Origin of the sequence: Streptomyces himastatinicus ATCC 53653, from assembly GCF_000158915.1 — a bacterium.
GTDB lineage: Bacteria > Actinomycetota > Actinomycetes > Streptomycetales > Streptomycetaceae > Streptomyces > Streptomyces himastatinicus.
Genome location: NZ_GG657754.1, coordinates 2030140 through 2078749 on the forward strand (window position 1 = coordinate 2030140; position 48610 = coordinate 2078749).

General features: G+C 70.3%; 63 protein-coding genes and 3 tRNA genes. 54 read left to right on the plus strand and 12 right to left on the minus strand.

Annotated features, from left to right (window positions below; genetic code table 11):
• Positions 1 to 140: 140 nt before the first annotated feature.
• Positions 141 to 707 (plus strand): CGNR zinc finger domain-containing protein, encoded by a 567-nt coding sequence (locus tag SSOG_RS07860; protein WP_009713677.1) that lies wholly within the window; start codon positions 141 to 143, stop codon positions 705 to 707.
• A 50-nt stretch (positions 708 to 757) separates the two neighbouring features.
• Here SSOG_RS07860 and SSOG_RS52250 read toward each other — a convergent pair whose 3' ends face one another.
• Together SSOG_RS52250 and SSOG_RS07865 are read right to left on the minus strand one after the other, a co-directional pair.
• Positions 758 to 943, minus strand: coding sequence for a hypothetical protein (locus SSOG_RS52250; protein WP_009713678.1), 186 nt, complete (start codon positions 941 to 943; stop codon positions 758 to 760).
• A gap of 54 nt (positions 944 to 997) precedes the next feature.
• On the minus strand, positions 998 to 1459 hold the full coding sequence (locus SSOG_RS07865; RefSeq protein ID WP_039936874.1) for a hypothetical protein: 462 nt from the start codon (positions 1457 to 1459) through the stop codon (positions 998 to 1000).
• A gap of 131 nt (positions 1460 to 1590) precedes the next feature.
• Here SSOG_RS07865 and SSOG_RS07870 point away from each other — a divergent pair, with 131 nt between their 5' ends.
• Positions 1591 to 2103, plus strand: a complete 513-nt coding sequence (locus SSOG_RS07870) for a DsbA family protein (RefSeq protein ID WP_039936876.1) — start codon at positions 1591 to 1593, stop codon at positions 2101 to 2103.
• Positions 2104 to 2121: 18 nt separating this feature from the next.
• Here SSOG_RS07870 and SSOG_RS07875 read toward each other — a convergent pair whose 3' ends face one another.
• The 3 genes from SSOG_RS07875 to SSOG_RS07885 form a co-directional block, all read right to left on the minus strand.
• Entirely contained in the window at positions 2122 to 2967 is an 846-nt protein-coding gene (locus SSOG_RS07875; protein WP_039940792.1) for a GNAT family N-acetyltransferase, read from the minus strand.
• An 85-nt stretch (positions 2968 to 3052) separates the two neighbouring features.
• A complete protein-coding gene (locus SSOG_RS07880; RefSeq protein ID WP_009713682.1) occupies positions 3053 to 3874 on the minus strand; it encodes an aminotransferase class IV in 822 nt (273 codons plus the stop codon).
• A complete protein-coding gene (locus SSOG_RS07885; RefSeq protein WP_039936880.1) occupies positions 3871 to 4941 on the minus strand; it encodes a chorismate-binding protein in 1071 nt (356 codons plus the stop codon). Before SSOG_RS07885 ends, SSOG_RS07880 begins: the two co-directional genes overlap by 4 nt.
• Before the next feature lie 170 nt (positions 4942 to 5111).
• Between SSOG_RS07885 and SSOG_RS07890 the strand changes: the two genes are divergently transcribed.
• The 3 genes from SSOG_RS07890 to SSOG_RS07900 all read left to right on the plus strand — a co-directional run bounded on the left by SSOG_RS07890 (position 5112) and on the right by SSOG_RS07900 (position 5357).
• Positions 5112 to 5184, plus strand: a tRNA-Gly gene (locus SSOG_RS07890).
• Between the two features lie 28 nt (positions 5185 to 5212).
• Positions 5213 to 5283: transfer RNA gene (locus SSOG_RS07895), tRNA-Cys, on the plus strand.
• 1 nt (position 5284) lies between these two features.
• A tRNA-Val gene (locus tag SSOG_RS07900) sits at positions 5285 to 5357 on the plus strand.
• Positions 5358 to 5510: 153 nt separating this feature from the next.
• Here SSOG_RS07900 and SSOG_RS07905 read toward each other — a convergent pair.
• The 4 genes from SSOG_RS07905 to SSOG_RS53355 all read right to left on the minus strand — a co-directional run bounded on the left by SSOG_RS07905 (position 5511) and on the right by SSOG_RS53355 (position 8635).
• Positions 5511 to 7163, minus strand: a complete 1653-nt coding sequence (locus tag SSOG_RS07905) for a recombinase family protein (protein WP_009713684.1) — start codon at positions 7161 to 7163, stop codon at positions 5511 to 5513.
• Positions 7160 to 7510, minus strand: a complete 351-nt coding sequence (locus SSOG_RS07910; protein ID WP_039936881.1) for a hypothetical protein — start codon at positions 7508 to 7510, stop codon at positions 7160 to 7162. The genes SSOG_RS07905 and SSOG_RS07910 overlap by 4 nt, the downstream gene beginning before the upstream one ends.
• 32 nt (positions 7511 to 7542) lie before the next feature.
• Entirely contained in the window at positions 7543 to 7992 is a 450-nt protein-coding gene (locus tag SSOG_RS07915) for a helix-turn-helix domain-containing protein (RefSeq protein WP_009713686.1), read from the minus strand.
• Positions 7993 to 8434: 442 nt separating this feature from the next.
• Complete coding sequence (locus SSOG_RS53355) at positions 8435 to 8635, minus strand: hypothetical protein (protein ID WP_009713687.1); 201 nt, start codon at positions 8633 to 8635, stop codon at positions 8435 to 8437.
• A gap of 84 nt (positions 8636 to 8719) precedes the next feature.
• Here SSOG_RS53355 and SSOG_RS07925 point away from each other — a divergent pair, with 84 nt between their 5' ends.
• The 21 genes from SSOG_RS07925 to SSOG_RS08025 all read left to right on the plus strand — a co-directional run bounded on the left by SSOG_RS07925 (position 8720) and on the right by SSOG_RS08025 (position 24857).
• The gene (locus SSOG_RS07925; RefSeq protein ID WP_009713688.1) at positions 8720 to 9118 is read left to right on the plus strand and encodes a hypothetical protein; all 399 of its coding nucleotides are present in this window, start codon (positions 8720 to 8722) and stop codon (positions 9116 to 9118) included.
• Positions 9115 to 9492, plus strand: a complete 378-nt coding sequence (locus tag SSOG_RS07930; protein ID WP_009713689.1) for a hypothetical protein — start codon at positions 9115 to 9117, stop codon at positions 9490 to 9492. Before SSOG_RS07925 ends, SSOG_RS07930 begins: the two co-directional genes overlap by 4 nt.
• Positions 9489 to 10547 (plus strand): ERF family protein, encoded by a 1059-nt coding sequence (locus SSOG_RS07935; protein ID WP_009713690.1) that lies wholly within the window; start codon positions 9489 to 9491, stop codon positions 10545 to 10547. The genes SSOG_RS07930 and SSOG_RS07935 overlap by 4 nt, the downstream gene beginning before the upstream one ends.
• On the plus strand, positions 10544 to 11110 hold the full coding sequence (locus SSOG_RS07940) for a hypothetical protein (RefSeq protein WP_009713691.1): 567 nt from the start codon (positions 10544 to 10546) through the stop codon (positions 11108 to 11110). Before SSOG_RS07935 ends, SSOG_RS07940 begins: the two co-directional genes overlap by 4 nt.
• Positions 11107 to 11736, plus strand: coding sequence for a hypothetical protein (locus tag SSOG_RS07945; RefSeq protein ID WP_245606242.1), 630 nt, complete (start codon positions 11107 to 11109; stop codon positions 11734 to 11736). The genes SSOG_RS07940 and SSOG_RS07945 overlap by 4 nt, the downstream gene beginning before the upstream one ends.
• 74 nt (positions 11737 to 11810) lie before the next feature.
• Positions 11811 to 12767, plus strand: coding sequence for a hypothetical protein (locus SSOG_RS07950; RefSeq protein ID WP_039936885.1), 957 nt, complete (start codon positions 11811 to 11813; stop codon positions 12765 to 12767).
• Positions 12764 to 13459 (plus strand): zinc finger domain-containing protein, encoded by a 696-nt coding sequence (locus SSOG_RS07955; protein WP_009713694.1) that lies wholly within the window; start codon positions 12764 to 12766, stop codon positions 13457 to 13459. Before SSOG_RS07950 ends, SSOG_RS07955 begins: the two co-directional genes overlap by 4 nt.
• A complete protein-coding gene (locus SSOG_RS07960) occupies positions 13456 to 13935 on the plus strand; it encodes a hypothetical protein (RefSeq protein ID WP_009713695.1) in 480 nt (159 codons plus the stop codon). Before SSOG_RS07955 ends, SSOG_RS07960 begins: the two co-directional genes overlap by 4 nt.
• Complete coding sequence (locus SSOG_RS53360; protein ID WP_167542473.1) at positions 13932 to 14102, plus strand: hypothetical protein; 171 nt, start codon at positions 13932 to 13934, stop codon at positions 14100 to 14102. The genes SSOG_RS07960 and SSOG_RS53360 overlap by 4 nt, the downstream gene beginning before the upstream one ends.
• Before the next feature lie 128 nt (positions 14103 to 14230).
• A complete protein-coding gene (locus SSOG_RS07970) occupies positions 14231 to 14743 on the plus strand; it encodes an HNH endonuclease signature motif containing protein (RefSeq protein ID WP_009713697.1) in 513 nt (170 codons plus the stop codon).
• 3 nt (positions 14744 to 14746) lie between these two features.
• Entirely contained in the window at positions 14747 to 15220 is a 474-nt protein-coding gene (locus tag SSOG_RS07975) for a single-stranded DNA-binding protein (protein WP_009713698.1), read from the plus strand.
• A 119-nt stretch (positions 15221 to 15339) separates the two neighbouring features.
• A complete protein-coding gene (locus SSOG_RS07980; protein WP_039936887.1) occupies positions 15340 to 15957 on the plus strand; it encodes a hypothetical protein in 618 nt (205 codons plus the stop codon).
• Positions 15954 to 16400, plus strand: coding sequence for a hypothetical protein (locus SSOG_RS07985; protein ID WP_009713700.1), 447 nt, complete (start codon positions 15954 to 15956; stop codon positions 16398 to 16400). Before SSOG_RS07980 ends, SSOG_RS07985 begins: the two co-directional genes overlap by 4 nt.
• Positions 16397 to 16651, plus strand: coding sequence for a hypothetical protein (locus SSOG_RS07990; protein WP_009713701.1), 255 nt, complete (start codon positions 16397 to 16399; stop codon positions 16649 to 16651). The genes SSOG_RS07985 and SSOG_RS07990 overlap by 4 nt, the downstream gene beginning before the upstream one ends.
• 19 nt (positions 16652 to 16670) lie before the next feature.
• Positions 16671 to 17516 (plus strand): hypothetical protein, encoded by an 846-nt coding sequence (locus tag SSOG_RS07995; protein ID WP_009713702.1) that lies wholly within the window; start codon positions 16671 to 16673, stop codon positions 17514 to 17516.
• 692 nt (positions 17517 to 18208) lie between these two features.
• Positions 18209 to 19474 carry a hypothetical protein gene (locus SSOG_RS54750; RefSeq protein ID WP_009713703.1) on the plus strand — a complete coding sequence of 422 codons (1266 nt, stop codon included), beginning with the start codon at positions 18209 to 18211 and terminating at the stop codon, positions 19472 to 19474.
• 62 nt (positions 19475 to 19536) lie between these two features.
• Entirely contained in the window at positions 19537 to 20001 is a 465-nt protein-coding gene (locus SSOG_RS08005; RefSeq protein ID WP_009713704.1) for a hypothetical protein, read from the plus strand.
• 82 nt (positions 20002 to 20083) lie between these two features.
• Entirely contained in the window at positions 20084 to 20368 is a 285-nt protein-coding gene (locus tag SSOG_RS08010) for a hypothetical protein (RefSeq protein WP_009713705.1), read from the plus strand.
• 655 nt (positions 20369 to 21023) lie between these two features.
• On the plus strand, positions 21024 to 21548 hold the full coding sequence (locus SSOG_RS08015) for a helix-turn-helix domain-containing protein (RefSeq protein ID WP_009713707.1): 525 nt from the start codon (positions 21024 to 21026) through the stop codon (positions 21546 to 21548).
• A 4-nt stretch (positions 21549 to 21552) separates the two neighbouring features.
• A complete protein-coding gene (locus tag SSOG_RS08020; protein ID WP_050799810.1) occupies positions 21553 to 22818 on the plus strand; it encodes a PBSX family phage terminase large subunit in 1266 nt (421 codons plus the stop codon).
• 566 nt (positions 22819 to 23384) lie between these two features.
• The gene (locus SSOG_RS08025) at positions 23385 to 24857 is read left to right on the plus strand and encodes a phage portal protein (RefSeq protein ID WP_009713709.1); all 1473 of its coding nucleotides are present in this window, start codon (positions 23385 to 23387) and stop codon (positions 24855 to 24857) included.
• Here the strand turns inward: SSOG_RS08025 and SSOG_RS52255 are convergent.
• A complete protein-coding gene (locus SSOG_RS52255) occupies positions 24850 to 25380 on the minus strand; it encodes an SCO5717 family growth-regulating ATPase (protein WP_154685905.1) in 531 nt (176 codons plus the stop codon). The two genes, SSOG_RS08025 and SSOG_RS52255, sit on opposite strands and share 8 nt — an antisense overlap.
• 82 nt (positions 25381 to 25462) lie before the next feature.
• Between SSOG_RS52255 and SSOG_RS08030 the strand changes: the two genes are divergently transcribed.
• The 27 genes from SSOG_RS08030 (at position 25463) to SSOG_RS08150 (ending at position 46584) form a co-directional block, all read left to right on the plus strand.
• Positions 25463 to 27670 (plus strand): phage minor capsid protein, encoded by a 2208-nt coding sequence (locus SSOG_RS08030; protein WP_039936890.1) that lies wholly within the window; start codon positions 25463 to 25465, stop codon positions 27668 to 27670.
• Positions 27671 to 27680: 10 nt separating this feature from the next.
• Positions 27681 to 27854: an Rmf/CrpP fold protein gene (locus SSOG_RS53365; RefSeq protein WP_167542474.1), complete on the plus strand. Its 174-nt coding sequence runs from the start codon at positions 27681 to 27683 to the stop codon at positions 27852 to 27854.
• 118 nt (positions 27855 to 27972) lie between these two features.
• Positions 27973 to 28671 (plus strand): hypothetical protein, encoded by a 699-nt coding sequence (locus tag SSOG_RS57405; RefSeq protein WP_009713711.1) that lies wholly within the window; start codon positions 27973 to 27975, stop codon positions 28669 to 28671.
• A 65-nt stretch (positions 28672 to 28736) separates the two neighbouring features.
• Entirely contained in the window at positions 28737 to 29594 is an 858-nt protein-coding gene (locus SSOG_RS08040) for a N4-gp56 family major capsid protein (RefSeq protein WP_009713712.1), read from the plus strand.
• Positions 29595 to 29614: 20 nt separating this feature from the next.
• Positions 29615 to 29755, plus strand: a complete 141-nt coding sequence (locus SSOG_RS52260; protein ID WP_009713713.1) for a hypothetical protein — start codon at positions 29615 to 29617, stop codon at positions 29753 to 29755.
• 3 nt (positions 29756 to 29758) lie between these two features.
• Positions 29759 to 30151, plus strand: a complete 393-nt coding sequence (locus SSOG_RS08045) for a head-tail connector protein (protein ID WP_039936891.1) — start codon at positions 29759 to 29761, stop codon at positions 30149 to 30151.
• A complete protein-coding gene (locus SSOG_RS08050) occupies positions 30148 to 30465 on the plus strand; it encodes a hypothetical protein (RefSeq protein WP_050799811.1) in 318 nt (105 codons plus the stop codon). Before SSOG_RS08045 ends, SSOG_RS08050 begins: the two co-directional genes overlap by 4 nt.
• Positions 30462 to 30815 carry a minor capsid protein gene (locus tag SSOG_RS08055; protein ID WP_009713715.1) on the plus strand — a complete coding sequence of 118 codons (354 nt, stop codon included), beginning with the start codon at positions 30462 to 30464 and terminating at the stop codon, positions 30813 to 30815. Before SSOG_RS08050 ends, SSOG_RS08055 begins: the two co-directional genes overlap by 4 nt.
• Positions 30808 to 31236, plus strand: coding sequence for a minor capsid protein (locus SSOG_RS08060; RefSeq protein WP_009713716.1), 429 nt, complete (start codon positions 30808 to 30810; stop codon positions 31234 to 31236). The genes SSOG_RS08055 and SSOG_RS08060 overlap by 8 nt, the downstream gene beginning before the upstream one ends.
• Before the next feature lie 511 nt (positions 31237 to 31747).
• A complete protein-coding gene (locus tag SSOG_RS08065; RefSeq protein WP_009713717.1) occupies positions 31748 to 32203 on the plus strand; it encodes a phage tail tube protein in 456 nt (151 codons plus the stop codon).
• Complete coding sequence (locus tag SSOG_RS08070) at positions 32200 to 32670, plus strand: hypothetical protein (RefSeq protein WP_154685906.1); 471 nt, start codon at positions 32200 to 32202, stop codon at positions 32668 to 32670. The genes SSOG_RS08065 and SSOG_RS08070 overlap by 4 nt, the downstream gene beginning before the upstream one ends.
• A 244-nt stretch (positions 32671 to 32914) precedes the next feature.
• Complete coding sequence (locus SSOG_RS08075; RefSeq protein ID WP_009713719.1) at positions 32915 to 35143, plus strand: phage tail protein; 2229 nt, start codon at positions 32915 to 32917, stop codon at positions 35141 to 35143.
• A gap of 2 nt (positions 35144 to 35145) precedes the next feature.
• On the plus strand, positions 35146 to 36024 hold the full coding sequence (locus SSOG_RS08080) for a phage distal tail protein (RefSeq protein WP_039936893.1): 879 nt from the start codon (positions 35146 to 35148) through the stop codon (positions 36022 to 36024).
• 14 nt (positions 36025 to 36038) lie between these two features.
• Positions 36039 to 37055 carry a hypothetical protein gene (locus SSOG_RS46660; RefSeq protein WP_050799813.1) on the plus strand — a complete coding sequence of 339 codons (1017 nt, stop codon included), beginning with the start codon at positions 36039 to 36041 and terminating at the stop codon, positions 37053 to 37055.
• Positions 37056 to 37064: 9 nt separating this feature from the next.
• Positions 37065 to 38165, plus strand: coding sequence for a hypothetical protein (locus tag SSOG_RS08090; protein WP_009713722.1), 1101 nt, complete (start codon positions 37065 to 37067; stop codon positions 38163 to 38165).
• 411 nt (positions 38166 to 38576) lie between these two features.
• A complete protein-coding gene (locus tag SSOG_RS08095; protein WP_009713723.1) occupies positions 38577 to 38882 on the plus strand; it encodes a hypothetical protein in 306 nt (101 codons plus the stop codon).
• A gap of 31 nt (positions 38883 to 38913) precedes the next feature.
• A complete protein-coding gene (locus SSOG_RS08100; RefSeq protein ID WP_009713724.1) occupies positions 38914 to 39951 on the plus strand; it encodes a LigA protein in 1038 nt (345 codons plus the stop codon).
• Positions 39941 to 40345, plus strand: coding sequence for a hypothetical protein (locus tag SSOG_RS46665; RefSeq protein WP_050799814.1), 405 nt, complete (start codon positions 39941 to 39943; stop codon positions 40343 to 40345). The genes SSOG_RS08100 and SSOG_RS46665 overlap by 11 nt, the downstream gene beginning before the upstream one ends.
• An 81-nt stretch (positions 40346 to 40426) precedes the next feature.
• Positions 40427 to 41341: a glycoside hydrolase family 25 protein gene (locus SSOG_RS08105; protein WP_009713726.1), complete on the plus strand. Its 915-nt coding sequence runs from the start codon at positions 40427 to 40429 to the stop codon at positions 41339 to 41341.
• Between the two features lie 72 nt (positions 41342 to 41413).
• Positions 41414 to 41662, plus strand: coding sequence for a hypothetical protein (locus tag SSOG_RS08110; RefSeq protein ID WP_009713727.1), 249 nt, complete (start codon positions 41414 to 41416; stop codon positions 41660 to 41662).
• The gene (locus SSOG_RS08115) at positions 41659 to 42000 is read left to right on the plus strand and encodes a hypothetical protein (protein WP_009713728.1); all 342 of its coding nucleotides are present in this window, start codon (positions 41659 to 41661) and stop codon (positions 41998 to 42000) included. The genes SSOG_RS08110 and SSOG_RS08115 overlap by 4 nt, the downstream gene beginning before the upstream one ends.
• Positions 42001 to 42141: 141 nt before the next feature.
• Positions 42142 to 43374: a helix-turn-helix domain-containing protein gene (locus SSOG_RS08120; RefSeq protein ID WP_106516608.1), complete on the plus strand. Its 1233-nt coding sequence runs from the start codon at positions 42142 to 42144 to the stop codon at positions 43372 to 43374.
• A gap of 75 nt (positions 43375 to 43449) precedes the next feature.
• Complete coding sequence (locus SSOG_RS08125) at positions 43450 to 43728, plus strand: hypothetical protein (RefSeq protein WP_167542475.1); 279 nt, start codon at positions 43450 to 43452, stop codon at positions 43726 to 43728.
• Positions 43729 to 44047: 319 nt separating this feature from the next.
• Positions 44048 to 44464 (plus strand): ATP-binding protein, encoded by a 417-nt coding sequence (locus tag SSOG_RS08135; protein WP_009713731.1) that lies wholly within the window; start codon positions 44048 to 44050, stop codon positions 44462 to 44464.
• A 104-nt stretch (positions 44465 to 44568) separates the two neighbouring features.
• A complete protein-coding gene (locus SSOG_RS08140) occupies positions 44569 to 44931 on the plus strand; it encodes a hypothetical protein (RefSeq protein ID WP_245606243.1) in 363 nt (120 codons plus the stop codon).
• 184 nt (positions 44932 to 45115) lie between these two features.
• Positions 45116 to 46231, plus strand: coding sequence for a hypothetical protein (locus SSOG_RS08145; RefSeq protein ID WP_039936897.1), 1116 nt, complete (start codon positions 45116 to 45118; stop codon positions 46229 to 46231).
• The gene (locus SSOG_RS08150) at positions 46228 to 46584 is read left to right on the plus strand and encodes an ASCH domain-containing protein (protein WP_009713733.1); all 357 of its coding nucleotides are present in this window, start codon (positions 46228 to 46230) and stop codon (positions 46582 to 46584) included. Before SSOG_RS08145 ends, SSOG_RS08150 begins: the two co-directional genes overlap by 4 nt.
• 401 nt (positions 46585 to 46985) lie before the next feature.
• On the opposite strand, the gene SSOG_RS08155 is transcribed toward SSOG_RS08150, so the two are convergent.
• Together SSOG_RS08155 and SSOG_RS08160 are read right to left on the minus strand one after the other, a co-directional pair.
• Positions 46986 to 47192 carry a hypothetical protein gene (locus SSOG_RS08155; protein ID WP_009713734.1) on the minus strand — a complete coding sequence of 69 codons (207 nt, stop codon included), beginning with the start codon at positions 47190 to 47192 and terminating at the stop codon, positions 46986 to 46988.
• Positions 47193 to 47451: 259 nt separating this feature from the next.
• Positions 47452 to 47688, minus strand: coding sequence for a hypothetical protein (locus SSOG_RS08160; RefSeq protein WP_039936898.1), 237 nt, complete (start codon positions 47686 to 47688; stop codon positions 47452 to 47454).
• A 269-nt stretch (positions 47689 to 47957) separates the two neighbouring features.
• Between SSOG_RS08160 and SSOG_RS08165 the strand changes: the two genes are divergently transcribed.
• The coding region (locus SSOG_RS08165; protein ID WP_009713736.1) for a serine/threonine-protein kinase at positions 47958 to 48610 on the plus strand (653 nt) is incomplete at its 3' end.

The window sequence follows — 48610 nt, forward strand, 5'->3', positions numbered from 1 at the left end:
GGCACCGCCGCGTCACGCTCCGTATCACGGTCCGGAGCGGACACAGCCGTGTCACGTTCCGGGCCCGGCGCCGCTAGAGTCGAGCGCATCGGAGGGGCAGTCGAGGAGCACCGCCGACCCAGCGGGCCAGGGAGCCAATCGTGCTGATCAACCACGACACCCGGTGCGCGCTCGACGCGGTCGTCGACCTGGTGAACACCGCGCCACCCGGGGACGGGAGCGAGGATCGCCTCGCGGACGTCGCCGCGCTGCGCCGGTTCGTCGAGCGCAACACCATCAGTGACATCGGCACGCTCGGTGAGCGCGACCTGACCGCCGTACGGTCCGTACGGGCCCGGTTCACCGAGGTCTTCGCCACGGCCGGCAACGGCCCCCGGCACACCGCCGAGCTGCTCAACACGATGATCGCGGCGGCCGGGACCACTCCCCGGCTGACCGACCACGACGGCTACGACTGGCATGTGCACTACTTCGCCCCGGGAGCGTCCCTGGCCGACCATCTCGCGGCCGACGGCGGCATGGCGCTGGCGTTCCTCGTGGTGGCGGGCGAACACGAGCGGCTGCGGCGCTGTGAGGCCCCGGACTGCCGGTTCGCCTTCGTGGACCTGTCGCGCAACCGCTCCCGGCGCTACTGCGACAGCCGCACCTGCGGCAACCGCCTGCACGTCGCCGCGTATCGCGCGCGGCGCAAGGAGGCCGCGGGCTGAGCCCGCTGAGCCCAGGGGCGCGCGGCGGGGCGCCGCGCCACCGGGTCGCGTCACCATCGGTAGAGGTCATGGAGCGCGGTGCCGAAGAGCAGCATGCCTATGAAGGCGAGGAAAAGCATCAGCGGCGGCTGGGAGAGGGCGAACAGGCAGCCGCGTGGCTCGTCGCTCGGTGGAACAGGGGGTCCTTCGATAGGGGATTGCTCCCCGGGTGATTGCAGCATCTCGCCGGAGATCATGGCGCAGCGCGAAGCCCCGCTGCGACCAGCGAGCGATTTTTGATCGGGAGCTTGTCAGATCCCGTGCTTTTTGAGAATGGCCTCGATGTCTGAGAAATCTTCTGTACCGGAGCTGCTTGCCGCGGTCGGTTTCCGCTTGTCCGCCGCCTTCGCTCCGGTGGCCCCGCGACCGGAGCCCAATGCGGGTTCCGAGGCGCCCGGGGCCAGTGCCCCGTTCCGCTCCGCGGCGGCCGCCGCGCGCCGCTCCTTGCGGGTGCCGCCCGCCCGGCGCTCGGCCGCCCGGCTCACCGTGAACAGCAGCCAGGAGAGCCCGAGCAGGCCGAAGCCCGCCCAGACGGTCGGGTTGAAGACCAGATCGGTCAGCCAGTCCAGGACCCCGGTCATCGCCAGGCCCACCGGCAGCAGCGCGTAGGCCGCTATGCGGGCCGCGGTCCGGAAGCGCTTGCGGTACGCGGTCAGACCGGCGATGCCCAGACCGGCCGCGGACAGCGCGGCGCAGATGGTGTCGGTCAGCATCGGTTCCTCCCGCCGACGGGTCAATATGTCCATCGTGCACCCCGCAGGGCGGCAAGGGCCACAGCCGGGGCCCGGGATCAGGGTCATCTCCGGGTTCGGAGGAGTCCGCGGGGGCTGGAAGACTGGCTTCCATGAGCGACACCGATCCCGCCCGACCCGTACTCGACGTGTGGTGCGAACTCCAGTGCCCCGACTGCCGTACCGCGCTGACGGACGTGCGCGCCCTGCGCGAGCGCTTCGGCGACGCCCTGGAGATCCGGCTGCGGCACTTCCCGCTGGAGCGGCACAAGCACGCCCACGCGGCGGCGCAGGCCGCCGAGGAGGCCGTGGCGCAGGGGCAGGGCTGGCCGTACGTCGAAGCCGTGCTGGAGCGCACCGACAAGCTGGGCGCCCGGGGTGAGCTGCTGCTCGTCGACGTGGCGCGGGAACTGGGCCTGGACGCCGAGGAGATGGACACCGCGCTGATCGACGGCCGGCACATCCTGATCGTCGACGCGGACCAGGCCGAGGGCAAGGCGATCGGGGTGACCGGCACCCCGACGTATGTGATCGGCGGCGAGCGGCTGGACGGCGGCAAGAGCCAGGAGGGGCTGCGGGAGCGGATCGAGGAGATCGCGGCCCGGCTGCTGGCCGACCGCGGCTAGAGCAGTGGTCAGGGACGGTCAGAGCAGCTCTTTCATGAGGTGGTACTCGACCGCCTCGTAGCCCAGCGACTCGTACAGCCGCCGTGCCGGGGTGTTCTCGCTGACGACGTGCAGACCGAGGCGGCGCGCCCCGGCGGCCAGGCTGTCGCGCTCGGCGGCCAGCATCAGGGTCCGGCCGTGGCCGTGCCCGCGGTGCTCCTCGGCGACGTCGATGGAGTAGACGAACGCCGCGCCCCGCTCCCGGGTGTCGGGCTCCTCTACGGGCAGCGCGACCCAGACGGTGCCCACGTCCCGTTCGGCGTGGGAGAGGACCCGCAGGACCGCCCCGGGGGTGGCCGGGCCGTGCGGCAGCAGTGTCGCGTAGCCCGTGTCCGCCATGGCCTCGGCCGCCTCCTGGCCGAGCCCGCTGCCCAGGAGACTGTTGACGACGTCGACGCGCGCATGGGCCCGCCAGGCCGGGTACTCGGCCTCCGTCAGGGTCCGTATCGCGCTGTCCGGGGGCAGTACGGGCGGCTCGCCCAGCTGCTTCATGAGGTCACGTCCGCGCTCGCGGTAGCCGAGCGCGGCCGCCAGCCCGAGGGCGGTCGCCGCCTGCGCGGGGACGCTCGCCACCAGCCGGGTGCAGCGCCAGCCGCGCAGCACCTCCTCGGCGGCGAGCGCGGCGACCGTGCCGCGGCCGCGGTGCCGGTCCGCGGCGTCGATGTGGAGGTGCTCGATCCGCCCGGCGAACGGACCCAGCAGGGCGTCGGTGGTGAGCCGGACGCTGCCGACGGGACGGCTGTTGACGCACACCTCGTACGAGCGCGCGCGCCCGCCGTCGTCGGTGTGCCGCTCGGGCGTGGTGGGCCGCAGGGTGGTGGTCACGATGGTGTTGTACCCGGGCCCGGGGCGCACGTCATCAGGTTTACGGCGGGAGCCTTTCGTTCCGTTTGCCCGGGGCCGGTGGGCGTCACGGGTCGATGTCGGCGGCCGCCCGCTCGGTGAAGATCCGCATGGCCTTGGCGGTGACCGGTCCCGGCGTACCGGGCACGATCCGGTCGTCCACCTGCCGTACGGCCTGGACGTCCCGGGTGGTGGAGGTCAGGAAGACCTCGTCGGCCCGCTCCAGGACGTCGAACGGCAGCTCCGTCTCCCGCGCCCCCACCCACTCCAGGACGAGGGCGCGGGTGATGCCCGCGAGACAGCCCGAGGCGAGCGGCGGGGTGTGGAGTTCGCCGTCGAGGACGACGAAGACGTTGGTCCCGGTGCCCTCGCAGAGTCCGCCGACGGTGTTCGCGAACAGGGCCTCGGTGGCGTCGTGTTCCCGGGCGCGGGCCAGCGCGACCACGTTCTCGCCGTACGAGGTGGTCTTGAGCCCGGCCAGCGCGCCGCGCTCGTTGCGGGTCCAGGGGACGGTGACCACGGCCGTGGTGTCCGCCCGGCGGTGGGTCTCGACGAGCGCGACGACGAGCGTGGGGTCCGCCGTGCCCCGGTCGGAGCCCAGCGGCGAGAGCCCGCCGGTGTAGGTGATCCGCAGCCGCCCCAGCGGCATGGGGTTGTCGGCGAGGACCGCCTCACAGGCCCGCCGCACCTCGTCGAGGTCGGGTTCCGGCAGGCCGAGGCCGTGCGCGGAGCGGGCCAGCCGGTGGAGATGACGGGTGAGCGCGAAGGCACGGCCGTCCACCGCCTTGACCGTCTCGAAGACGCCGTCGCCGACCGTCAGCCCGTGGTCGAAGACCGACACCTGGGCGCTGTCGGCTTCGTGCAGGGATCCGTCGAGCCAGATCGTCACCGCATGGTCCTTCCCGTCGGCTGCTGTACTTCCGACGCTACCGCGAGCAGTCGCGCCGCCTTGAGTTCGGTTTCGTCCCATTCGCGGTCCGGGTCGGAGCCCCAGGTGATCCCGGCGCCGGTGCCGAACCGCAGCACGGCTCCGGCGGGGGTCGGCCGGTCGATCCAGAAGGTGCGTATCCCCACGGCCAGCTCGCCGGTGCCGCGGTCCGCGTCCACCCAGCCGATGCCGCCGCAGTACGGACCGCGGGGCGCGGTCTCCAGCTCCCCGATGATGCGCAGGGCGCTGGACTTGGGCGCCCCCGTCACCGATCCGGGCGGAAAGGCCGCCGCGAACAGCTCCGCCCAGCCCGCCCCCGGCGCCAGCTCGCCGCGGACCGTGGAGACCAGGTGCACCAGGCCGGGGTGCGGCTCGACCGCGCAGAGCGCGGGGACGGTCACCGAGCCGGTGGCGCAGACCCGCCCCAGGTCGTTGCGGACCAGGTCCACGATCATCACGTTCTCGGCGTGGTCCTTCTCCAGCAGGTCCTCGGCCCGGCGGCCGGTGCCCTTGATCGGCCCGGACTCGACGGTCCGTCCGGAGCGGCGCAGAAACAGCTCGGGCGAGGCCGTGGCGACCTCCACGCCGTGTTCCGGCAGCCGCACGGTGCCCGCGTACGGGGCCGGGTTGCCGCGGGCCAGCAGGGCGGTCAGCGCGTCCACGTCCGCCGCGTACGGGTCGGGCAGCGGCGCGGAGAGCACGCGGCACAGATTGGCCTGGTAGACCTCGCCCGCCGCGATGTGACGGCGCACGCGGCGCACGCCCTCGGTGTACCCGGCCCGGTCCAGCGAGGAGGTCCAGTCGGTGGGCCGGGGACCGCGCCAGGCGCCCGGCGCGGCGTACGGCGTGGGGGCGGGCACCGGCTCGCGGCGTACGTCACCGAAGCGGGCACAGACCACACGCCCCTCGAAGTCCGCGACAACAGCCCAGAAACCCTCGGTGTCGAGAGCCGAGGGGTCGCTGGTCACATCGCGAAGATCGGTGGCGAGCAGGCCACCGAAGCGGGCGAGAGGGGGCAGGTCGTGCACGCTTGCGAGTCTATGGCGCCTGGTCACGGGGGTCGCGGGAGGGACCGCGGCGAGGTGGCTGCCAGGTGAGCAGGGCAGCACGCTGCGGAAACGGAATTTGAGCTGGCTCCGGAATCCGCTAGAGTTCAACACGTCGCCGGGACGCGGAAGCGCCCCGGGAAACGGCACCTGCGGACGTGGCTCAGTTGGTAGAGCATCACCTTGCCAAGGTGAGGGTCGCGAGTTCGAATCTCGTCGTCCGCTCGGAGTGGGGGTTCACGCCCCTGCGTCTGGTGGAGTGGCCGAGAGGCGAGGCAACGGCCTGCAAAGCCGTCTACACGGGTTCAAATCCCGTCTCCACCTCGGACGATTAGCTCAGCGGGAGAGCGCTTCCCTGACACGGAAGAGGTCACTGGGTTCAATCCCAGTATCGTCCACACCGATCGCCTCGGGTCCCACCCACCGGGCCGGCCCTTTGTCGTATGCCCTGTTCAGATGCCCTGTTCAGAAGAACGCGGCCAGAACGGCGCGAGCCCGGACAGCTCCCCAGCTGTTGCGGTAAAACATCTAAGAGTGTGACGTAGATCGCTCTACTCCTTGGCCTGCTTCTTGACCTGCTTGTCCTCCCAGGGGTCCGGCTCCCACACGGGATGGATGTGCACTTTCGCCGTCGCCCGGCGGTCCTCGCCACCCTCGACCTCCTCGTCGGTGGGGTCGATCCGTTCCAGAACCACGCGTCGGATGAGCTGCTTGAGCAACGCGTTCTGTTCCGCGACTTTCAGCGTCTCCCACTCAGCCGCGAGGCTGATGATCAGGGGCTCATAGTCTGAGCGGTCCGGTGTCTGCTCGACCTCGATGCACTTATCGAGGGCGGCCCGCGTGGTGGCCTGCTGCTGCTTGATGCGGTCGCGGGCCTTCTCGTACGCCCCGGGCGGGTAGTCGTCCGGGTTAACGGCGCGGTCCGCTTGCAGCCGCGCGAGGCCGTCGTCGTACTTGGCGAGTTCGGCTTGCAGGCGCGCTCGTTCGCGTGCAGCTTGAGTTCGCTCGTCGAGGACGATGGCGCGTTGCTGGGGCACCGACGGCGCCGCGTCTACGCCTGCTGCGGCTTCCCTGAGCACCCATTTCAACACTTCGCGTTCGACGTGGGCGCGGGTCTCTCGTATGCCCTTGCAGCCTGTTCCGCCGGTCTTGGCCTGCACGCTGCACCGGTATGCGTAACCCTCTGTGCCCACGATGGTGGCGCTGCCTCGGCATTCCGCATGTCGCATCAGCCCGGTAAGGCGGTAGAGCGCTTGCCGGGCCCGGGGCGGCGTTGCGCGCACTGTCTTGCGGCGCGCCTGGTACGCCTCCCACAGGTCGGGGGCGACGCATTCCTCGTGGGCCCCTGAGATCATCAGGTAGTTCGGGCACCGAAGACCCTGCTTGTTTCGCTCGCAGTTGCACTCACGGTCGTGGACGCGGAGTAACCCTGCGGGAAATCCGCTGTCCATGTAGTGCTTGATGGTCGACTCGGCCCACAGGCGGTTCGTTGTGGTGCGGTGGCCGTGGCGGTTGAGCCATGCCGCCAGTGTCTCGAATCCGTGGCGACCGTCCGCATAGTCGCGGTACAGGTCGGCGAGGATCGGGCCCCGCTCGGGGTGGATCTCGTACCACTCTTTTTGAGTGGTCCAGCCGCCCTCGCCGTCGGGCAGGCGTCGGGGGTGCCAGATGTACCCCCAGCGTGGCCGGCCGGATGAGGGTAGGTGGAGCTTGTTACGGCGGTGGTCGTGGGTCTCGATCCATTGCTCGCCGGCGCGGTCGCTCTCATAGTTGCCGAACGCGAAGATCATGTCTCGCTGGAAGCGGCCGATAGCGGTCCGTGCGTCAACGTGTTCGGTAGCTGATTCGAGTTGTCCGCCGGCTGCTTCGAGGCGGGCGAGGTTGGTCACGTTGCCTGTGCGGCTGCGGCCGAATCGGCTGTATCGCCATACGGCGATACCTCGGGCCTCGCCCTGCTCGACGCGCTCGATGGCTCCCATGATCCGGCGCTTGAAGTTCCGCCCGGTGGCGTCAAGGTCGATGATCAACGGTTCGAGTAGGCGGCGCCCAGTGCGGGCCGCCCATTCTCGTAGGACGCCCTCTTGCAGCTCGGGGCTAATCTGCTCTTCTTTCCATGTGCTGACTCTGATGTATCCGAGCCAGGGCTCGCCGTCCTCGTCGGTTGGCGAGCTGCGGAAGGTTGCTGGTAGGTCGAGTTGGGTCACTGTGCCTTCCGTCCAGATTGCTTCCAGTGGTGCGGGCGCAGTGTGATCACGTTGCCCGCGACCTGCTCGGCATCGTCGGCGCGGTGGCCCGGCTGGGGCGGTGCGGGGGTGTCGAGCAGGCCGCGGGCGACGTGGTCGAGTGCGCGGAAGTATCCGGCGCGGTCCGCCTCGGCGAGTTGATGGGCTGATGCATGCTGAGAGTTCTGCACAGTGCGAACGATGGTGAGCGGTACGGCGGTCAGGACGACGAACAGTCCCGCGCGCCACATGTCGTCGTTGTTGCCGAGAAGACCGAGCACGCCTGCGGACAGTCCCACCAGGAGCAGGGTGAAAGCGAAGATCGGCATGTATCGGTGGGTCACTGTGCCTCCGTGGTGCGCTAGTTCTCGGCGATACGTCCGTCGCCGTTCTCGGCTCGTTGCTGTCGCAGGGTTTCGGTCATCGAGACGAACACCTGACGCTTGATGGGGTCGGTGATCCCCAACTCGTCGGCCGCCTCTTCCGGGGTAATCGGAACCTCGCGCTGTGCCGGGTTGCGGACGTTTTGGAGTTCGCCGCGGCTAAGCACGCCGGCGGCGACCAGCACCTCGGCAAGTGGGATTTGGAGGGTGTCAGCGAGCATTTGAAGTACGCGCGTCTCCGTGGCGGCCTGCCCGCGCAGCATGCGGCTGACGGTGCCGGCGCCGATGCCGGAGTCTTCGGCGAACCGGGTTTGCCCGCCGCCCCGGGGCCGTAGGTCATAGCCGCGGTGTTCAAGTTGCCTCTTCAGCCAGGCCGCGAAGTCGGCGGGCGTCGCGAGATCTTTCCCGCGAGAGTTCTTGTGTTCCATGGGTGGAACATACCGCGCGTGGACCGTGCGTCGCACATGATCGTTTGAACTTGTCCAGAACATGCCCGAATGGCACGGCACACCCCCCTGAGCTGCGGCGCGTTGATCGAACTGGTGACCGATTGTTGTCGGGCATATGCCCATTGTCAACGCGCTTTGAGAGAGCGCGTTCCGCTTGCATATGCCGAACCGAACACCTATCCACCATGCTAACGTTCCATCCGTGGACGGAAATGATCCGGTCACGGAAGGACGATGCCCGCATGTACGACCGCGCCTTACTCGTCACGGCCGCCCGCAGAGCAGGGGACCGCTCTCCGTCAGACACCGCAAGACGGTTGAAGGTTGCACGCAATACCGCATGGCGGTTGTGGAACGGCCACACCGCCCCAAGTGCCGCAGTTGCCGCAGCAGTCGAGGAACACTACGGCGTTTCAGCTGGTCAGCTGATGAAGCAGGCCGCCGCATGACCGGCGAAGTGATCTCCCGCGAGCAGGCGTTCGCCAACGCCCGCCGAGTCCTCGACGCTGCCCGCGCTCGACGCGACCGCGACCGCGCCGCCGGTCGCCTCGCCCCCGAGGTCGAACTCATCTTGCGCCGCCTCGAACGCCAGCAGCGCCAGCAGGCGCCCGCCGTCGAGCACCGCGCCGCCGCCTGAAACGCCGAGGGCCGCCCGGATGCGACCCGGACGGCCCTCTCACGACCGCCACTCAGAGAGGCACCGATCGTGAACGAAATCCACCGTACCGCCAGTTCTCCCCGCGCCGAGGCCGCCATCACGAGTGCCGCCGAAGCAGCGAAGCACCTCGCCCGCACGGGCGTGATCGCCCGGCAGCTGGACGCCATCGCGCCCGGCACGTTCCACGTGCGGACCGTCCCCGTGTCGACCGAGCGAGACGGCGCCCGCCGCCGCGCGACATGGGTCGCCCTCGACGACGCCCTCGGACTGCCGGTCAAGGCCGACCGCGAGGCACACCGCGCCGCCCTCGGCCTGCTGCGCCGCATGTTCCCCGCCGCCGACTGGACGAGGCCGCACGCCTACCACGCCAGCACGGGCGACCTCGCCCTCGACGAGCCGACCGCGCCCGCCGACCTCGGCCTCGACGACCAGGAGCCGCAGAGATGATCCGTCCCACACTCACCGCCGACGGCCTCGCCGTCCGCCTGCCGATCGCCGAGCGCGCCGAGCAGCTGCTCGACGGCCTCGCCCTCGCGTTCGCCGCGGACGCTGACGCCGTCGGGCGCCTGCTCACCGCACACGCCGCGAACGTCGTCCGCCTCGATCACGCCGTCGTGAGCGAGGACATGCCCGAGTACGAACGGGCGATGCGCGCCGCCTCCGCCGACGGGAGCCGCGAGGCCCTGCTCGCCGAGGCGCCGCCCGCCGACAACCTCGACGACCTGCTCGACCCCGACACGGCGATCACGCTCGCAGGCCGGATCACCCGCCTCGCCGCCCATATCCGCCACCACCGCAAGAACCGGAGCCCGCGCCCGTGACGGTCACGCCCCTGCACCCGAACCAGGTCGCCGCGCCCGTGGCCGACGACACCTCGCGCATCGAGACGGCCTATATCCCCGCTCCCTTCGGTACGCCCGCCGATGCCCCGCGCATCTTCCAGGTGATCCACGGCGTGATGAGCGACGTGATGCCGGTCGCCAAGGGGCAGCGAAACCAGCAGCAGAACTATGCGTTTCGGGGTGTCGATGACGCCATGTCCGCCATGGCGGGCCCGATGCGGAACCACGGCTGTTTCATCGCCCCCGAGGTCGTCGAGCACCGGCAGCGCCCGCGCGGCGAGAAAGGTACGCACACGGTCATTCGGATGCTGTACCGCATCTATGGGCCCGCGGGTGACTGCCTGCTCGTGACCGTGCCCGGTGAGGCAATGGACATGGCCGACAAGAGCACCAACAAGGCCATGAGCGCCGCTCTCAAGTACATGTTGTTCCAGGTATTCATGATCCCAATCGATGCCCGATCCATCGATGACGGCGACCGCGACACCCCGATCATGGACAACGCCCCGCAGCAGCGGCAGCAGGGCGGGCAGCGCCACCAGCGCCGCGGCGGGCAGCAGCGGCAGCAACGCGAACAGCAACCGCGCCGCAGCAACCGCGCCGAGCCCGGCCCATGGGAGCAGCCGCCCGCCCAGCAGCAAGCAGGCGCGCGCCGCGACTACCTCGCCGAGGCCCGGAAAGCGCCGACGCCCGAGGCGTTCGCGAAGGTACGCGCCGCCGCCGTCGAGGCCGGGGCCCCCGACCACTACCTCGCCGAACTCGACCAGGTCGCCGAGCGGAAGCGGAAGGCCGCCAAGCAGCCGCAGCAGGCCCAGGGCGGGCAGCAGCGCGAGACACCGCAGCAGGGCGAAGAACACGTGATCGCCGTCGCCGAGCTGTTCGACGCCGCCCGCAGCGCGGGCGTGACCGACCGCGCCGAGGTCGAGCAGCTGTTCAGTTCCCGCTACAGCGTGAAGCCGACCGAGGCCACCGTCGCCCAGTTGCGCGAGATGCGCGACGACCTGCTCGACGCGGCGAAGGGAGCGAGCGCATGACCGCCGAGTCGACCACCGAGCAGCCGGTCGAGTCGCTGCGCGACCTCGCCACGCAGGAAGCCGTGTTGAAGCTGCTCGCCGAGCGCGTGGCCGCCGCACAGAAGGACGTGAAGGCCCGGACACAGAAGGCCCTCGACGCCGCCCAGAAGCGCGACGGGACCGAGCGCGTCGGGGCGTACCTCCCCACCGGCGAGCAGGTCGCCACGATCTCAATCCGCAAGGGCGAGACCGGGCCGGTCGTCGAAGACGAGGAAGCCCTCGCCCGGTTCGTTCGTCAGCAGTGGCCCGACGAAGAGTGGACCGAAACCCGCATCGTGCGCACGGTCAAACCGTGGAAACTCGCCGAACTGCTCGGCGAGATGGACGCCGCCGGCGTCGCGAAGCTGGTCGACAAGGTCACGGGTGAAGTCCTCGACGTACCCGGCGTCGTCATCAAGCCGACGCGCGCCCGCACGCACGGGATCACGTGGCGCACGGGCGGGAAGGTGGCAACGGCCGAGGCGTGGCGCACGGGCGCCCTCGCCGGACAGCTCGCCGCGATCACAGCGGGGGGCGAGAAGTGACCGCCCACGCTACCGAGGCCAGCCTCGACGCCACGCGCCGGCTGCTCGACGCCGGACCGGTCGAGCAGGTCCCCGGACAGCTCGCCGTCGAGGGCATGCCCGAGGAAGCCGGCCCGCGCAACGTCCCCGAGGGACTGGCGAAGGCGTTCGCCGCCCGCACCCGCTCGACGGGCGACGGACACCGCCTGTGGACCGGGCGCCCCGCCAAGGGTGGCGGAAGGTTCCGGCACAAGGGCCGCGACTACACCGCCTTTCAGGCCGCATTCATCCTGCGGACCGGTCGCGAGCCCGTGGGCAGCGTCCGCCCGTCGTGCGACCGGCCGCAGTGCTGCGACCCCGCGCACGTCGACGACCAGGCCACCCGGCAGCGCGACCGCGTCGCCCTCGCCGCCGTCAAGGGCATGCAGCACCGCGCCCCGTCGTGCGACCACGACCAGGCCGTACACGGCCGGCACCGCGGCGACGGCCGCCGGTACTGCAACGCGTGCAACAACCCCGCGTCCGCGGACGGTTGCGCCCACGGCAACCCCCGGTGCGGCGCCCAGCCCGTACGGCCGTACCCGTGCGGGTGGCGATGCGACGAGCACCAGCCGGCCCGAACCCGCCCCTACTCCACCGCCGCATGACTGGCCCGGCGGCGAGGACGAGCCACCGACACCCCTCGCCGCCGGCGCCCGACCCCGACAGGAGCACAACCCCCGTGACGTGGTTCAAAGTCGACGACACCGCGCACGCGCACCCCAAGCTGTTGAAGGCCGGTAATGCCGCCCTCGGCCTGTGGGTACGCGCCGGCGCCTACGCCGCCCAGCACCTCACCGAGGGCGTGATACCGGGCGTCGTCGCCCAGCTGTACGGCACCGCGCCCCAGGCCCGGAAGCTGGTCGCGTCCGGCCTGTGGCACGCCCACGGCCACGACTGCACCCGGTGCAGGCAGCCGCCCGCCGGCGACTACGTGATGCACGACTTTCTGATCTACAACCCGCCCCGTGCACGCGTCGAGGACGACCGCGCCAAGGCCGCCGAGCGCCAGCAGCGGGCCCGCGAACGTGCCGCCGAGCAGCGGAACCAGGAGCGTAATCCGCTCGATTCGTCGGCGAATCGTCCGCGAATCGACGACGATCCGAGGCCGGAATATCGCGAACCGCCCGCAAATCAGATCGAGTTCCCGGAAGACATCGCAGGTCAGGGCGACCCGTCACACCGTGACGAGGTCGACCCGTCACGGTCCCCCCGACCCGACCCGTCCCGTCCCGCTGTACCTCCTACGGAGGTACAGCAAGCTAGCTACGGCTCGACCCCCGCCGTGCCGCCGAACCTTCGGCCGTTGCGTGACGCGCTCACCGCCGCCGGCGTCGTCGTCGAGTGGTCCCTCGCCGAGGCCGATTGGTTCCGCCTTGAAGCGATCGTGAAGCGGACCGCCGTCCCCGCCCTGGTCGACCACGCCCGCGAGCAGTGGCGCCGCGCCCGCTCCCGCCCGCGGTCGGTCCGGTACTTCCTGCCCGGCTGGACCGCGCTCCCCCCGGTGCCCGCCGGCGCCCCGACCTCGCCCGGTGCCGACGTGATCCCCCTCGACGCCGCCCGCCCGGGCCGCGTGCAGCGTGCCGCCGACCTGTTCCGCACGGCCGCCCTCGACGACCCCCAGGAGTCCGCCCAGTGAACCGCCAGGAAGTCGCCGCCCTGCTCGCCTACGCCGTACGCCTCGACCCGCGCACCGCTCCCGCCGACCAGGCCGCCGCCGACGAAACCCTCGACCAGTGGGCCGACCTGCTCGCCGACGTGCCGCCGACCGCCCCGCACCCCGCCGGCCGGAACTGGGACGCCGCACAGGTCGTGCGTCACCACATCGCGACCAGCCCATACCCGATCAAGCCGTCGGATGTGTCCCGCCCGTGGCACGACTTCCGCCGCGACGTGGTCGACCGGCACCACGACCCCGTTCCCGCCGTCAACCCGGACGACCCCGCCGCGTACCGCGCCGCCCTGGTCGCCACCCGGCACGCCGTCGCCATCGGCGCCGCCCCGGCCGCCACGTTCCGCGAGTTGACCGGCGGCACCCGCGAGGAGCGCGAGCAGGCCGCCGCCGAACGCCTCGCCGCCCTCGGCGACTACGTGCCCAAGACCGTGCGCGACGCCCTCGCCCCGTACCGCCCGCGCCAGGCCGAGCGGGAACGCCTCGCCGTCGAGGGACTGCCCGACCCGCTCGACGTGCCGTGCCCGTACGACCAGTGCCACGCGCCGGCGGGCGAACCGTGCCTCAACTACCGCCGTAGCCCGCGCAGTTCGGCGCACCCCTCGCGCCTCGACCTCGCCACCGCCCGCCGCTACGCACACCAGGAGCCGGCCGCATGAACCGCAACCGGAAGCACCCCGAGCGGGCCCCGCACCGCCGCCGCGCCTCGGCGACCGACCGCACGAAGAACACCAAGTCGTTCCGCGTGACGGGATCATGGGACAAGCGCCCCGACCGGCCCGCGATCAAGGTCACGTCCAACAAGCACGCCCGCGACCGCGCCGCCCGCGAGATGGCCGAGCAGGGCGCGTACGTGATCGTCGAGAAGCACCGCGGATACGGCGAGTGGCGCACCCTGTACGAGCTTGACGGGCCCGCCCTGCTCGCCGAGCGCCGCGCCGCCGAGCAGGAGCAGCGCCGGCGTGCCGCCGATGAGCGCCGCGCCGTCGAGCAGGAAGAGGCCGAACGCCTCGCCGCCGCCGAGCAGTCCGCCCGCGACCGCGACGCCCTCGCCCGCCTCATGGTGCGCCCGCCGGTCGCCCGCGAGCAGTGCGGACGCCGCGACGCCCGGCACGTCACCGGGGCGCAGCGATGATTCCCGCCGCCGCCCTCGCCGTCGTCCGCGCGGGCGTCGAGAACGCCCGGAAAAACGGCCTCGACACGGCCGAGGACGTGGCCGAGCAGGTCGTCGAGGAACTGGTCGCCATGGGATGGACGATCGCCCTCGCCGAGCCCGACGACGACCACCCAGCAGCCGCGTAACCCCCCGCCGAGGGGCGGTAATCCGAACGGACCGCGCCGCCCCCGGCATGTATCTTCCATCCATGGAAGGCATTTGCCGACCATGAAAGAACATTCGGAACGACTACATCCCGACGGAGGTACATCCCATGGAACGGCCCACCCCGGCCGCCCGGTTCGCCGACAAAGTGAACACCGCGGGCCCCTGGTCACTCCGTCGGGACTGCCCCGGCCCCTGTCACCTGTGGGACGGATCGCAGAACGAAAAGGGCTACGGCACGTTTTGGGTCGACGGCCGCACCGTCAAGGCCCACCGCTACGCCTACCAGCAGGCCAAGGGCCCCATACCCGCCCGCCTCGAAGTCGACCACCGATGCCGCCGCCGCGAGTGCGTCGCCCCCGGCCACCTCGAAGCCGTCACGCACCGCACGAACATTCTCCGCTCGACGAACCACGTCGCCGCCCGCGCCGCCGTCACGCACTGCCCGGCCAGCCACGCCTACGACGAGGCGAACACCATCCGCGCGAAGAACGGAACGAGGAAGTGCCGGGCGTGCAAGAACGCGTCCGCCCGCGCCGCCCGCCGCCGCGCCCGCGAGGACCGCCTCGCCGTTGTCGAGCCCATTCGACCGACCGCCCCCACCCTCGAAAGGGCCGCGTAACCCATGAGTGGCGAGACCACCATCACCATGACCGGCAACGTCGTTGCCGACCCCGAACTCAGGTTCACCCCGTCCGGCGCCGCCGTCTGCAACTTCCGCATGGCCAACACCCCCCGGAAGTTCAACCGCCAGACCAACGAATGGGAGGACGGCGAGCCCCTGTTCTTGGGTGTCGCCGTGTGGCGCCAGCAGGCCGAGCACGTCGCCGAATCGGTCCAGCGCGGCATGCGCGTGATCGTCGTGGGCCGCCTCACGCAGCGCCAATACGAAGCCACCGACGGCAGCAAGCGCAGCAGTTACGAGATTCAGGCCGAGGAGGTCGCCCCGTCGTTGCTGCGCGCGACCGCGGTCGTAACCAAGGCCGGAGCGAACCAGGGCGGCGACCGGCAGCAGTCGCAGCAGCCGGCCCAGGCATACGGACAGCCCCAGAGCGACCCGTGGGCGACCGGCGGATACAGCAACGAGCCCCGGTTCTGACCGGGCCCCCTGCGACCGGCGCGCGACCGGTCGCGGGCCCGCCCGCGCGCGCGAGCTGTGGGCGTACTTCACGTTCATCAACTTCCGAACGAAGAAACCAGGAACAGGAGCACCGTCACGTGACCCGTATCCCCGACGCCGTCGCCGTCGCATCCCTCGACACTCACCGCCTGATCGTCACCGTGCCGAACGAGGGCCCTGCCGACATCGCGTGCAACCTTCCCCGGCCGGCCGCCGCTCACATCCTGCGGCAGCTCGCCAACAGCATTGAGGGCCCCGCCGGGGCATGCGACACCGCCCTCGCGACCGCCGCGCCGTGCCCCATCCACGACGCCCCCGTACCGCGCCCGACCGGCCTCGACCCCCTGCTCGACGCCGTCGCCGCCAAGCTGCCCGCCCACCACGCCGAAGCCCAGCAGGCGCCCGCGGATTGGGTGGCCGAGGTACGCGATGCCCTCGCGTTCAACGCATCCGCCGGTCACCCCGCCCTGATCACCGTTCGCGACGTGCTACTCGACGACGCTCCGCGCACACCCGAGCAAGCCCTCGCCGCCGCCCTGGTCCTGCTCGCCGCGCACACCCGCGAACTGTCCGCCCTCGCCCGGCAGCACTCCGACGAGTACCGCGACGAACACGGTGTCAACCGCAGCACCCGCGGCCTGCTCACCGGCATGGACAGCGTTCGGAAGCTGCTCGACCGTCGCGCCGACCGACTCGACGAGCAGGCGCAGCGATGACCGCCACCGAGCCGCGCCGCCGGCACTCCCGCGCCAAGGGTCGAGACCACGAACGCCGCGACCGCCGCGCCGCCCTCGACGTACTGCTCGCCCGCGCCGACCGCCGACGCCTGTCCCGTACCGAGGCCGCCCTGTTGCGCGAGTACGTCGTCGAGGAGCAGCGCACCGGCGACGAGTGCCGTAAAGCCAACGCCGGCAGCACGCGGGCCCTCGCCGAGCACCGCGAGGCCGCCGACACCGTCATACGCGAGCTTGAGGGCGACCTCGCCGAGGCACGGCAGCGCGCCGCGGACGCCGAGCAGCAGCTCGCCGCCGTTCGGACCGTACTGCCCACGCAGCCACGGCCGCGCCTCGGATTGCCGAACGCCCTCGCGTACGAGGACGGCCGACACGACATGGCTGACGCCGTACGGGACGCCCTCGCCCCCGCGGACCAGTCGTGACCGGGCCGACCCCGCCGGCCGTCGACGCCGAGCGCGCCCGCGCCGCCGGCGAGCAACTGGTCGCCGCCGTCCGGGCGTGGGCCGACGCCGTCGCCCCCGTACTGCGGACCGTCGCCGAGCAGTTCGCCACCCCCGCCGCCCAGCTGTGCGAGGCCGGCGTCGTCGACGACCAGGGCCGACAGACCCGCCGCGACCGTCCGGCGTGGCAGTCCCCGTACGGGCCCGCCCGCACCCGCCGCCGCAAGCACTGAGCACAGGAGCAGCCACACCATGACGACCACCCTCGCCGCCTCGCCAGTCGCCCGCCGCGCCGCCGTCGACCTCGCCGCCGTACGCGAACAGTGGGGCGACCTGCTCGCCGCCATATCCCGTCCGCCGGCCGCCGAATGGCCCCCGCGCGAGTGCTCTGGATTCCTCGACCAGCTCGCCGCCGACGACCTCGCCGAGGACGACCTCGACGAGCAGCAAGGCGCCCGCATCGGCCGTACGCCGCTAACGCTGCGCGAACACCCTGCCCCGCTCAACCTCGACGCCCTCGACGCCGCCCTCGAGGTCGAACGCGAGTTGTTCGACCTCGCCGACCGCGTCGCCGAGCAGGTGCAGCGCCCCATCCGGCACATCAAGCCTCTCACCTACGGCGCCCCCGCCGACAGCATCCCCGACCCCGACGACCGCGACGACCCAGCACGGTGGCACCTGCCCAACCACCGGGATAACGGGCCCGCCGCCGTGGCCTCGCCCGGATCACGCGCGTACGGGCTGCACTGGGCAGCGGTGTGGATCGAGGGCCGGCTACTCGGCGAGGGCACCGACGGCGATCTGTTCACCCCGGTACGGGCGTTGCAGCTTGAGGAGACGGCAACGGTGGCGCGCCGCGCCCGCGCCACCGTCGAGCGCGCGCTTGGCCGCGACGGACGCACGACCACCCTCGACGCACCGTGCCCATGGTGCGGCGGGCGCCTGCTCGGCCACACGAAGTCGGGGGGTGAGCCTGTGGTGACTTGCTCGACCGGTGCCGCATGCGGGGCGCCTGTCCTGCTCGACGTCCGCGGCCGGCGGGCGTGGCGGGGCGCCGGTCTAGTCGGCCTGTGGGTTGCGATGGAAGCCGCCTGCTAACGCTCGAGACGTGGGGAACCGCACACCCCGGACCGGGGGCTATGTGATGAGCATCACGCGCGCTCCGTACTGTAAAACCCCCGACTTCACGGGCGAAGGCTTGACCGGGAGAGAACCACTCTCCCCGCCCGAACGGGGCACAGCATGGCGAAGCACGCACGCGGCAACAACGCTTGGAAGGATGCCGCGAAGCGAGCAGGGCGCGCGATCCGTCGCGGCGCCTGCCGAGCGGCCGGACCGGTCGCCCTCGCGATCATCGAGGGTATGAGCGAGGCCGTCGCACAGGGGGTACTGAAGTAGCAGGACCTCAAAGAAGAGAAGGGCCCCGGGGTGCACACCCCGGGGCCCTTCCCATGTCGACGGTGCCGCGACGCGTACGCGGCACAAGGTGGCGGGACCCTCCGACCTATTCGGTCTGCCGTCTCGATGGCTCACCCCGAGTGTACTCGAATCATCGTTGGCAGCAGGCCCGTTCACGCCCCTTGATCGGCTGCTCGACGACAGGGAGCACCGACCCCAGGTGAACAGCCAGGGGACGCCGCGCCGCTGAGGCGACCCACCTCTCATCTGAAACTGTTTCACAAACGACTTGTGTAGTCACTTCACAACTCCCTACAGTAAGGCTCCCGCCGAACCTCACTCGGCGGACGCCGGACCTCACCCGGCACTCACCAACCAAGGGAGCAACCCCCATGGACGTCACGATCCCCGGCGCCCTAGCCGACCACCTCGCCGCGCAGTACATCGGCGACGAAGAGACCGCCGCCGCCCTCGACGCCGCCCGCCGCGGTCGCGGCCGGACGCTGGTTATCGAGCCGACCAGCACGCGCGTACTGCACGTGATCAGCCGGCACGCCGAGCACATCCTCAGCATTCGCGGCGCCCACACCCGCGCCCAGGTCGACGCCGCCCGCCTGTGGATCAAGCGCGCCGGCCACGCCCCCGCGATCCTCACCCACCGGTTCGAGGACACCGAAGAGGCGTACAACGCGACACAGTGCCGCGACGACATCCGCGACGGCGACGTATTGATCATCGAGCGCGAGGGCGTTGTCGGGTTCCTCCGTAGCGCGTGGCCGGCCGCCATCACCGCCGAGCACGGCGAGCTGCACAGCGTCGACGGCGACCCGCGCACCCTCGATGACGGCCGGTACGCGGCGAGCATCGAGGACGCCGAGCAGATCGCCCGCGAGCATGGGTTCGCCCTCGCCACCGAGCAGCAGCTCGACGCCGTCGAGGCCAAGGTCGCCGAGCAGTTCCACACCACCGCGCGCGCCACGGACGCCGTCGAGTACGCCGAGCAGGTCGAGGCCGGCGTCGAGACCGTCGCCGACGCCGAAGCGCTCTACGCCGCGCAACTGGTCACCGAGGCCGACGCCACCGACGGCACGTGGCGGGGCGAATGGATCGGCCAGCACCCCGACGACGGCCTGTTCACCCTCGAGCCCGCCGCCGACCAGGGCGCCCTGTTCGACGACCGCGCCGCCGCATTGGCCGCCGACCGCGCCGCCCTCGACGCCCACCTCGCCCGCACGTACCCCGCCCTGTTCGCCCCCGAGCAGCCGCGCCCCCTCGAGCTCGAGCCCGCTCTCATATGGGCCGTGACGCATCACGGTGTGATCCGCGGCGAGTGGCAAGGGTTCTTCATGTGCGGACTCGGCCGACGCGAGGCCGAAAACCGCGCCCGCGCGCTGCGCTACACCGGCAGCAAGGACGTACAGGTGGTGCCATGCGAGCACGGCCCCCACTCCCACCGCGACGCCCGCATCGCCGCACGCTGCGAAGGGTGCGGGTACCCGATCCCGACCGGCGAGGAGTGGCACGAGGGATGCCGCCCCCGCCCGCGTCCGACCCCGCTCGACCGCGCACGCCTCGCCGCCGAGCGCGACGCCGGGTACGCCCGCGCCCTCGAGGCATCCGCCCGCGTCGCCTACCTCGACGACGAGCCCCCGTTCTAACCCGACCGGCCCGCCCTCACCTCGAGGGCGGGCCCCGACCCCACTAACAGGAGCAGCACCACGTGAGCGCCAGCGACCAGCCGACCAGCCCTGAGGAACAGCTACGCGCCGGAATCTTCGCCGCCGTTGAGGAGTACAAGCGCGCCAAACGTGCCGCCGACGCCAACCACGACCAAAACACTCTTGACCTCGACTACGTGCGATGGATCGCCGACAACTACGGCGCATCCCGTGAGGACGGGTCCGAGGAACTGACCTCATTCCTCGAAGAACTCGCCAACGAATTGGACCTCGACGAGGTGCGCATCCTCCGCATGGCAGGCGAGGCCGCCGTCGCCGTCACACCCCGCGTGATCGAAGGCGCGGCTGAACGCGGGATGAAGCCACCGCGCATCGCCGACGAGATCGGCCTCACACCTTCGCGCGTGTACGGCATCCTGCGCGAGCAGCGCGCCAAAGATGAGCGGGCAGTGGTAGACGCCTTCTTTTCCGCCTCGAGAAGCAATCAGAAGACCGACGACCAGTAACCCAGGAAGCAGCGCGGGCCCGATCCGGCGACCTCACCGCCGTACGGGCCCGACTCACCACAGACGGGAGCAACCCCCGACCATGGCTAAGCCCAACCCTACCGAGACCCGCCGCAACCTCCCGCCCGCGGTAGGCCGGTCCATGTCCGTGCGCATCCTCGACGAGGGCATGTACGACGACCTCGCCGTGATCATGAGCACCGGATGCGACGCGTCCGCCGCCGTCCGACAGGCGTTGCTCATCCTTGCGAACGTGTACTACGAGGCATGGAGCCGCGGGCACTACCCGCACGGTGTGGCCCCCGTGATCACGTCGGCGAACCTCCAGCCGTATCAGCCCGTCCGACAGGCTGACCAGGCCGTATGACGCGCCCGCGCCCGCCGTACGACAAAGCGTGGCATGCGTACGACCGGACGCGAACGCTTCCACACGCGTCGGTTGTCGCCTTGCGCACCGCCCCCGCCGGGGGCGGTGCGCATCAGTGTCAGTCGCTGTCGCGGGTCGGCCGATGCCACTCGTCGTGCAGACGCCGAAGGGCCTGAAGTGCCCGGCATGCCTTGTCGGACAACGCTGGTAACTGATCCAAGACGTAGGCGAGAACGAGGAACCCCGCCCCAAGCGTCGTGACTATCTCCATCCGAACCGACTTACCTTCCCGTTGGGGCGGCGGTCCGGAGCGGGCAGCCTCGGACATCCGCCATCTGGCGATAAAGTCCGAGAACCCAGCTCGTTACTGCGGATCTCGCGGGATGCTGCGCTTACAGCAACCCAACGCGCTTGCTTGTGTTGCATCACTCGCAGCGCGGTAGTACGCATTGGGGGCGAGATGTAACGAGCACCTGGCCCTCATAGGCCATTATGCCTCAGCTCTGAGCGGTGCTCGCACCGCTTGCCTTGTTACCTTTCCGTGATCTATTCTGGGCCGCGTCTTCGGCGTGCCCAGAAACAGCCCGCCCCACCGAACGCCCCGCTGGCATCACCTGCGGGGCGTTTGGCATGCCCGACGCAAGGAGGTGACGCCATGGCTCGACCGATCACCGACGACGACCGCGAGCAGGTGCGCACCCTCCACGCGCAGGGCAAGAGCCGCAACGAGATTGCCCGCATAATCCGGCGGTCACCCTCGACCGTTTCCAAGATCGCCGCCGCGTTCGAGCCGCCCCTCATATTCGACCGCGCCGGCGAGGTGGCCGTCGCCACCGAGGTACGTCGCGCCGACCTCGCCGCACGCCGCGCCCAGCTCGCCGAGCAGCTGCACGACGACGCCGAGCGCCTACGCGCCCAGCTCTGGGAGCCGTGCACGATCGGTGCGTTCGGCGGCAAGGACAACGTATGGACCGACACACACCTCGCGAAGCCAACGTTCGGCGACCAACGGCAGATCATCGCCGCCACAGGAACCGCGATTGAGAAGTCGCTCAAGCTCGCCCCCGCGGCCGGCAGCGAGGGCGCCGAGCAGGTGCGTTCGATGCTCGGAGCACTCGGCGACGCGCTGACCCGCGCAGCCGGCGACGACGCCGACGACGGGGGCGCCGACGGGGGGTGAGCCAGTGCTCGACCTCGACCGTCTGCCCCTGTCCCGTAAGCAGCTGCGCAGCATCGGACAGGCCAGCCGCCGTATCAACCTGTGGCACGGGTCGGTTCGTTCCGGGAAGACCATCGCGTCGCTGCTCGCGTTCGTGATCGCCGTCGCCGGGGCCGGTCCGTCCGGCCTGATCATCGTCTGTGGCCGGTCGCTCCAGACGATCGAGCGCAACGTGTTGGAGCCCCTACAGGACGCCGCGTTGTTCGGCCCCCTCGCCCGGCACGTCGTGCACACCAGGGGCGCCACCACCGCGAGCATTCTCGGCCGGACCGTCCATCTGATCGGCGCCGCCGACGCGCGCGCCGAGGGCCGCCTACGTGGCCTTACCGCCCAGCTCGCGTACGTGGACGAGGCGACGCTACTCCCGGAAGGGTTCTGGACCCAGCTGCTCGCCCGCCTGTCCGTGCCCGGCGCGCGCCTGTACGCGACCACGAACCCCGATAGCCCGCGGCACTGGCTCAAGGCCGGGTACATCGACCGCGCCCACGAACTCAACCTCAGAGCGTGGCACTTCAAGCTGTCCGACAACCCGTCGTTGTCGCCCGAGTATGTCGCCGACCTCGCCGCCGAGTACGTCGGACTGTGGCGTCGCCGGATGATCGACGGCGCGTGGGTTGTCGCCGAGGGCGCGATCTACGACATGTGGGACGAGGGGCGGCACGTCGTTGCCGAACTCCCCGACGTGCGCCGGTACTGGCTCGGGTGCGACTACGGCACCACGAACCCATTCTCGGCGATCCTGCTCGGCGAGGGAGTCGACGACCGGCTGTACGTCGCCGCCGAGTGGCGGCACGACAGCCGCGCCACGCACCGCAGCATGACCGACGCGCAGTACAGCGCCGCCGTCCGGGCATGGCTCGCCGACCTCGGCATCGTCCCCGAGTGGACGTTCATCGACCCGAGCGCGGCGTCGTTCTCAACGCAGATGTGGCAGGACGGACACGCCGGCCTCGCGCGCGCCTCGAACGACGTCGCCGACGGCATCCGCAGCGTGTCGAGCCTGCTCGCCGCCGGCCGCCTGCTCGTACACGAGTCGTGCGAGGGACTGCTCGACGAACTGCCCGGCTACAGCTGGGACCCGAAAGCCACGGAACGCGGCGAGGACGCCCCGTTGAAGGTGGACGACCACAGCGCCGACGCACTGCGCTACGCCGTCCACTCCACCGCGCACGAGTGGCGCCACCTCCTAACTAAAACGGTGGTGACTCCAACTCGCCCAAAGCTTCCGTGAGGAACTTCTCACGGGCCCTGCCCAAGCGATCATTGAACTTTTCATGATTTCGCCACCAGTGCCGCCAATCGGCCTCGTCGTCGGCTAGCGCAAGCAGGTGAGAGAGCACTGTGGTTGCTTCTCCGCAAACGGATTCGGCAGCCTCTCGAACCTCTCTGGGGCCTACAAGAGCAACGTGAGGCAGAAGTTCACCCAAAGCGTCAAGATCCCTTTTAAGAGCCATAAGCCGGGCTCGTTGCTGCTCCCAGTCTGGCCCCGGACCACCGGCGTGGTCGGAAACTTCGGCCGCCCAGTCCCTCAACGCAGCTGCCAACTGTGCCGATGCTGTCCAGAATTCCCGATACACGGGCCTGCGTTCGTCACGGAGCAACCGCGCATGCTCGACCCTGCCTTGATCCCTCACTTGCCCGCGCGACGCTGCGTACGCCAAGAACGCACCGACAACCCCGCCGACCATGCCGACACCGGCCCCAAGCACAGCCGCTATCCCTTGATCCATATCAGCATTCTGCCCGGACCAACGATTACTGTGCCGAACCTTCGACGACCCTAGGAGGTGGAATTCAGTGCCGCTCCCTGACAACGGCGCCGCATGGCCGCCCCCGGTGTGGGCCCCGTACTACGCCGAGATGCGCCTCGACGACGCGTGGTACAGCGGCGACTGGCGCCGCCTCGCGCGTGTCTACGGCAGTCACCCGCGCCCCGCGGAACGCCGTCGGCTGTGGGGGCGACGAGTCGAGCAGCACCCCGGACGGCCCGAGCACCGCCTACACGTGCCCCTGGCAGGCGACATCGCGTCGACCTCGGCCGACCTGCTGTTCGCGGACATGCCGACGATCAAGGTCGACGACAAGCCGACACAAGACCGCCTTGAGCAGCTGCTCGACGAGGGACGCGTACAGCAGACCCTTTTGTCGGGCGCCGAGCAGGCCGCCGCCCTCAGCGGCGTGTTCCTGCGGGTGACATGGGACCGCGACCTAGTCGACCGGCCCCTGTTGACCGTGTGCCAGCCCGACGGAGCGATCCCCGAGTTCCGGTTCGGCATGCTGCGCGCCGTGTCGTTCTTCCGCGAACTGCCCGGCTCGACCGAGGCGACCGTATGGCGCCACGTCGAGCGGCACGAGTCCGGCCGCATCGTGCACGCCCTCTACCAGGGCACACGCGACAACATCGGCCGCGCCGTCCCGCTCACCGAGCACACCGAGACGGCCGACCTGGTCGACTCCCTCGGCGAGGACGGCGTCAGCATCGCGACCGGCATCCGCGATCTCACGGCCGCGTACGTGCCCAACATGCTGCCCAACCGGGCGCACCGCGGGAGCCCGATCGGGCGCAGCGACTACGCGGGCGTACACGACCTGTTCGACGCCCTCGACACCACATGGACGTCATGGATGCGCGACATCCGGCTCGCTCGCGCGAGGCTGATCGTCCCGGACGGTTACCTACGCGACCACGGCCCCGGACAGGGCGCGAGTTTCGACGACGACCGCGAAGTGTGGCACTCCCTCAAGATGCCGCCGAACGAGGGCAGCGGAATCACGCTGAATCAGTTCGAAATCCGAGTCGAGGAGCACCGCGCCACGGCCGAAGCACTGATGAGGCAGGCCGCGCAGGCCGCCGGGTACAGCCCGCAGTCTTTCGGCCTCGACGGCGACGGAGCAGCGATCACCGCAACCGAGGTCGACAGCAAAGACCAGCGGAGCATGGTCACCCGGAAGAAAAAGGCCGGGTACGCCCGGCACCCCCTCGCCGACATGCTGCACGTCATGCTGCAAATCGACGCCGCCCAGTTCGGCAGCAGGATCACGCCCGCGCGCCCGCGGGTGGAATTCGGCGACGGGGTCGCGGAGTCCGAGCAGACGACGGCGACCACCCTCGACCTGCTCAACCGCGCCGGAGCCGTGTCGACCGCGACCAAGGTTAAGATCCTTCACCCGGAGTGGGACGACACCGCAGTACAGGCCGAGGTCGCGGCGATCCTCGCCGAGACCGGAGCAGCGGCACCAGACCCAGTTGGGAGCTTCCCTCTCAGTTAAGAGGTGCAGGAGCCCAGCGCTTCGATTCAGCGTCCCACCCGTACGACACAAACTCGCCGTCGATCGCCCCGAAACAGGTCCATCCCTCGGATCTCCAACTGATCACGAGCCTGATGTCGCTCTGCGGTGGTTCCGCTGCACATAGATCCGGAAGTTGTTTTAGCGCCTCAACAGGCAAATCAGGCGAAAAGGTGATCCGCCCGCCCTGTTCCGTGCGCAGCTCGATGCGACGGGGTTCCACTCCCGGCTCTTGCCCGACCTGACGCCTCAGGAATCGGCGCACTGCGGTCCGTGTCGCTTCGTCGATTGCTCCAGCCAGCCGGTTCCCAAAGTGCGTGGCTATAGCGGAAATGAATGGTGCTGCTGCGGTTGCCACCGTGGCGGCGACCACAACCCCTGCCCCCTGCGTGTACCAAGCTGGTGGCGAGTATTCGATTTCGAAGTCGTCTTCGAAGTCGTCAAACTCGTGGTCCTCTTGAAGATCACTCCAGTCAACCTTGATCAGGTCCCTGTCGCTGGCCATACCGCGCTCACTCCCATCTCTTGAACGATGATGCGTCAAACTTATTGCTTGGGAAGCCATTTTTTGCCCAACAGGGGGTGTGATGTCGATCCACCCCGGCATGGTCGAACCCCTCGCCGACCGCACCCGCGACCTGTACGCCGAGGCCGAGGCCCGCCTGTTGGGCATCATCGCCAGGCAGCTCGCCGCCGGCCTTGACGCGCCCGGATGGGTCGAGCGCAAGCTCGCCGCCGTCCAGCAGCTACACCGCGCTTCGCAGGCGGTTGTCACCGAGTTGGGGAAAGCGGTCGAGCTGGAAGTGTTCGACGCGGTCGCCTCGGCATACAACGAGGGACACCGCGCCGCGGTCGCCGAGTTGGGCGCCCTGTCCGACGACGCCCGCGCCCTGGTCGACGACGTAATCCCTAACGCTCAGGCCGTCGACCGGCTCGCACAGGAAACGGTCGACGTGGTCACCTCGACGCACCGCTCGATTCTGCGGGCCGTCGTCGACCGGTTCCGGGCGATCGTCGCCGAAGTCACCGCCACGCCCCTGCTCGGCACCGGCACCCGCCGACACGCCACGCAAGACGCCATGCGCCGGTTCGCCGACGAGGGCATACGCGCTTTCGTCGACCGCGCCGGGCGCCGATGGCAGCTCACCTCTTACGCGGAGATGGCCGTACGGACATCCGTCGCCCGTGCCGCGACCGAGGCGCACACGCGCACGCTCAGCGACGCCGGTATCGACCTGGTGATCGTCAGCGATGCCCCGCGCGAGTGCCCGCTCTGTCGCCCGTGGGAGGGCCGCGTACTGGCCATCGACGGACCGACCGGCGAGCGCGAGGTCGAGGTCGAGCACGCCACCGACGACGGCCGCATGATCCCCGTACAGGTCGCGGGCACCCTCGACGAGGCACGCCTCGCAGGGCTGCAACACCCCAACTGCCGTCACTCCGTCAGCGCCTACACCCCAGGTCTGACTGTGTCCGAGCAGGCCAGCAGCGACCCCGGCGGGTACGAGGCCGGACAGCGACAGCGGGCGATCGAGCGGCACATCAGGAAGTACAAGCGCCGCGAGGCCGCCGCCGTCACGCCCGAGGCGCAGCGCGCCGCACGGCTCAAGCTGCGCCAGTGGCAAGGCGCCATGCGGTCGCACCTCGCCGCGAACCCCGACCTACGCCGGTTGCGGCATCGCGAGCAGCCGGGCGCCTCGAACCTCCCCGAGAAGCGGACCGAGGCGACGCCCGAGCAGGTCGAGGCCGCACGCGTGTGGTCGGGCGACGAGCAGACCGTACGGGAGATGAGCGACGACCAGCTCGCCGCCGCCGAACGTTCCCGCCTGCTCGACGACCGCGCCCGCGCCCGGATCGAGGCCGAGGCCGACCGCCGCGACCTCGACGACCTGCTCGCCCGCATCCGGCCCGGCGGCACCCTCGCGGATGACCTGACCGGGTTCAGCGACACCGAACTCGCCCGCGCCTACGTCCACCTCGACGACGGCGACGCACTGCGCGTCATGGCGGAGATGGACCGGCGCGACCTCGCCACCCGCCTACCGGGTGTCTCCCCGGACCTGGTCGGCCTGTCCGACCACGACCTCGCCGCGCGCGCCCGCGGCGCCGACCCGGACACGCTCGCCCTGCTCGCCGCCGAGGCCGGTCGCCGCGACCTGCTCACCCGCCTGTTCCCCGGCGGGCAGCTGCTCGGCGACCTGTCCGACGTGAGCGACGACGAACTCGCATGGTGCATGCAGTACGCCACCAGCGAAGAACTGCTCAGGATCGCCGCCGAGATGGACCGCCGCGACGCCTTCGACCTCCCGCCCCCGGCGGACACGGGCGACGCCGTCGCCGACATGCTCGCCGACCGCGACGCCCTCGCCGAGGCCATGGCACCCGCGCCGGACCCGGAGCAGTGGGGGCACCTCGCGGACGACGAGACGTTCGCCGCCGAGGCCGCCGCCCACAACGAGGACAGCGGCAACACCGACGAGCGGCACACGATCACCCGTCGCGAGGCCCGTGCCCTGTACGACGAGTACGTCTACCGCCAGTACCTACAGGCCGAAGAGGACTGCAACGGGTACCTACTCAACCGCAAGGCTCGCGATGCCGGGATCAACCCGGTTTCCTTGTTCTCCGGGCCCGCGCGTATCGCGTACGCGCGCGCGTCCGACGAGCTGAAAGAGTGGTGGAAGGAACACGGCCGACTCACTCAGGCCGAGTTCATCGAGCAGGTAGTCGGCAAGCCCCAGCGATGGGCCGACGGCGCCCGCAAGAACGAATCCGACCACCAGGCCAAGAGGTAGGGGGCGCAACGTGGGCACACGCGAGGACATCGTCAAGGCAGTTGAAACCGGCCGCGAGGCCGGGCGGAACGGCGAGCAGCCGACCGCCTGCCCGTACCCGCGGTCGTCAGCGCTGCGTACGGCGTGGATTCGCGGCTATGCCGAGACCCGCCCTGTGTCGTCCCAGCCGGAGACGACCAGCTAGCACCCACTACCGACAGCACTTCCCGAAGGGGGCCCGCCAGGCGCGGGCCCCCTTTCGCATGCCCGACACGCGGTGCGCCAGGCGCGCGCCGCCCTGACTACGGCTCCAGGAGGGCCCTATGTCCACCCCGACCCCGAGCGCGCCCGCCGCGCCATCCACCGCCCCCACCGCGCCGCAGGCACCCGCGCCGACCACGCCCGCGAGCACCCCGCCCGCGCCGCCGAGCCCCACCGCGCCACCGGCCACGCCCGAGGGCGGCGAACCGCAGGATGTCGCGAGCCTGCCCGCATGGGCTCAGAAGCTCATCACAGACACCCGCGCCGAGGCCGCGAACTACCGCACCCGCGCACAGGCCGTCGAGCAGGGGCAGCAGCCCGCCGCCCCCACGCCCCCCGCGCCCGCACCGGCCGACGCCCCCGAGGGTGATGTAAGCCGACTCCCGCAGTGGGCACAGCGCGCCATCACCGACGGCCAGAGCGCCGCCCGCCGCGCCGCCGTACAGGCCGCGGTCATCCAGGCCGCGCCCGCCGCCGGGGCCGACGTGGCCCGCCTGCTCGACTCCCAGTCGTTCGCCGCCACCCTCGCCGGCGTCGACCCCGCCGACACGACCGCGATCACACAGGCGATCACCAACGCCGTGACTGCACAGCCCTGGCTCGGCATCGCGCCGACCGGGCCCGCCCGCGGGGGCGCCGACTTCGGCAGCACCGGAACCGGCCAGGTCACCGCCGAGCAGTTCGCCCGCATGTCCTACGCCGAGCGCGTCGAGCTGCACCAGTCCGACCCCGACACCTACCGGCGCCTCGCCGGTTCCTGACCACGCCCGGCACCGCGCCGGGCCCCGACGCCCGGCGACCGCGCCGGAGAAAGTGAGCAGCAGCAATGCCGCAGACCACCGCCGCCGCGATGATCGTCCCCGAGGTATGGGGCGACATGGCACAGGCCCAGTTCATCGGAAAGGTGCGCGTCGCCGGTTCCTCGGCCGTCATCGACGACAGCACCCTCGAAGGTGCGCCCGGCGACACGATCCACTTCCCGAAGTGGGGCGCCCTCGGCGACCTCGACGAGCTGTCCGAGTCCACCCCCATGACGCCCGCCGCGATGTCCACCGACGACGCCACGGCGACGATCAAGGAAGTGGGCAAGGCCGTTGAGATCACCGACAAGGCCCGCCTTGTCTCCCTCGGCGACCCCGAGGCCGAGGCCCGTCGGCAGTTCGGCGTACTCGCCGCCCGCAAGGTCGACGCCGACCTGATCGCCCAGGCGCAGGCCGACGAGACCGCGCAGGGCGGGGGCAACCCGTTCCGCTTCACCACCGCCGCCGGGAAGACCAAGTTCACATGGCTTGACGCCATGGTTCCGGCCATCGGCCAGTTCGGCGACGAGTGGGAGCCGAACGACTTCGCCGGCCTCTACATCAACAGTGTGCAGCTCGGCGAGGCTATGGCCGACCCGCAGTTCATCGACGCATCCAAGCTCGGTAGCGGCGAGACCGCCGCCGTAACCGGCAGCATCGGCCGTATCGGCGGCGTATCCGTGTTCGTGACCAACCGTGTCGCGGCCGGAAAGTTCCTGCTCCTCAAGACGGGCTCGCTCGGCCTGCTCTACAAGCGGCGCCCCCTGGTCGAGTCCGACCGCGACATCCTCGCCCGCTCCACCGTCGTGACCACGACCCTCCACTACGCCGTGAAGCGGCTGAATGACCGGGGCGTCGCCGTCGGCACCCTCGCCACCACCTGACCAGGAAGGAGAGCGCCGCCGTGATGCTGCGCCGCTACCACCCCCGTGACCCCGAGGACTCCGACACCGCGCCGGACGAGCAGGAGATCACCGACGACGCCCCGCAGGCCACGAAGCAGGCGGGGCGTTCGCGTTCCAGCAAGACCGCCAAGGAGGGGTGACCGGTGGCCGGTCGCGTCTACGCCACCCCCGAGCAGTTGACGGCGTGGACCGGCCAGCCGGCCCCAGCCGACGCCGAGCGGCTGCTCGCGCGGGCGTCCGAGGACATCGACGACGCCCTACTCACCGCCTGCTATCCCACGGACGCCGCCGGGATGCCGACCGATCCGGCGACCGTGCAGGCCCTCGCCGAGGCCGCATGCGCCCAGGTCGAGTACCAGCTCGCCACGGGCGACGACAGCACGGGCGCCGCGGGCCGGTGGGGAAGCGTGTCGATCGGCCCCGTGTCCCTCGGCGACCGCCGCGACTCCTCACAGGCCGCCGGCGACGTAGACCTCGCCCCCCGCGCCCACCGCGGGCTGAAACGGGCTGGACTGCTGCCGGGGGTGATCTGGTGAACGTCCCCCGGTGGCTGCTGCGGCACCGGATCAAGGTCGAGCCGTACCTCGGCGACAGCGCGTACGGCCCGACGTACGGCCCGCCCGTCGAGGACGTGCCCGCCCTAGTCGCCGAGAACATCCGGACCGTGCGCGACCGCGAGGGCCGCGAGGTCACCAGCACCGCGCAGATCATCGCCGAGCCCGGCCTCGACTGTCCGGCCGAGTCACGGATCACTCTCCCCGACGGCCGCACCACCAAGGCGATCAGCGTCGCCCACCACACCGCGCCGGGGCTCCCGGTGCCGCAGTGCACGGAGGTGAGCGCCGAATGACCCAACGCGCCCGCCTGAGATGGAACGGCGCCGCCGCCATGCGCGGCACCCGCGCCGGGGCCGTGCGAGGTCTGCGCATCGCTGCCGAGCACGTCCTCGCCGAGTCGCGGAAGATCGTCCCCATTGAAGAGGCCACCCTCGAAAGGTCGGGCGTGGCCACGGTCGACGAGTCGTCGCTCACGGCCGCCGTGTCGTACGACACCCCGTACGCGATCAGGCAACACGAGGAACTGAACTACCGGCACGACGCCGGACGATCGGCGAAGTACCTCGAACGCCCGCTCACCGAGCAGGCCGACACCGTCGCCGAGATCATCGCGGCGCAGCTGCGGAGGTCGCTCCGTGGCTGACCTCGACCCGCTCGACGGCGTCGCCCGCCTGCTCGCCGCCCGCGGCCTGGTCGCCTACGACCCGACCGGCACGACCGGTGACCTGTTCGTCGAGATCATGCCGCCCGCGCCCGATGCCGCGGTCGCCCTGTGGCTCTACGACGGCGAGGCGCCCGACACCCGCAACGCCTACGACACCCCGCGCCTACAGGTGCGCGTGCGCGGCGGGCCCGACCCGCGCGTCTCCCGCCGCCGCTGCTGGGCGATCTACAGCGCACTTCACGGCCTCGCGGGCGTCGCCCTCGCCGATGGGACGTGGCTCATCCTCGCCGCTGCGCGCGGCACCCCGGCCCCCATGGGCCCCGACTCCAGCGGCCGGCACGAGCACGTGATCAACTTCGACCTTGACGTGTCTGCACCCACCGACCACCGGCTCACATAGGCGACAGGCCCTAGCATGCGCCACGCGATCCCGCACCCACATCACACCGCATTCACCCTATCGGGTGAACCTTGCGGCGTTTTTCCTTGGCACACGCGCGCGCGTATAGTGTATAAATTAATTATACTGGAGAAACATGAATGAGATTGATTGAGTAATTTCAAATAAGTTCTTATTCAAATCAATTCTTATTTTCCGCGCGTGCGCGCGAGGGCCGTTCCGCCGCATACCCCGCTCCCCCTTTTGCGCTAAGTTCGCCGCATGAACGAATTCACGACGGTCGTTGCGCCCCTCACCGCTTCCACGGGCGCAATCATCAGCGCGGTAATCATCACGGCCATAGCGCATCCTGACCCGTCAGCGCGGGTACGGGCGTTGCGTGTCCTTGACATCCTTTTCGTGCGGCGGAACGGTAACTAATGACAGCGTGACTTCAACATAGGTTCGGAATTCAAAAAGGCCGGGACTGACTCTGTCATCCCGGCCTTTCACATGCTCAGGAGGAAAACATATGGGGCGCCCAATCGACGCCCGAAGCTGGGAATTCGAGGTCGAGACCGCTACGGCGGACACGTTCGTACGCCTCGGCAACCTCACCAGCTGGACCCACAACCCCGGCGAGAACGAAGAGACCGCCGATACGACCACGTTCGATTCCGACGGGTATTACGAGCAGGACATCATGCAGCGGGGCGCGACGATCGAGGTCAGCGGCCTGTACGCGGCCACGGCCGGCACCCGCGACCCCGGACAGGACTACGTCGACAAGGTGTGGGCGTACAAGTTCGGCGAGGAGTCGCGCGGAACCCTGCGGTACCGGCACACCTCACAGGACCAGTGGACCGTATGGGAATGCACGGTCACGCCCGGCGAGCAGGGCGGCGAGACGAACGCCAAGACCTCATGGGGCGCGACGTTCACCCGGTGCGGCGCCCCGACTACCGCCCCGGTGGTGACGGGACCGTGACCGAGCAGCCGATCGAGCCGACCGAGGTCGAGGTCGCCGATTTCGACGCGTTTTTCGCCGAGCAGGCCGAGCCGGAACGGCAGGGCGTACCGCTCAAGCTGTACGGACGGACGTACGTCCTCCCGCCGACCCTGCCCGCCCTGTTCACTCTCCAGCTGCACCGGGTGCAGCACTCCGCCCGCCCCGACGACATCCGGCGCCTGCTCGGCTCCCTGTTCGGGCCGGACGCGGTCGACCACTGGACCGAGGCCGGCATGGACGACCGCCGCCTCGGCATCGTCCTGCTGTGGTCGACGGCCAACGTCGCCGATCCGGGCGCCGTGTCCATGGAGCGCGCGGCGCGGCTGTACGACGAGCGCGAGGCCGCGAAGGGAAAAGCGGCGCCGCGGCAGACCCCGGCCAAGCCCCGCCCGAAGGGCAAGGGCAAGGGCAAGGGGAAGCCGCGGAGTTCTGGCACTCGGTCCTGACCAACTGGGGCGCGGTCGAGTCTGACCTCGCCCAGACCTACGGCCTGTCGGCCGACGACATCGCGCGCCTGTCCACGCGCGCGTTCCTGGTCCGCATCGCCGGTCTGCCCGGCGAGTCACGGTTCGCCCGTGCGTGGCGCTCGACGCCCCGCGTCGTGACGGACCCCGGCGAGATCGCCCGGCTCACCGGGCAGTGATCAACAACCACAACTGAATAGCGGCGCGCGCCGTTGGGGGGTGCTCCTTGGGTTCCCTCACCATCGGCGAGCTGGTCGGTTTCATCGACCTCGACGACTCCGGGGCACAGCGCGGAGTCGACCGCACCGAGGCCGCTCTCGTTGGTCTCCAGCAGGACGCAGACGGCCGGTTGCGCGACATGCGCGGCCGGTTCGCTGTGGCCGGCGCGGAGATGGGCGGCGCCCTCGGCGACGGCATCGGCGGGGGCGCCGAGGAAGCCGGCCGCGGCCTGGCGGGCATCGGCCCGCTGCTGGGCGCGGCCAAGACCTCGACGCTTGCCCTGTCGGGCGCGTCGGTCGTTGCGGCGGGTGCGCTCGCCGCCGTGCCGTTGGCCGTGATCGGCCTCGGCGCGAAGGTGCTCGCCGAGAACGAGCAGGTCAAGGGCGCATTTACCGACCTCGGCGAGCACGTCAAGGGGCGAATGCAGGAACTCGCCGCCCCGTTGGTCGAGCCGTTCGTCAACGCCGCCGACCAGTTGGGCGGCATCTTCGACGACCTCGCCCCGCAGATCGGCGCCCTGTTCAAGGGCGTCGCCCCGCTCGTCGAGCCACTGGTCGAGGGGATCGGAGCCCTCGCCAAAGGCGCGATGCCCGGCCTGGTCTCCGCGGTCGAGGCCGCGGGCCCGGTCATCGACGCCCTGTCGACCGGACTCGGCGCGGTCGGCGACGGCATCGGCGGGTTCTTCGAGGGCGTCGCCACGGGCGCCGGCGGCGCGGCCGAAGGGCTCGGCGGCCTGCTCGGCGCGGTCGGCGAAATCCTGCCCGCCGTCGGGCAACTGATCGGCGCACTCGCCGAGGCCGGCGGGCCCGTGCTCGCCGCGCTCGCCCAGGCGCTCGCCCCCGTAGTGAAGAGTCTCGCGGACGCGCTCGGCCCCGCCCTGGCCAAGCTGGGCCCGCCGCTCGCCCGGTTGGCGACCTCGCTCGGCGACGCCCTGTTGCCGATCGTCGATGCGCTCGGCCCTGTGCTCGCCTCCGCCGCGGGCGCGTTCGGCGAGCTGATCGACGCCGTGTCGCCGCTGCTGCCACTGCTCGGCGGCATGATCGCGTCCGTTCTGCCCGCGCTCACGCCGCTACTCGACGCGCTCGCGGTGATCTTTCAGCAGATGGCGCCCGTCATCGAAGAGGTAGCGGGCGTGCTCGGTAGCACACTGATGCCCGTATTCGCGGTATTGCCGCAGGTCATCGCGCCTATCGCCGAGATGCTGGGGCAGCTCGCCGCCGCGATCCTGCCGATTCTGGTCGACCTGATCGCCGCCCTGTCGCCCGCGCTGATGACGATCGGGCAGGCGTTCGCGCAACTGCTCGTTGCCCTGTCGCCGCTGATCGTCGCCGTGGGTGAGCTGCTGATCGGCGCACTCAACGCGCTCATGCCGATCATCGAGCCGCTGATCGGCCTCATCGGGCAGCTCGCCGGAATCTTCGCGAACGGCCTCGCCGCCGTGATCGAGCAGGTGGTCGTACCCGTCATCGGCGCCATCGTCGCGCTGCTTCAAGGCGACTTCGACCAGGCATGGCAACTCGCCAAAACGGCCGTGTCGAACGCCGCGAACCTGATCGGCGAGGCCGCGACCAGACTCGCCGAGTGGGTCGGTAACGGCATCTCCACCGCGGTCGCCTGGATCAACGGACTGCCCGGCCGCGCGTACAGCGCGCTCGCCCCGCTCGCCGGCAAGCTGCGCGACCGCGCGGAATCAGCCCTGCGCAGCTTCAAAGACTCGATCGTCAGCAAGGCGCGCGAGGCCATCGCATGGGCGCGCGGACTACCCGACCAAATCTCATCGGCGATCGGCAACCTCAATTCGCTGCTGGTCGACAAGGGGAAAGACGTCGTTCGCGGCCTGCTCAACGGCGTGAAGAGCATGGGCGGTTACCTGAAATCCCAGCTGGTCAGCTTCGCAAAAAACATGATCCCCGGCCCCATCGCTGACGCATTGGGCATCGCTTCACCGTCCAAGGTCATGGCGCGCGACGTGGGCCGCTGGATTCCCGCCGGCCTGGTCAAGGGCATCGAGGGCGGCGCCGGGGCCGTGGACCGCGCAATGTCCAGCCTGGTGACCCCGCCCGCCGTCCCGTCCCTCTCGCCCACCCTCGCGGGCGCGGGCGCGTACGGCTCACCGTTCGCCGCCCCCTCGACCGGCGGCGCCCTGGTGCACGTCGAGCACTGGCACGCCGCCGAGAACGGCACCCCCGACGACAACGCCCGCGCGCTCGCGTGGCTGGCCAAAGCGAGGGGGTGACCATGGCGCCCGGTTCCCTGCTCACCCGCCCGGGACAGGTGCAATACGGCGAGCTGCTGCTCGGCGCGGGCACGCCGTACCGATGGCGCGGTATCACCGGGTGGGAGGAACTTCCCGCCCTCGACTCCGGCACAGTGCCGCGGTCGGACGCACACGGCGCGATCCCCGGCGGCCTACTCGCACAGGCCCGGACGATCGGCCTCGACGGGTTGGTCATCCGGGCCCCGCGGGCGTCCGTCGGCGCGGTCGTCGCCACCCTCAACGCGGGCACGGTGCCGGTCGAGGACGAGCGCCCGTTCGTGGCGTGGCTCGACGACCGCGGGCCCCTACTCGCGTACGCCCGCGCCACCCGCCGCGCGGTACCGGCGGCCCTCGGGTACCGCCTCGGCACGATCACGGGCGGCGCCTTGGAATTCGTCGCGACCGACCCGCGCCGGTACGCGCTCGCCGAACAGGTCGCGTCCGCGATGCTGCCCATGTCCGAGCCTGGTCTGTCGTGGCCGCTGGTGTGGCCGCTGGACTTCGGCGCGCCCGGCAGCACAGGCGCCATCAGCACGACGAACATCGGGGACGCCGAGGCACACCCCGTGATCGAGTTCCGCGGGCCGGTCGCCCGGCCGTCGCTGACCAACATCGGCACGGGCGATGCGCTGGAGTACGACATACCGCTCGCCGCCGACGACGTGCTGATCATCGATACCAGCGCCGGCACGGTCACCCTCAACGGCACCGCGTCGCGGATCTACACCGCGACCTCGCGCAGCGTGCCCGAGCAGACGTTCACGCTCGCCCCCGGCACAACGAACCTCCACTTCCGCGCCGCGCCCGGCAGTAGCCCGGCAGCGTCGGCGACCGTGCGCTACCGCTCGGCATACTGGTAAGGAGACACCCCACCGTGACCGTGCGTTCGGCATGGCTGCTGCCCAACGGGCAGACGAGAGAAGACACCCGCCTCACGCCCGTGGGCACCTTCGCGCCCGAGTCGGAGACGCGTACCCGGGACGGCGTGATTCCCGGGGGCGACCCGTTCGCCGCCGCGGGCGCGGGCGCGATGGCCCTGCAAATCGGCGTCGGCCGCGCGCTGGTGCAAGGCACCGACGCCCAGGGGGCGTACCCCGTAGCCAACGACGCGCCTGCAATCCTCACATTCGCCGACGGCGACGCGCAGTTCGCCCGCATCGATGCTGTGGTCGTCCGGGTGTACGACGAACTGTTCGACACCGACGGACAGAACCTGGCGCGAATAGAGATCATCCAGGGCGAACGCGCGGAGACCCCGACCGCGCCGACCCTTCCCTCGGCCTGTCTGCGCCTGTGGGACGTGACGATTCCCGCAGGCGCGTCCGCGGGCGTGGGCGGTATCGACTGGACGGCTGCACTCGCGGACCGGCGCCGTTACACCGTCGCCGTGGGCGCAGTGGTGCCCCGTGGCGCCGCATCGGACGTAGGCGCCTACGACGGCCAGTACGCCGATCATGGGGGCGTGCTGAAACGCTGGTCCGTCACGGCAGGGCAGTGGCAGACCTACCGGCCCCCGTCCGATGTTCAGACCGCGACCGGCGCCGCCGTGGTGACAGCCGCATCGGGCTGGACGCTGCACAATGCCCAGGCCGTCCGCGTATCCGGCATGATCACAGTGCGAGTGCAGATCGAGCGGACCGGCCCGGATTACGGGCCTGCTTCCTCCGACGGAAACCTCGCCGACCTCGCCATGTTCACCGTTGCCGCCGGATGGCGCCCGAACGGCATCTACGGCGTTGAGCGCATGCCCACGATCGTGACCGACTCCTACGGCGACGGGGCCGGCTATCTCACCCCGAACACCGGCCTGTTCGAACTCGTTTCATGGGGCCCGGGCGCAACGGTCGTCAAAAACAGGTGGCACCGCGTGATGATCACCTACCCGGCATAAGGGGGCGACGTGGGCACCACCGCGCCGTACCGGCTGCTGCTGACGGATCTACGCTCCGACCAGCTGCTCGACGCCCTGCCCGTACAGGGCCTGTCCCTCGACGACTACATAGGCAAGACGGGCCGCCTCACAGGCACCGTGCCGATCCCTAACCGCGCCCTCGCCGACCGCGCCCGCCGCGTTCTCCTGCCCGGACGAACGGGCGTATGGGTCGAGAGGGGGCGCGAACTCTGGTGGGGCGGCATCCTGTGGACGCTCAACCTCGCCAGCGACAGCCGCGGATTCCTCAGCGCCCAGATACAGGCCGGCGGGTGGGAGAGCTATCTGTACCGGCGCCTGTTGTTCGATACGCAGATCGCCGACGATGTCGACCAGTTCGACGTAGTGCGGCAGCTGGTCGACTACGCACAAAACGCCGAGGGCGGCGACATCGGCATCACATACGACACGGCCATCTCTGGAGTGCCCCGCGACCGCACGTACTCGCGCTACGACCTCCCGAGCATCGGCGACCTGATCGACGACCTCGCCGCGGTCGAGCGTGGCTTCGAGTGGCGCATCGCGAGCTTCCGTGACGGCGACGGCCGACGCGTCAAGAAGCTGATGATGGGACACCCCGTCATCCGCACCGGCACAGCCGACATCGTCCTCGACCACCCCGGCCCGGTCCTGTCCTACGCGTGGCCGACGGACGCGACAGGCAAGGCGAACGCGTGGCAGAGCCGCGGCGCGTCCGTGAACGGCAACCTCGCCGCAGACAGCTACCCGCTTACCTCGCCGCTCCTGGTCGCCGAGGACGACATCGCCGCCGGCTGGCCGCGCCTCGACAGGAGCAGCGACTACACCACCGTTGAAGTACAAGACACGCTCGACGCACACGCCCGAGCGGACGCCGCCGCGGCCCGCAACCCCGTCACGCTGCCAGAAATCACGGTCCTGCTCGGCGGGAACATCACGCCCGCCCTGCTCGGCGCCACCGTCCGGGTACGCATCCGCGACCTGTGGCACCCCGACACCCTCGACGCCCGGTACCGCGTCGTCGGCCTTTCCATCACCCCGCCCGAGCGCGGTCGGCCCGAGACGGCCCGCCTGTATCTGGAGGTCCCGTAACCGTGCCGTACGTACCGCAAGACGTGCTCGACCGCCTCGCCGCCCTCGAACGGCAGGTGAAGCAGCTTGCCGGACGCGCCAACATCCGGCCCGCGCTGAATCAGGTACTCAACGGCGACGTAGTGATCGGCGAGGGCGGGCAGCTCTACGTACGCGCCCCCGGCGACGCCACGGTCCTGCAAATCGGCAAGCTCTACACCGAGTCGGACGAGTTCGGTTTCAAGGTACGCCGCGAAGACGGAAGCCTCGCGCTCGGCGTGTATCACGGCCTCACGGGCGATGTCGGCGAGCAGGGCATTCGGATGCTTGACGCGTCCGGCACAGAGATTTTCGCCGAGGACGTGCTCAACGGTGGGCTTGCCCGTCCGTACCTGCCCCCTGCCGCTCCCAAAGACGATAGTCCGTCTACGTGTGCCCGGTACCATCTCAACGTCAGGAACAACCCTGGCGAACTCGCAAGGTCTCGTACAGCACCCGTACGTACGGGTGAAGGCCACGCCCGCGCTCGACAGCTCCACCAACGGGCAAGTACGGATCGTGGCCGACGGCACCACCCTGGCTACCGGCGCCGTAGACAGCATTCTGACGGCCACGGCTGCACTGCCCGGTTTCACATGGGGCGCCACAGTTCAGTTCGAGTTGCAGGCCCGCCGGACCGCAGGCACCGGCACCGTGCGCGGCATGACCCGCTACCTGTACGGCGTCCAGTCCCCGTAACCCCTACCTCCCTCATCCACAGGAGTCGTCCTTGCTGCCCGAAAGCATCCCCACGGTGAAGGTCACCGGTCGCTACCTCGACCCCTCCGGCCAGCCGCTAGCCGGACAAATCGTGTGGCGCGCGCCCGCCCTGCTGACGTTCGGCGCCGCCGACGTGATGCTGTCCGGCCCCGTCACCGCGCCGCTCGACGCCACCGGCGCATTCGCGGTGATTCTTCCGGCCACTGACGCCCCGGACATGAATCCCTCGGGCTGGTCCTACACCGTCACCGAACAGCTCACAGGCGTTGCGTCCAACCGCTCGTACCAGATCCTCTTGCCCGCTGCCGAGCCCGTCGTCGACCTCGCCGACCTCGCCCCCACCAACCCGAGCACGCCCAACTACGTGGCAGTCAAGGGCGCCAGCGCGTACGAGGTCGCCGTCGCTTCTGGATACGAGGGCACCGTCACCGACTGGCTCTCATCACTGGTCGGCCCGACCGGGCCCCAGGGTCCCCCCGGAGCAACGGGCGCAACCGGAGCAACCGGAGCGGCCGGCCCGCAGGGCATCCCCGGCCCGGACGGCGCCCCTGGGGTCGTGCAATCCGTCAACGGGCAATCGGTCGCCGACGTACAGCTCGACGCGGCCGACGTACACGCCGTACCGGACACCGCGCCGGGCGCCCCCGGGGGTGTGGCGACACTCGACGCCACAGGCAAGGTGCCCGCCGCCCAGCTGCCGACCAGCACCGGCGAGGGCGTGGTCAGCGTCAACGGCGACCGCGGCCCCGACGTCGTCCTCGACGCGGCCAAGGTGGGCGCCATCCCGGCGACCGCCAAGGGCACCGCGGGGGGCGTGGCCGAGCTGGACGCCGTCGGCGACGTACCAGAAAGAACAGCTGCCCCCGTGGGCCATCGGCACATGGGCACCGGCCGACTTCGGCCTCGCCGCATGGTCCTACGACATCGGCACCAACTCCCCCACCCCGGGAGACGCGCCGTCACAGGCCGGGCGCCTGTATCTGGTAGGTGTGCCGCTACGCCAGGCCGCCACGATCGCCAAAGCCGCTGTCCACACCATGGGCTTTGACCGGCCCAACAGCACCGTCACGGCCGCCTACCTCGGCATTTACAACGCGAGCCTTGCCAGAGTGGCCACCACCGCGAACCTCGCGAGCACGTGGACCGAGGAACACCGGATCGGCGGATCACTCACCCCCTACGCCCTCACCGCGCCCGCGAGCCTCGCCGCCGGCGGGTATTACGTCGCGATCCTGATCAGGGGAACCGGCACGAGCGTGCCCTACCTCGCCGCGGCGAACTGGAGCGGGAACGCCACCACATCGGCCGCCCGCGCCGTCACCACGAGCGGTATGTACCGATGGCTCCAGACGTCCAGCACCAGCCTTACGACGCTCCCGGCCACGCTCACGCTGGGCGGCATGGTCGAGTCGACCACCTGCTATTGGGCCGCCATCGGCTGACCCGCCACCGCGCCGCCCACTTCATCACCCGCCGCCCCGCGCACCGCGCCGGGCGTTTTTTCATGCCCAGGAGGCACCCCTATGAGCCAGACCTCGCGCGGCATCGACGTGTCCGCGTACCAGGCCGCACAGGACTGGAAGAAGCACGCGGCCGATGGCCTTACCTTTGCGTTCGCCAAGGCGAGCGAGGGACAGAAGACCCACGACCTCAAGTTCGCGAGCCACGTCAAGGGCATCAGGGCCGCCGGTCTGGTCGCCGGGGCCTATCACTTCGCGTGGCCGAACCAGTCCGCGGCGAAGGAGGCCGCGAACTACATCGCCGCCGTCAAGCCCCACGCGGGCCCCGGTTTCCTGCACTGGCTCGACCTGGAGGCGTACAGCGACCGGCGCAACTACAAGGGCGCGACGGCCGCCCAGATCAAGGCGTATGCCGCCGCATGGATCGCCGCGGTGAAGAAGGCGTTCCCCGGTCAGCGCGTCGGCATCTACACGTCCGCCTCAGACATCGCAGCCGGTCACGTTCCGTCGGGCGTGCCGCTGTGGTACCCCGCTTACCCGTGGGGCGCCGCCACGTACGCCCGGGCCGAGGCCGCTACCCGGCCCAAGCCGTCCGGCCGCACGGTGACGTTCTGGCAGTTCACATCGACCCCGCTCGACCGGAATATCGCGTACATGTCCCCCTCCCAGCTGCGCGAGTGGGCCAAGGGCGCCGCCGCCGACCCCGACGACGAGGCGTACAAGCCGCCGGCGTTCCCGACCGGCCTCGCCCCGAACAAGGCCAAGCCGTCCGCCGTCACGCTTCAGCGCGCGCTCAAGGCCACCGGCTACATGTCCAAGAGCGTCAAGGAGTCCCCGAACTACGGGCCCGCGACACAGGCCGCGGTGGCCAAGTTCCACAACGCGCACCCGCAGTACCGCGCCAAGGGCACCACGCACGACGTGAAGATCGGCCCGAAGGGATGGGGCGCCCTGTTCCGCCTCGCCTACGGCAAGTAGGCACCCCGCCCGCCCCGGCACCATGCCCCGGGGCGGGCCCTGTCATATCCGCATTCCCCGAAAGGCACTCCCATGAGCCCCGCCACCAAGCGCGCCGTACGCACCGTCATTCAGGGCGTCGTCATGTTCGCCGTCGCCCTCCCCGCCATCGTGAACGCATCCGGCATCCCCGAGTCCCTGCCGTGGGTCGCCGCCGCCCTCGCCATCGCCGGCGGCCTCGCGCGCGTCATGGCCCTGCCCGCCGTCGAGCTGCTGCTCGACCGGTTCGGCCTCGGCATAGTCGATGACACCGCGCCGGACGCCGGGGGCGCCCCGAAGTGACCACCGCCCCGCCGCCGTCGGACCCGGCCGCGGTCGCCGTCGAGCTGGAACGCATCCGGCGCACGATCGAGGTCGGGCATGCCCGCATCGACGGCGCCCTCGCCCTGCTCATGCAGCGCCACGACCAGACCGACGAGCAGATCAAGGAACACGCCCGACGGCTCGACGACCACGACGTACGCCTCGACATGATCGAGCGCGGGGAGACCGAGCGGCAGAAGCGCCACGACACACGCCTCGACGCCCTCGAACGCGCCCGGTGGCCCCTGCCGTCCGTCGCCGCTCTGGTCGGCGTGATCGGCCTCGCCCTGTCCCTGTGGCAGTTCGCTGCCCGGTAGCACCGACGCCCCCCGTACGGCCCCGCAGGGGTCGCGCGGGGGGCGTTTCGTCGTACCGCCCCGAAGATCCTGGCACGGCACGGTTGCCATCCGCGTACTCTGGGTGTAGTCCCGCGTCGTCACGACCCATAAGGGGTGCCGGTGAACACCTACCCGCGTGAACTCACCACCGGCGACCGAATCAAGCTGTACCGCCAGCGCAAAGGGCTTTCGCAGGCTGCGCTAGGGGGCCTGATCGGCCGCTCGGAAGACTGGGTAAGCAAGGTCGAACGGGGAGTGATCCCCGTGGACAAGCTCTCTGTACTGCTCGAAATCTCCCGCGTCCTCGACATCAGGGAACTGGCCGAACTGACGGGCCGGAGTATCGAACTGGTTACCAACGGCTCACCCGAACACGAGTCGGTGCCAGCGATCCGCCGCGCGCTCAATACGATCTCTTCGCAACTCGGCACCGACCTGCCGGGCACCCCGCTGTCACCCGACGAACTGACGCAGCGAGTTGACGAGGCGTGGCACTCCTACGAGCACGACGTCGACCGGTACGCGGTCGTCGGACCCCAGTTGCCCACCCTGCTCGCCGAAGCGCACTACGCAGCCCGCAACGCCAGCCCCGACGACGAGAGCAAGGTCGCCCGAGCGGTGATCAGCCTCTACCACCTGTTGCAGGTGTTCCTACGCCGCGTTGGCGAACAGACTCTTTCCCGCGTGGCCGCGGACCGGGCCCTACAACTCGCCGACCAGACCGGCGACCCGGTTCTACTCGGCGCGTCCGCGTGGAACGTGGCCCTCGTACTCACCAGCACGGGCGACGTTGCCGAATCCGCAGACCTCGCCCGTTCGGCCATGGAAGTCACCGCGCCGGGTGATGACGCGTCGCCCGAACTTCTGTCCGTGCATGGGGCGTTGCACCTCGCGGCAGCTGTCGCCACGATGCGCGACAACCGCCCCACGGCGGCGTGGGACCTGCTCCACGATGCTGAGCGCGTCGCCCGTCGGGCGAGGATCGACCGGAACGACTGGCGTACAGCATTCGGCCCGACCAACGTAGCCATGCACGGCGTGCACCTCGCCGGCGAGGAAGGCGACGCCACCGAGGCACTGCGCCTTGCCGACAGCATCGAGGACGAGAACCCGGTACTACCGCTCGAACGACGCACGCGGTACCTGGTGGAAGTGATGAACGCTAACCGGTTGAAGCAGGACGACTTTGCGACGCTCTACATGATCGGACGCATTCGCAAGACTTCACCCGAAGAGGTCAAGTTCTTCCCCCTGGTCCGCGAAGCAATTCGCGACCTGCTCAAGCGCGAACGACCTGCGTATCGAACCGAGTTGCGCGACCACGCTGCCCATGTCGGCGTCCTTGCCAGCTGATCGGTAAGCCCAGAATAAAGGCACCCCGGAACTTTTTCCGGGGTGCCTTCGCGTGTGCCCCCTACGGTCTGGCAAGTGGTGAACTCCCTTGCCACGACGACGAGTCGAGGGGGCACATTGACCGCAAACCGTCAGACTGGTTGGCGCATCGAAAGAGCGCCTGGCAAGCCGTTGGGCCGTACCAACGCTGGCCGCTTCTTCATCCCGTTACTGATCACTGCGGACGGTCAGGAGATCGCCGAGGTTAACCTCGTGCTGACCGGTTCCGACTCCGAGCGGCTGCTCGGCGAACTGTCGCGCCTGCTGAGCGGTGGCGAACCGGCGCCGCTCGACCCGATCGGGGGGCCCGCCTGATGGCCTCCGCCTCCCCCGGATACGGGTTCCTCGGCTACACGTGCGCGCACCGGGTTACGGCCGGTGCCGTCGTGTGCGACGACAACGAATGGCGCGAAGTCTCCGAGGTCCAAGACGAGCGGCTGCACGCCGGTGCCCCCATCATCACGTTGGCCACCGACGGAAAGCGCATGCACGTTCGGCCCTCGGCGCGACTGCTCATCTGCGCAGACCAAACCCCCGACCCCTGCGAGCGGCACAAGACCCCCGTGCCTCTCGCCTGCCTCACCGCGAGCTGCCCACCACAGGCGGCTCCGGAGGGCGAGAGGTGACCAGAACCATGAACACCACACGCAGCGCTGGGGCGCGGGTGGTCCCGCCGCAGCGAGTCGTCCTTGCCGCAGTCGAAGAATCCGCCAAGGCCGCCCGCGACTTCACGAGCGACTACATCCACTTTCACCTACCGGACATCGGCGACGAACCCCTCGCCGATGTGATGCTCGTTGCCTCCGAGCTGGTGACCAACTCCATCCGATACGGCTCGGAGCCGGGCGATTCCCTGCGCGTCGTCCTCGCTCACGGCCCCGATAACGTCACCATTGAGGTACACGACACCCGTCGGCGTCGCCCGCACCTCAAGCCCGAGTCTGTGGAACGCCAGCGAGGCCGCGGCCTCTTCATCGTCGATGCCCTCGCAACGTGGGGCGTCCGCGACCGCCCGTTCGGGAAAATCGTGTGGGCGGTGGTCAAGTGGTAACGCCCCCTGGGTCGACGACCGGCACCGTTCCCGGCCCCGGCTTCGTCGCCGGTATCCGCCTCGCGACCGGCCTTCACCTCGCCGATTCGTTCAGCGTTGCCCAGTTGCTCATGTACCACGTGCCGCCGCGCCTCGCGCACGAGAGCGTCGAGAGCATCGGGACGGGCATGCGGGCGTTCGCCGACGCGCTGTACCTCGGCCCTCACGATGAACCCGCGCCGTACATCGGTCACCGCATCCGCATACGGCGCGGTGCCCCGTGGCTCGCCTACGGCGACGACACGTACCGGCTGTGCGTGCCCGCCGCGCCGTCATGGGTGCACCTGGTCGCCGCGGGCGGACCCGTCCGCATCTGCGTTCTGTTCGACCCCCTCGCGGCCGAGGCCGGGCAAGAGGAGACCGACGCGCACGTACGCGCCTGCTTCGCCCGCGGGTCGATGCGGTGGGGAACGACCTACCACGTCTGACCCGGCCGCAGGGAAGACGGGCCGCCCCGAGGTGGATTGGACCCCGGGCCGACCCGCTAGGCCGAGCGTACAAGGCGCCTCGATCGGCACTCAGCCGGTCGAGGCGCCGCCCCGGCCCCTTCCGGTCACAGCACACCCCCCACACCACAGCGCATTCCTGCCTATCAATGGAGGGGAAAACAGGGTGACCACATACCCCGTATCGCCGAACACGGTCCTAGCCAACGCGCTCAAGCACGCTGAGGACGTGCTCACGCCCCGAGTCCTCGACGTCGCGCCTGATCGAATCGTGTTCGTCGTGGGGACGCAGATCAACGGTGCCCCGCACATCGGTACCTCGCTCGTGCAGTCCCTTACCTTCGCCGTCGCTGCCCGTATCCGGGACAAGTTCGGCGTACCGACCGAGGTCCGGTTCGGCGCCCTCGACAACGCGCCGTACGCCATCGTCACCGACCAAAAGAGCGGCCACCGCTACCAGCAGTCGTACGCGCATGCTCTCGGCGAACAGGGCGTCGTCGAGCAGGTCGACAAGCTGTACCGCCCCCTGTTCGCCGCCCTGTCCGAGCGGCTGCACGTGCCGTACTCGGTCGAGACCTACAGCCAGCAGCAGGCCGGTGAGCATTTCCGCCGTACGTGGCTGCTCGCACTGCCGCGCATGGACGCCGCTCGCTGGTGGCTCGCCCCGTCCTCCGGCGTGGCGCACCTCCGGGTTCCCTGCCCGCGGCCCGCTTGTGGCTGGGCCGAGAAGCACGCCGAGCGCACGCACGTGCGACACGTGAGCGCGGAGCGGGCGACCGTATCGGCCGTCTGCATGCACCATGGCGAGTACGAGGTCACCATCGACCCGGACGGCGGCGGGTATCTCGACCTCGCCACGCTGTATCGCAACCTGATCAAGGAACTCGCCGTCACCAGCAGGCGCGGCGCCCTGTACGTGATGGTCAAGGGCGGCGACTGGGTGTTCGGCTCCCAACTGGTCGACGGCGCGTTACAGGCCCTCGGCCTCACCTGCGGGCAGCTTCCGGCCCGCCTGTTCTGCCCGATGATCCTCAGCGACACCGGCGCGAAGTTGTCCAAGTCCCTCATTCGGGAGGGGCGCGCGACCTTGCCCGAGGGCGCCGCCCCTTGGATGCTCGACACTCGGGACTGGCCCGGATCGTTGCCCGAGTACATCGACAAACTGCTCAACACGGCCGAGGTCGTCCTGTCCGACCCGCGCCACTTCTTCCGTTCATACTCCGCCGGCGAACTCGGCCGGATGATGACCTCACCAGCAGCTAGGAGCGTTCCCGCCCCATGACGGACACCGCCGCTCGCGTCCGCGAGCTGAACCTCTACCGGCGATACTTCGACCTGGTCGCCGCGGGCAAGAAGAAGACCGAGGTACGGGTCAAATACCCGCACCTCGCCGACCTCGCCGCGGGCGACGTGATCCGATTCCGGATCAAGGGCACCGACGAGACATGCGACGTGCGCGTACGGCAGGTCACCGAGTACCCCGATTTCGAGGCCCTGCTCGACGGCGAGGGACCGGCCAACGTCAACCCGACGGCGACCCGCGAGGAACAGCTCGCCAACATCCGGAACATCTACCCGCCCGAAAAGGAAGCGCTCGGCGCCCTCGCGATCAAGATCGAATTACTCGCCCCCTGAGACGGCCGCGCTGTCCCCGTTCCCCCGGCGGGGGCGGCGCGGTCCGCGACACGCACGCCCCGGCACCTTGTGTAGGACCGGAGTGGTCAGCCGAGCAGCTGAGATGATCACAGGAGAAACAGCGCGGCCCCGGCACCGAGCAAGGTACCGGGGCCGCGTCGCACGCTAAGCACGCGGGCCCCGTTCGCTCCCGCTCCCCAGCGAGAACGATCGGGGCCCGATCACGCCCGGACGGCCGCCCCCACCTGCTTTCGCAGGTCAGGGGCTCGGCACCGTTGCGGATGTTTTACCGCAACAGGTGCCCAGCTGTCCGGGCTTCGTGCCGTCCGCCGCACCCCCGTCCCCACGGGGCTGATGGCCGGAAGTCCCCGGCCCGGGCCGCTCTCCCGGACCTGGGGCGCTCAGCGCCCCAGCATTCCCGCCACGGACGACGCCTGTGTGACGACGGCTTCCCAGCCGCCGAACGCGATGCTCAGCAGGACGGCCAGCGGCAGCACGATCGCTGCCGCGACCAGAGGATGGCGGGTGCCGGTCTGCGGGCTGCCGAACGTGTCGAGGGCCGCGCGCCTGCGCGCCCTGACGACCGTGCGCCCCACCGTGTCCGCCATCGTCCTTCCTCCGTCACATCTACAGCGGCGAGCGTCTGACCTCGGGGGACGAGTGCTGCGCCCGCCGCTTGACCTCAACATTAGGCGTGCGGCCCGGTCCACGGCGTCATGCCCTCGTACCGCTTGCCGGGCCTCCCGGAGGAAGACGCCGGACCGGGCCTCGTACTCCCCTGAGTGGAGAAATCCGCCCGGACTGGGGTCTCCCGAAGGGTCCGCCGGAACGGGCCCTTCCGGGGGTGAACGGCCGGTGGGACGGCTCCTACTCACCGTCCCCGTCAGCGGTCCGCGGCAGCGGCTGCTCCACCAGCGCCAGGACCCGGTTCGCCATGAAGCGGGCCGTCCGCACCACCGACCCGTTTCGGGTGACTTCGCTCACTTCCACCACCCCGCGCCGCACCGCCGTCTCGACCCGCCGCCCCGCCCTCTCGGCCACCACTTCGTACGTCCGCGTCGTGTCGCCCGCGTCCACCACTATCTCCACACGATCACCCTTCACGGTCCCAATCCCCCTTCTGAGACGGTCTTTTGAGATCACGCATGCGCAGACCGGAGCACGGATTGCTACGATTCCGGCCCACTTCTCCAGGATCCCAGGCACCACTGACAATCCGTAGGCCGACGCATGCGCGGCCTCTCAGCGCGCGGGGCCGTCAATCCGTAAGCTGTGCACGTCAGACGGACGGCAGTGGACCGGCAGCAGACGGCAGCGGATGGGGCTCCCCACCAAGGGGTAGAAGGGCTCCCCACCGGAGGTAGGGGACGGACATGGCGATGATGCGGCTCCGGCGCGAGGACCCGCGTGTCGTCGGCTCCTTCAGGCTTCACCGGCGGCTCGGTGCGGGCGGTATGGGGGTCGTCTACCTCGGGTCCGACCGGCGCGGGCAGCGGGTGGCGCTGAAGGTCATCCGGCCGGATCTGGCGGAGGACCGGGAGTTCCGGTCGAGATTCGCCCGCGAGGTGTCCGCCGCGCGGCGGATCCGCGGCGGCTGTACGGCGCGGCTGGTGGCCGCGGACCTGGAGGCCGACCGGCCGTGGTTCGCCACCCAGTACGTGCCCGGCCCCTCCCTCCACGACAAGGTGAACGAGGAGGGCCCGCTGCCGGCCGCGCACGTCGCGTCCATCGGGTCCGCGCTGGCCGAGGGGCTGTTGGCGGTGCACGAGGCGGGGGTCGTCCACCGCGACCTCAAGCCGTCGAACATCCTGCTCTCCCCCAAGGGCCCCCGCATCATCGACTTCGGCATCGCCTGGGCCACCGGCGCCAGCACGCTGACCCACGTCGGCACGGCCGTCGGCTCCCCCGGCTTCCTCGCGCCCGAGCAGGTGCGGGGCGCGGCCGTCACCCCGGCGACGGACGTCTTCGCGCTGGGCGCCACGCTCGCGTACGCCTCGACGGCGGATTCGCCGTTCGGGCACGGGAG

Coding starts and splice junctions, on each gene's coding strand:
- SSOG_RS52250 (WP_009713678.1), bottom strand. CDS start 943: ATGATCTCCGGCGAGATGCTGCAATCACCCGGGGAGCAATCCCCTATC.
- SSOG_RS07865 (WP_039936874.1), bottom strand. CDS start 1,459: ATGCTGACCGACACCATCTGCGCCGCGCTGTCCGCGGCCGGTCTGGGC.
- SSOG_RS07870 (WP_039936876.1), top strand. CDS start 1,591: ATGAGCGACACCGATCCCGCCCGACCCGTACTCGACGTGTGGTGCGAA.
- SSOG_RS07910 (WP_039936881.1), bottom strand. CDS start 7,510: ATGCCGATCTTCGCTTTCACCCTGCTCCTGGTGGGACTGTCCGCAGGC.
- SSOG_RS07915 (WP_009713686.1), bottom strand. CDS start 7,992: ATGGAACACAAGAACTCTCGCGGGAAAGATCTCGCGACGCCCGCCGAC.
- SSOG_RS07930 (WP_009713689.1), top strand. CDS start 9,115: ATGATCCGTCCCACACTCACCGCCGACGGCCTCGCCGTCCGCCTGCCG.
- SSOG_RS07940 (WP_009713691.1), top strand. CDS start 10,544: ATGACCGCCGAGTCGACCACCGAGCAGCCGGTCGAGTCGCTGCGCGAC.
- SSOG_RS07960 (WP_009713695.1), top strand. CDS start 13,456: ATGAACCGCAACCGGAAGCACCCCGAGCGGGCCCCGCACCGCCGCCGC.
- SSOG_RS53360 (WP_167542473.1), top strand. CDS start 13,932: ATGATTCCCGCCGCCGCCCTCGCCGTCGTCCGCGCGGGCGTCGAGAAC.
- SSOG_RS07970 (WP_009713697.1), top strand. CDS start 14,231: ATGGAACGGCCCACCCCGGCCGCCCGGTTCGCCGACAAAGTGAACACC.
- SSOG_RS07975 (WP_009713698.1), top strand. CDS start 14,747: ATGAGTGGCGAGACCACCATCACCATGACCGGCAACGTCGTTGCCGAC.
- SSOG_RS07985 (WP_009713700.1), top strand. CDS start 15,954: ATGACCGCCACCGAGCCGCGCCGCCGGCACTCCCGCGCCAAGGGTCGA.
- SSOG_RS07995 (WP_009713702.1), top strand. CDS start 16,671: ATGACGACCACCCTCGCCGCCTCGCCAGTCGCCCGCCGCGCCGCCGTC.
- SSOG_RS54750 (WP_009713703.1), top strand. CDS start 18,209: ATGGACGTCACGATCCCCGGCGCCCTAGCCGACCACCTCGCCGCGCAG.
- SSOG_RS08010 (WP_009713705.1), top strand. CDS start 20,084: ATGGCTAAGCCCAACCCTACCGAGACCCGCCGCAACCTCCCGCCCGCG.
- SSOG_RS08015 (WP_009713707.1), top strand. CDS start 21,024: ATGGCTCGACCGATCACCGACGACGACCGCGAGCAGGTGCGCACCCTC.
- SSOG_RS52255 (WP_154685905.1), bottom strand. CDS start 25,380: ATGGCCAGCGACAGGGACCTGATCAAGGTTGACTGGAGTGATCTTCAA.
- SSOG_RS08030 (WP_039936890.1), top strand. CDS start 25,463: ATGTCGATCCACCCCGGCATGGTCGAACCCCTCGCCGACCGCACCCGC.
- SSOG_RS57405 (WP_009713711.1), top strand. CDS start 27,973: ATGTCCACCCCGACCCCGAGCGCGCCCGCCGCGCCATCCACCGCCCCC.
- SSOG_RS08040 (WP_009713712.1), top strand. CDS start 28,737: ATGCCGCAGACCACCGCCGCCGCGATGATCGTCCCCGAGGTATGGGGC.
- SSOG_RS08055 (WP_009713715.1), top strand. CDS start 30,462: ATGACCCAACGCGCCCGCCTGAGATGGAACGGCGCCGCCGCCATGCGC.
- SSOG_RS08065 (WP_009713717.1), top strand. CDS start 31,748: ATGGGGCGCCCAATCGACGCCCGAAGCTGGGAATTCGAGGTCGAGACC.
- SSOG_RS08080 (WP_039936893.1), top strand. CDS start 35,146: ATGGCGCCCGGTTCCCTGCTCACCCGCCCGGGACAGGTGCAATACGGC.
- SSOG_RS46665 (WP_050799814.1), top strand. CDS start 39,941: ATGGGCTTTGACCGGCCCAACAGCACCGTCACGGCCGCCTACCTCGGC.
- SSOG_RS08105 (WP_009713726.1), top strand. CDS start 40,427: ATGAGCCAGACCTCGCGCGGCATCGACGTGTCCGCGTACCAGGCCGCA.
- SSOG_RS08110 (WP_009713727.1), top strand. CDS start 41,414: ATGAGCCCCGCCACCAAGCGCGCCGTACGCACCGTCATTCAGGGCGTC.
- SSOG_RS08135 (WP_009713731.1), top strand. CDS start 44,048: ATGAACACCACACGCAGCGCTGGGGCGCGGGTGGTCCCGCCGCAGCGA.
- SSOG_RS08150 (WP_009713733.1), top strand. CDS start 46,228: ATGACGGACACCGCCGCTCGCGTCCGCGAGCTGAACCTCTACCGGCGA.
- SSOG_RS08155 (WP_009713734.1), bottom strand. CDS start 47,192: ATGGCGGACACGGTGGGGCGCACGGTCGTCAGGGCGCGCAGGCGCGCG.